Origin of the sequence: Pseudoscardovia radai (assembly GCF_002259605.1) — a bacterium.
Lineage (GTDB): Bacteria > Actinomycetota > Actinomycetes > Actinomycetales > Bifidobacteriaceae > Pseudoscardovia > Pseudoscardovia radai.
In genome coordinates, this window is sequence record NZ_MWWR01000015.1 from 1 (window position 1) to 42,715 (window position 42,715).

The following is a 42,715-nucleotide window of genomic DNA, read 5'->3' on the forward strand; positions in this document are numbered from 1 at the left end:
ATCGAGACGGCCGGCTTCCCGGCCGCGACGGTCACGGTCGAGGGCCTGCCCGACGGCCTGTCCTACAAGGACGGCAAGATCGCGGGCACCCCGAAGACGGCCGGCACGTACAAGGTGACGGTCAAGGCTTCCAACGGCATCGGCGACGCGGCGCCGAAGACGCTGACGCTGACGGTGGACGAGACGCCGGCCATCCCGACGGAGTCCCTGGCCGCGGCGCAGACGGGCGTCGAGTACTCGGCGAACGTGACGGTGACGGGCACCCCGGCCGCGGACGTGACGGTCTCCGGCCTGCCCGCCGGCCTTGAGTACAAGGACGGCAAGATCGCGGGCACCCCGGCCGAGTCCGGCGCGTTCACGGTGACGGTGAAGGCCTCCAACAAGGCCGGTTCCGTGTCCAAGGACCTGAAGCTGACGGTGAACGCCCCGGCGTCCATCGAGACCGGGTCCCTGGCCGACGCGACGGTGGGCCAGGCGTACACGCAGTCCATCCTGACCAGCGGCTTCCCGGCCGCGACGGTCGAGGTGTCCGGCCTGCCCGAGGGCCTCGCGTTCGACGCTGTGTCGAACGCGATCACGGGCACCCCGAAGGCCGCCGGCACCGCGACGGTGACGGTGACCGCGTCCAACGGCATCGGCGAGAAGGTCGAGAAGGACTTCGAGCTGACGGTGAACGCCCCGGCGTCCATCGTGACTGAGTCCCTGGCCGACGGCATCGTGGGCCAGGCGTACAGCCAGAAGATCGAGACGGCCGGCTTCCCGGCCGCGACGGTTGTCGTGTCCGACCTGCCCGAGGGCCTGTCCTACGCTGACGGCCAGATCACCGGCACCCCGAAGGCGGCCGGCACCGCGACGGTGACGGTGACCGCGTCGAACGGCATCGGCGACGCGGCGTCGAAGACGCTGACGCTCACGGTGAACGAGGCCGCGGCCGTGACGACGACCGAGCTGCCCGCCGCGACCCAGTACACCGCGTACTCGGCCGACATCACGGCGACCGGCTCCCCGGCCCCGTCGGTCACGGTGGAGGGCGACCTGCCCGCCGGCCTGACCTACGCGGACGGCAAGATCCAGGGCACCCCGACCCAGACCGGTGAGTTCAAGCTCACGGTCAAGGCCGGCAACGGCGTGGCCGCGGACGCGACGGCCGAGCTGACGCTCACCGTCGCCGCGATCCCGGCGCAGACCGTGTACCGCGTGTACAACCCGGTGACCGGCGAGCACCTGTTCACCACCGACCAGAACGAGTACGACCAGCTGGCCGCGCTCGGCTGGCAGCAGGAGGGCTCGAGCTGGCGCTACCTGGAGAAGTCGGACAAGCCGATCTGGCGCCTGTACAACCCGAACGGCGGCGTGCACCATTACACGACCGACCAGAACGAGTACGACAAGCTCGCCAAGGTCGGCTGGCTCCAGGAGGGCGTGGCCGGCTATGCGGCCGACGAGTCCTTCGGCGTGGCCGTGCATCGTCTGTACAACCCGAACGACACGACGGGCGCGCACCACTTCACCCTCGACGAGAACGAGGTCAACTCCCTCGTGTCCAGCGGCTGGGTTGACGAGGGCACCGCGTTCTACGCCCTGCCCGCCGAGTCCGCGACGGATACCACCGACACGGACGCCACCGACACCGATACCGAGAACACCGATACGGACACCACCGATACCGATGCGACCGATACCGATGACACCAAGGTGACCGAGTAAGGACCGTGATCCACGGTTCCTGACCTCAACGGGTTAGCGAAAGCCCCACCGCTACGAGCGGTGGGGCTTTTTGCATGCCCTATGGAGTGAGTGTGACTGCACGCATAACGGAACAGTATGCATCGCATTGTTCTAGGGAGGAGACAGTGCGTCAGGAGAGAAGACATCGCCTCAGTGTCAGGCACTGAGGCGATGTTCCAAAGGGAAACGGATGAATCAGTACACGGTGATGCTGTTGATGTAGAGCTGGCCGTTGGTGGGGAAGTTGCCCTGGTCAATCCAGATGACGAACTTCTGCGTGGTCGTTGTTTTCGTCAGCGTCAGCGTGGTGGTTCCGCTCGCGTCGAAGGCGCCGCTCGCCACGGCCGCGCCGTTCTGCGGCGTGGTGAAGTCGGAATCCGCATAGATCGACATCATGCCACCCTGCGCGTTCGAGGAGATGACGATCTTCGACACCGGCTCCGCCTGCGACAGCGTCACGGCGAAGGCATAGCCCTTGAGTCCGGCCGGATTCTGCTGGTAGTTGATGCCGGTCACCTTGTAGGCGGTGGTGTTCGTGGGCGTGGAGCTTGTGGTTGTGGTTTGGGTGGTGGACGACGATTCGGATGTCATCTCGTCGGTCGACGATCCGGCAGCCGCGAGATCGCTCGGCCACACGGAGTGGTCGTCCGTGAACGAGTTCTTGACCAGACCCGTCGCCACCGACACGATCAGCGCCAGCAGCACGAGGAACACGATGACCAGCGTGATGATGGCCGCGCGGTGGCCGCCCTTATTCTCGTTCTCGTCATCGATGCCGATCGCGGTCATGGTGGTGGACGATTCGGCGTCGTCCTGCGGCGCGAAGCTCGGCGGCGCAGGACGGTGGTGGTAGTGCTGCTCCTGGTACTGCGTCGTGCGGTTCTCGAGGTTCGCGAGGGAACGATTGGGAACGGTGGGCAGGATGGCGATGGGCTGCGTGGCGGGGATGATCGACGGACGCGCCGAGCCGTCGGCGGACCCCGATTGTGCGCTGGCGTCGCCGTTCGCATCGGTGGAGTGTGACCCCGCTGCAAGGTTGGCCAGCGGCTGCGCGCCGTTTGACGATGGTGAGTTCGACGATGCCGCGTTCGACGATGCCGCGGTCGCCGCGCCTGCGGCGGAATTGCCGGCGGCCGGAGTGCCGTCGGAGCGGGTGAGAATCGCGGGCTCCGTAGCGGTGGGGGCATCGTTAACCGTCATCTGCGCATCGGCGGGAAGGGCCATCGTGCTCGCCTGCGTGGATGCGGAACCGTTGCGGAAAGCCGACACATCAAGCGGAACCGTGGGGCGTGCATTCACCGAACCGGACGCGGCATTCCGCGCGCCGCTCGCGCCCGCACCAGCGCCTGCCATACCCGCGGCACCTGCAGCAGCGCCGCCGCCGAATCCGCCCATGCCGAATCCCGCGTTCGTGTCGGAATCGGCGATCGGCTGATTGACGGCCGGCATGCGCACGCTGGAATCGTTCATCGTGTCGCTGATGGAGAACTCGTCGTACATCGCGGTGTCGCTGGCGGGGAGGTCCTCCACCTGGTCGCGCTGGAACAGGGGGTTCTCGCTCCAGTTGGCGCGGCGGTGTGCGTTCTGGTGGCCGGATTTCGTGGCGTCGAAGTTCATGATCGACGCCGGGATCGGCACAAGGTCCTCGCGGCTGATCGTGGCGATGGTCGCGTCCTGGATGGACTCCGACACCGCGCTTGCCGGCAGCAGCATATCCCTGTCGGTCAGCGACGACGCCGGCTTCCATGGGCCGAGCAGCGCCAGGAACTCGTCGATCGTCACAATCGGCACCGGCGGCATCACGTCGCCGTCGTCGCGCAGGCCCAGCGTGCGCGTGCACAGGATGCGGAACTCGTCGGGGATGTCGATGCCCGACGCGTCCAGCGTGGAGCTCGACGTGGTCTGCCCGGGGATATACGGCATGCGCGTGATCATCTGGTACAGCAGCATGCCGAGCTGGCGCAGCACCGTGGCCTGCGTGCTCTGCATGATGTCGCTCGCCGACAGGCCCAGATACGGGTAGGAGAACAGCGGCGAGACGGGAAGGTCGGCGATGGTGATGCGCTGGCGGCCGAGGCGCACGAATTCCGAGGAGAGCGCACGATGCTGGAAGCCTGCGTCCTGCAGCTCGGTGACGGCCGTCGTCACCGAGCCGATGATGGTGCGCATGGCGGCGGTGCTCATCGGCGCGTCGGTGGCGAGGTAGTCGGACAGCGACATGCCGTCATCGAGGTCGGTGACCACCACGCACACACTGTTCTCGGCGTGCAGATGCTGCACCTGCGTGAAATGCGGGTTGCGCGTGCCGCCGAGCCACGAGGCGAGGTTCTGCACCTGCTCGGCCGTCGACTTCTGGTTGGTGATGAAGAGCTGGCAATCCTGGGCGAGCACGCTGTCATGCGCGTGCCAGGCCGTGAGGCCGGGCTTGTCGAGCAGAAGCGAGACAAGCGTGTAGCGGCTGAGCAGGGTGTTGCCGATGTTGAAGATCATGTTCCATCACTCTCGACTGGACTTTTCCGGGTTTCCGGACGGAATGCCCTTGGCGGGCATGGTGCGGACGCGTGCGAATGACTGTGGCCATTGTAACCGTCCGCCGTTCCAAGCATCAGAGGTCCGCCGGGTTGTTGCCGTTTCTTGACTTTTCGGTGTTGGTGTCGGCGGGCGTCACGGTGTTGGCAGGCGCCGCGGAGCCGGCATCGATATGGCCTGTTGTGTTCTCGGTGACGGCCTTCGGCACGGTGGCGTCAGGCGTCGCGTCATCGCCGTTTTCGGTGGCCGGCGCCGCGGCGTGGTCGATGTTCCCGAGCAGATTCGCGGGAATCGTGGGGAATTTCGGCTCGGGAAGATGCGCGGGGCGCATGGTTGCGGCGAGCGGCGGCACGGTGAGGTCGTAGTTGCGCGGCTGCGGCGACGGCGTGCGCAGGATGCGCGCGAACTGCGTGGAGCGCGTGTCGGACCGCGTGCCCGCGAAATGCTCCGACGGCTTATGCGCCGGGGAATACGATGGCGCCGCGGTGTCCTGCGCCTGGGCCGCCTGTGCCTGGGCGGACGGCGGTGCGGCTGCGGATATCGACGATTGCGACGGCGCATCAGCAGGAGCGGTGGCGTGGCGCGCATGGGTGGCGTCGGCCAGTGGAGCGGATCCGGCGCCAGGGCCGAAATGCATATCCAGCGACACCGCCTGCACCGGATGCGCAGACGAGCCGTTCGGTTCGGGCGAGGTTGCGGCTGCGGGCGCGGGCACCGGCATGGGCGCTGACGTGGCCGCGGGAGCCGGAGGCGCGGGCGGCGCCGGCGGGCGCGGAACGGCTGGACGCGGCGTGGCGGATGACCACGGCGCAAAAGACGGCGCAACTGACGATGCCGTGGAGTCACGCTCCATATTGCGTTCGGCGTTGCCAGTGGCGTTGTCGGATGTGCCGCCAGACGGGCGGCCGGGGGCCTCGCTCAGGGGGTACAGCACCACGGTGCTCTGGGAGCCCAACGATGCGCGGGCTGCGTATCCGTTATGCGCGGTGTCTCCCGGATGCTTGGGGGAGCGCGGCGTGAAACTCGGCATGCCGTTGTCGGTGGCGCTCGCGGAATCCATGCCGGCGGCGGCAGTCGTGCCGGCATCGGCGCGCAGCCCGGCCTTGCGGTGCTCGGCCTCGTAGCGCTGGATATCGATGTCGCGGATGATATCCATGCCCACGGCGGTGTCGTCGGGGTAGAACGGCGACGGGTCCATCGTCGACACAATGCGGCGCGGCCGCGCGGAACCCTGCGGCGCGCTCGTCGCAATGCGGCGCGGCTTCGTGTGCGGTGCGCCGTTCGCACCGGCATCGTCGGATGCAGCGGAGCCATCGTCGATACTCCCGGCGCTTTCGCCGGCCTCGCCAACGTTCTCCTCGCCAACGCCTTTCTCGTCCTCGCCGGCACCTTCCGGCGTCGGAGCGCCGAGGCGCCCGCGCGACAGGCGGTAGAGCGCGGCGAGAAGCTTGCGCCGGGCGGTGACGATTTCCGGCGTCTTCAGTGCCGCAAGAACGCCCGCATACACGGCGCCGATTGCCAGCGTGATAATCAGCGCCTGCACGATGGCCGTAAGCCAGCGCGACCACATTCCCGCGATCGACAGCACCGACCAGCCCAGGCGGCGGAACAGGCCGTTGAGCAGCAGGCCCGCGCCGATCGCCAGCAGGGCGGCCGTGAACGTGCGGCTCGCGCTCATGATCACATGGCGATCGTCGAAGCCCTCGGTGAAGCGGCGGCGCGTGACGATGAACAGCACCGGAAGCGTGAGCAGGTAGCAGGCCGCGGTGCTGGTGCACACGACGGCCACCCAGTCGGCGGGCGGGAACATATGCACGCCCGCGAGGATGATAATGGCCTGGATCGCCGCCTGCACCACGGAATAGACGAAAGGCGTGCGGCCGTCCTTGAAGGCGTAGAACGTGCGCTCGAGCACAAGGGAGATGGCGCTCGGCAGGCTGGCGAGGGTGAGGATCATCAGCGGAACGCGGATGAGGCCGACCTCGGCGGGGGCGACGGACGGCAGCAGCGCGCTGGTGATCTGCTCGGGCTCCACCAGGTACGCCACCGTGAAGAACGTGATGATCAGCGTGAGGTTGCTCAGCGTCTCGGAGAGCTCGCGGCCGGCCTTGCGCAGGTTGTTGTCGGCGATGTCGGCCGAGAGGTGGGGGAACATGGCCGTGGCAATCGATACGGCGAACAGCGAGTACGGCAGGATGTACAGCGTGAACGCGTTCTGGTAGGTGCTGTTGCCGGCGATGGCGTAGGGGTCGCCGCCTTGCATCGGGGCGCCGTTCGTGATGCGGGAGGTGAGGATGCCGATGAGCTGGTTGACGAGCACGATTCCCAGGCTCCATGCGGCCACCGAGCTCATGGAGCGCAGGCCGATGCCGCGCACACCGAGGCGGAAATGCCAGCGGTAGCCGGCGCGCAGCAGCGGGATGAACAGCACCAGCGCCTGGAACGCGACGCCGAGCGTCCACGCGCCTGCGAGCAGCGCGATTTTGTCGGAGGTCCAGAAATCCATGGGCTGGCGCGAGGCGTTGCCATACAGGGCTATGAACGCCACGAAGCCCGCGCAGCTGATGAGGTTCGCGCCGGTGGAGCTCCATGCGTACGCGCCGAAGCGGTTCTGCGCGGCGAGGATCTGCCCGAGCACCGTGTACAGGCCGTAGAAGAAGATCTGCGGCATGCACCACAGCGTGAATGAGTTCGCGAGGGCGCGCTGGGCGCCGGTCCAGCTTGAGTCGAGGTAGATGGCCGTGAAGAACGACGAGCAGCCCATCATGACCACGGTGACGCCGAACAGCAGCACGACGGCGAAGGTGATGAGTTTGTCGAGTTGCTCCTTGGCGTTTTTGTCTTTGAGCGTGCGCACGATCTGCGGCACGAGCACGGCGTTGAACACGCCTCCCGACAGCACGGTGAACAGCACCTGCGGAATCGTGGAACCCGTCTGGTAGGCGTTCGCGGCGATGCCCGTCGTGCCGACGGCGGCGGCGAGCAGAATCGTGCGGATCTGACCGGTGATGCGGGAAGCCAGCGTTCCCATGGCCATGACCGCGGAGTTGCGTCCGACCGAAGAACTCATGAATCCGTGTCTTTCTTTCGATGGAATTGGCGCCACAGTCCACCGATGGTGAGGAGGACGGCGAAGGCGATGATGCCGTAGCCCAGCTGGTCGTTCAGGCGCAGCGAATTCGAGACGGTGACCGTCAGCTCGCTGTTGAACGGCGCGCCCTGGGCGTCGAGCAGGCGCAGCCCCACGTAGGTGGAGCCGCTGGAGTATGCGGTGAGCGGCAGCGTGACCTGCTGTTCGCTGCGGCCGGCGACCGTGATGCTGTCGGAATCTTCGACCGACAGAATCGTGGCGCCGGACCGCGCGTCCACCGATACCGTGACAGGGTAGGGCGTGTTATTGACGATGGTGACCGGCAGGCTCGCCGTGGTGCTCATCATGACCACGGAGTTGGGCTGCTGGATGCTCACGTTGGCGAACAGGCCGCTCGCGAGGTTCTCGGCGTCCTTCGTGGCGGCGGCACCGTCGGTGATGGAGATGTCGAGCGCATGCAGGCCGTAGAGGGTGTGCAGCGTGGTGAGGTCGGTTTCCCAGACCTGGGCGTTGTCGCTGATATGCGCGGTCTGCTGCGCGTCCTGGCGCGACAGGGCCTGCGGATTGTCTTGCGAGGGGTCGGTGTTCTGCCCCTTCTCGGGGTCGATGACGGAGGTGAAGAAGCGCGACATCGACGTGCGGGAGGAGGCGAGGGCGGTCGCGGTGGAGGAGAGGTAGGCGGATTCGCTCTGGTCGAGGCCCGTGTCGGTGGGAATGGAGGCGGTTGCCGCCGGTGCGGAGGCGATGAAATCGTCAAGCGATTGGAAGGACACCCAGTGGGCCGACTCCAGGGCCGACAGCATGGCGTCGAGGTCATCGTTGGTGGCGCTCGCGGCGTCGGACAGCGCCACGAACAGGCGCGTGTAGCCGTTCGCCGAATCGTCGGATGCGGGGCGGAGCGGCGAGAGCGCGGAGCCGTCGGACGCCAGACCGAGAGCGCTCTGGGCGATGAGACGGTTGATGCGGCCGCTTGCCGTCGTTTCGCCGTCCGCCTGGTCGGAGCTCGCCTGCCCCGACAGCAGCGACGACATCGTGGATTCCGCGTTCAGAACCGTCACCGAGCCCGATGCGGTGCCGGCCGATGCCACGGCTGCGTAGGAATCCCTGTCGGTGCCCGTGTTGCCGGATGTCGACACCACTGTGGAATAGCCGGCGTCATGCGCGTAGCCGAGCGATGCGGCCGTCCACGAGCCGCGGCCTTGCCACGCGATGGATTCGAGCGGGGCGGATTGCGCGGGCTGGGCGGAGTCGGTGCCGGAGGCGGACGGGGCGGCGGAGCCGGACTGTGCGCCGTTCTGCGAGCCGGAGCCGGACTGAGCGAGGTTCGCGGCGCTCGCGGCCGACACGGAGTCCGAATCGATGCCCGCGGCCGACCAATCGGAGGAGGTCTGCGCCATGGCCGTGATATCCGCGGCGGCCGGCTGCATCGCGGCGCTTGCGGCGGCGCCCTGGGAGCTGACGGAGCCCAGGCACAGCGGGTCGGAGACAAGCGAAATCTCGGTATGCTTCGCCTTGGCGTCGATGGCGGCGGAGGCCAGCGGCGTGAGCTGCGGTGAGGTGACGGAGAAGAGGTCGGAGCCCTCGCGGGCGGCGGTGACGGAGGCGAGGGTGTCGCTGTCCGTCGTCCACGATTGCGCGGTGACGGGGGCCGCGATGGCAAGCGTCACGCGGGAGGCGGCGGAATCGTCGGAAGTGCCGTCGCCGGTGCTGCCGTCGCTGCTGCCGCTGCCGGACAGCGCGGATTCGTCATCGTAGGTCACGAAGGTGTGCGACTCCAGATGCGTGGCGCCATCGTCGCTGTCGAAGCTTACGAGAACCGGGCGCGCGCCGAAACCCGAACATTCGTTGAAGGGGTATTCCGACGTGCCGTTCGTCAGCGTCACCGTCTGCGAGGCGCCGGGCTCGAGGCGGCCCACGTCGGCCGTGGCGATAACGCCCGCGGCCCAGATGCCAAGCGCGCCCTCGGCCCACGACTGCATGTCTTCGGTGGTGGAGAACGCCACATCCGGGTTCATGCTTGCCTCCACGGTGCCCGCGTCGATGGCGGTATCCGTGGGGTTCGAGACGGTGACGGTCAGCGAATACGCGGTCGGCGCCGTGGTGGAGTCTGCCGGGCCGACGATCGGCGTGGATGCCGTGATGGTCAGCGATGCCGTGGCGTCGGAGGCCGATGTGCTCGAAGCGCCGTCGGCGACGGTGAAGGCGGTGGAATCGTCGGTTATGCCGCCGTTGGTGCCGTCGCTGTTATCGCCGTCGGTGCCACTGCCCTCGGAGCCCTCGGCGTATGCCGGGGCGGCCTGCAGGGCGGCGAGGCCGGGCAGGCTCCAGGGGGCACCGGTGGCGATGACGGCGCAGACGAGGGCCACACAGCTGACAAACGCCATGATGGTCCGGAAGGCTGTCGTCCTCATTCGCGGTTCTTGCGCTTTCTCGCATACATGGAGGCGATGCGTCGTTCATTCGGGTAGCTCAGGACGTTGTCGAGATCGTCGAAGGCGATCCAGCGCACGTCCTCGGCCTCGTGGTCGGGGTCGCCGTCCACCGTCAGCTCACCACCCGTCATGCGCAGCGCAAAATGGTGCACGAGCTTGTGGATGCGCTGCGTGGTGCCGGTGAACCAGTAGTCGATGGTGGCGATGGATTCGACGATTTCGCCCTCGATGCCGGTTTCCTCATGCACTTCGCGCACGGCCGTCTGCTCGGGTGTCTCGCCTTTCTCGATATGCCCCTTGGGCAGGCACCACTCGAGGTGGCCGGAACGCGAATGACGCGCGATGACGGCCACGCGGCCGAGTTCGTCGAAGATCAGGCCGCCGGCGGAGTATTCGCGCACGACGGGGAGCTCCTCATGCCCTTCGAGCGCCGCGAAGGACGACACGCGGGTCTGCGAGCCGCGGCGGCGCGCCATGACGGCGGGCGTAACCGGGTGCGGGGAGCGCGACGATGAAGACGATTGCGCTCGCGTCGACAGGGCGTGGGCATGCGGCGACGGCGAGGGTTTTGCGGCGTGTTGCGCGCCGTGCGGTGCCGGGGTCGTGTGCCCGGGGTTTGCGTGCCCGGCACGCGCGGAATGCGCGGCGGGGGAATCGTGATCCATCGCGGCGGGCTGCGCGGGCGACGCGCCGGGAGAGGCGTTGGCGTCGCCGTGCGTGGGCTGCTGGGGATTCTGCTGGTTCCTCGGGGTTTGCGAACTGTACAGCGGGCGCAGCCGGGAGGGCACGCCGTCCTGCATCGTCGGAACCGTCCCGAGGGCATACTTCGGCCGAGAATTGGCATGGCGAAGCATTCGCGCGACATCTCCCGGCGTAGTCATACCCCCTACTTTATCCAGAAGTTGTGCGTATGGGGTAACGGTAAGCTATGAGAAGCTATTCAAGGAAGGAAGGTCAGCCGTGGGATTCGATGTCTCCCCTGTGGCGATTGAGCTGGGAAAGCTGTTCAAGGAGAAGGGCTACGAGCTGGCGCTGGTCGGCGGTCCGGTGCGCGATCTGCTCCTGCACAGGAAGTCCCACGACCTCGATTTCTGCACTTCGGCGCGTCCTGAGGAATTCGAGCCGATTCTCCGGCGTTTCGGGAACGGCGGGTTCTGGGATATGGGTCGCAAATTCGGCACTCTCGGCGCGGTGCGTCGCCTTCCCGACGGAACCGAGGTCAGCGTCGAGGTCACGACGTACCGCTCCGACACCTACAACCCGGACTCGCGCAAGCCCGAGGTCAACTACGGTGACTCCCTCGAAGGCGATCTGTCGCGTCGTGATTTCACCGTCAACGCCATGGCGCTGCGCGTGCCCGACCTCGAATTCGTCGATCCCTTCGGCGGTGCCGACGACCTGCACAAAGGCGTTCTGCGCACGCCCGTTTCGCCGGAGCAATCGTTTGACGACGACCCCCTGCGCATGATGCGCGCCGTGCGCTTCGTGGCGCAGCTCGGATTCACCATCGAGCCCGACACCGCCGAGGCCATCGAGCGCATGGCCGACCGCATCCGCATCGTGTCGGCGGAACGCGTGCGCGACGAACTCACCAAGCTTCTTCTCGCCGACGACCCGCGCTCCGGCCTCGAGGCCCTTGTGGACTCCGGCCTGGCGGATATCGTGCTTCCCGAACTGCCGGCGTTGCACCTCGAGATCGACGAACACCACCGCCACAAGGATGTGTTCGGCCACACCATGATGGTGCTTGAGCGCGCCATGGCGCTTGAAACCGACGCCGACGGCCCCGTGCCCGCACCCGACCTCGAGCTGCGCCTCGCCGCCATCATGCACGACGTGGGCAAGCCGAAGACGCGACGTTTCGAAGCCGGCGGCAAGGTGAGCTTCTACCAGCACGATCTCGTCGGCGCCCGCATGACGCGCAAGCGTCTCAAGGCGCTGCGCTTCGACCACCACATCGTCGAGGACGTCAGCGACCTCGTGGCCATGCACCTGCGCTTCCACGGTTATGTGGACGAGCGCTGGACCGACGCAGCGGTGCGCCGCTACGTCAAGGACGCGGGGCATCTGTACGACAGGCTCAACCGCCTGACGCGCGCCGACGCGACCACCGCGAACAAAAACAAGGAGCGCATGTTCTCCGCCGCCATGGACGACCTCGAGGCGCGCGTTATCGAGCTCAAGAAGCAGGAGGATTTCGACGCGATCCGCCCCGATCTCAACGGCGGGCAGATCATGCAGATTCTCGGAATCGAACCCGGCCCGCTTGTGGGCAAGGCGTACAAGCATATGCTCGACTACCGCCTTGATAACGGCCCCGTCGACGAGGCCACGGCCCGCGAGGAGCTCCTGCGCTGGTGGAACGAGGAAGGCGGCGCGGCGGGCGCTGGAACCAGCGCGGAGGCCGAAGCCAGCGCGGACTGAGTGCCGGAGCCGGCGCTTCCTGGACAGTGGTGCGGCTTGCGGACATTTTCGGGCGGTTTGAGCCCTAAAATCGTGGATTTTTGTCCGGAAGCCGTACCGGTGTTATGGGTTTTACTGGCTCGAGGAGGCGTCGGAGGAGGAGCCGTCCTCGCCGGACTCGGCGGCGGCGGACTGGGCGTCGCTCGGAAGCGCGTCACCCGCGGTGCCGCTGCCGGCGGTGCTGCCCACCGCAACCTCGGTGTGGGCGACGGCGGTCGGAAGGTCGGTTATCGAATCGGCGGACACGCAGCCTTTGATGCTTTCCAGCGTGGAACCGGGAAGGGTGGTGACCTGGTCGGTGTCGAGCAAATCGTAGAAACTCTCGCCGATAACCACGTCGATCAGCGCGTCCTGACGGTCATCCATGCGCAGGATGGCGTCGTTGAAATGGCCCAGGAGCGTGTAGGCCTCGGCCACGGCGTTCTTGCCGAAGCGAATCTCGGTGCGGTCGATAACGCCGTCGGGGAAGTTGTCGACACCCTGGTTGATGAATCCACGGCTTTGCAGCTCGGAGGCGACGGCCGTCGCGAGGCCCGATTTATCGGTGCCGTTGAGCACACGCACCGTGATTTTGCTGGGGTCGACGGCGGCGGTTCCCGTGGCCACGCAGGGTGCGGTGACGCCGTAGTTCGGCACCGCCTCGGCCTCCGAGGTTTTGTCGAACAGGCCCGCGGCCGTGGGAATGCTGATAACAAGCGCCAGCACGAGGATGGCGATGGCGATGGTGATTGCCATGCGGTGCCTGTCGTGCACGAAAAGCTTGCGCGCCTCGCGCTCGTTGCTGGAAATACGTCCGGCCATGTCCCAACCTTCTATCGATTGCGTTCGCGTTCAGTCTAACGAGAAAACCTGACGATGGCGCCGCGATGATGCGGCGCCGAGGTTCGCGGCAGGCGATGTCAGTAGTTCCTCTCGAAATTCGGATTCTCCAGCGGCAGCGGCCACATGGTGTCCGGCGCCGTCACGCTCGCGGTGCGGTCCGCCATATGGTATCGCGACCAATACTCGGCCAGCTGCCAGGCCTCGCCGATAGACGAGCACAGTGCCGCCACCGTGGGGCCGGAGCCGGAGATGAAGGCGCTCATGATGCCGAAATCCGATTGGGCGCTGCGGATGGCATCGGCGGAGCGGGGGTGCAGGTCGAGCGCGGCGCGCTGCAAATCGTTGCGGTTGCCGGGGGTTGACCCGATTTCGTCGAAGCGCCGGTACACATCGGCCGTGCTCAGGCCATCGTCATACATCGCCAGGGCCACGGCCTTCGGAGCCCACTTCTCCCATTCCGGGTCGGCCGGGCGCGGCCAGGTGGGCCTGGCCGGGTGGTAGTACTCCACTTTCTCGCCGTAGCCGGTGCCGTGCGCGAGGCCGGATTCGTCGATGCTGCCGAGGAAGAACGGGATATCGGCGCCCAGGTTCGCGGCAATCGACATAAGCATGTCGCCGCCGGGCACGATGGCGCCGGGGGCGTCGAACTTCCCGGCCTCGCCCCATGCGTGGAACAGGGCGACCAGCGTTCCGGCGGCATCCGAGGAGCCGCCGCCGAGCCCTGCGGCGACGGGGATGTTCTTCTCGAGCCGGATCATGGCATCGGGGGAGACGTGGCAGGCCTCGGCCAGCGCCCGGGCGGCGCGGATCACGAGATTCGATTCGAATTCCGGGCTTCCCGGTGCGGGGCGCGGGTTCTCCTTGTTGTTTGGCAGTACGAGTACGAGTCCGGCGCCTTCGTCTCGCGCCTCGGCGCTGACGTAATCGTACAGACCCACGCCGCAGTAGATCGTGTCGAGCTCGTGGCGGTTGCCCCATTCGGGATGCCGCCGTTTCCTGACGCGCAGCTCCAGGTTGATCTTCGCCGGGCATCGGTACATGAATGTGAAGCGGCTCATCGTGCCTCCTGTGGTGCGGACGCGGGTGCGTTCGTGTTCGCGGACGGCGCGGGTGCGGCGGGGCCATCGTCGATCGCCTCGCAGGCGCGCGCGAGGGCGATGAAATCGTCGATCGTCAGCGTTTCCCCGCGGCGCTGCCCGTCGATTCCCGCGGCCGCGAACGCCTCGCCGGGAACCGCCTTGCGTAGCGCGGCATGCAGCGTTTTGCGGCGCTGCCCGAAAGCCATGTCGATCAGCGAGAAAACGCGCGTGCGCAGCGCCTCGTCGCGGCGTTCGGGCGTGCTGACGCGCGTGAAGCCCACAAGCGCGGAATCGACATGCGGCGCGGGCCAGAACACGTTGCGCCCCACGATGCCGGCCTTGCGCGTGGTGCCGTACCACGCGAGCTTCACCGACGGCGCGCCATAGATCTTGCTGCCCGGCGTGGCGCTCAGGCGGTCGGCGACCTCCTTCTGCACCATGACGAGGAACGAGTCGAGCCCTTGGAAACGCTGCAGCAGCGTCAGCACGATAGGCGTGGCCACGTTGTACGGCAGGTTCGCCACGAGCTGGAAGCGCGACGATGCGTCGAGCCCAGTGGCGGCGCGGAAGGCGGGGTCGGCCGGGTCGATGGTGAGCGCGTCATGCGTGACGACGGTCAGATGCGGCGCGTTGTCGGGCTGGAAGCGGGCGACGGTGCGCGGCAGGCGCTCGGCGAGCGGCGGGTCGATTTCGACGGCCACGACGCGTGCGCCGGTTTCGAGCAGACCCAGGGTCAGCGAGCCGAGGCCGGGGCCGACCTCCATCACCGTGCCGTCGGGCGACACGCCGGCCTCGTGCACGATGCGGCGCACGGTGCCGGGGTCGATGACGAAGTTCTGGCCGAACTTCTTCGTCGGCGTGATGCCAGCCTCCTGCGCGATCTCGCGGATGTCGGCCGCGCCGAGAAGGCGGTGGGCGGGTTGGGTGGCAGGTTGCGCGGCCGCGGCGGGTTGCGACGATTGCGCCGTCGCGCTCGCGGACGCGGTGCCCGCGTCGGTATCGGCCGCCGCGTCCATGTGGACGGGCGGAGTCATCGTATTGTCAGCGCTATTGCTCATCAGTACCATTTTCTGATCTGCCAGATTCTCCATGCGTTGCTTGGGCTTCCATAGACCTGGCGAATGTAGCTCAGGCCCCACGAGATCTGCACCGCGGCGTTGTCATGCCAGCCGGTGCCCATTTTGCTGCCGGGCAGGGCCTGCGGGATGCCGTAGGCGCTTGACGAGGGGTTGTCGGCGTCCCAGCGCCAGCCGGATTCGCGCGTCCACAGGTTCTCGAGCGCGTTCCATTCGTCGTCGCTCGTCCAGCCGTAGGCGGCCATGGCGGCGCGGGCGTAGGCCTTGGCTTCCGCCACTGTCGCGTGCCACACGGTGCCCGACGGGTCGGAGGTGCCGGAGTTGGTGTTGTCGGAGTTGGAGTTGTTGTTGTCGGAGGTGCCGGAGTTGCTGGAGCTGCCGTTGCCGGGGTCGGTGGTTTGCGCCGGGCTCGGCTCGGGCGTGGGATCCTGCGTCGGCGCGTCGGATGGGGACGGTGACGGGTCCTCGGTCGGCGTGTCGCTCGGGCTGGGGTCCTCGGTCGGCGTGTCGGAGGGTTCCTCGGTGGGGGTGGCCGTCGGCGTGTCGGGCGAGCTGGGGGCCACGCTGGCGTTTGAATCGTCGGAACTCGCGGAATCGGAGGAGCTGCCGGAGCTGGAATCGTCGGAACTCGACGGCTCCGGATCGGGCTGCGCCGGCCCCACGCCGATGATCTCGTCGACCTCGATCTGCGTCTGCGTCTGCGAGACCACCGTGCTGCTCGACGCCACGCCGTCGATATACGTCACGCGCAGCGTCTGCGTGACGATGCCGTCCTGGCCCGCCTGCTCGACCTTCTGCTCGCCCGGCTGCAGCGAGGCATCGGTGACGTACTGCGTGGAATACGGCGTCGTCACGTCCTGCGTGGTGGTGCCATAGGTGACGCGCTGGATGCGCAGCACGGTGGTGCCATCGTCGTCTTCCACCGTCACGAGGTCGTCGGGGCCCACGGTTACGCCGCTCGCGTCGAGCAGCGAGGCGGCCGTGTGGTTGCCCTCGGGGATCACCGTGGTCTTGCCGTCGGCGATCACCGTCACCGGGCCGCTGTCGCTGACCAGGAAGCCGCCCGTGATCTGGTTGTAGATATTCGAGACGTTCACCTTGATCGACATGGCGTCGCGCTCGTTCTGGCTGAAGTAGTCGAGCAGCTGCTGCGCGCTGGACGCGCAGGTCCAGAACGGCACCTGCGCGCCGTTGATGACGAGGGTGGATTCGAAGGCCTGGCAGTACGTCACCGTGTCTCCGTTCGCCAAGGCGCCGTCATGCGTCGAAGTGACGATGTCATGCGTGGCGACGGTGATGTTCTCGTCGGCGAGAAGGCGGTTGACGTTCGTGGCGTACGTGACCACGTTCCGCGTCTCGCCGTTGACCGTCAGCGCGACGGCCTTGCGGGTCTGGACGAAGAACGTGGCCGCGAGCATGGCGCAGACGACGACCACGGAGAGCGCGATTCGCGCAACGCGTGCGCGGCGCGTGCGTCGTGACGGCTGCATGCGACCTCCTTTGCGTGGGGTTTCGAGGGGTGGCTACCGAGGTCTCCGGGGCGGCGGGGGTGTCGGGGCCCCCGGGGCCGCGACGTTCGGGGTGCTGCGGCTGCCGGGGTGTTGCGGCCGCCGGGTGTTGCGGCGACACGATGGATCCTTTCTCGCCTGTGGTTCCAACCGGTATCGAACTGCTCATATTCTAGGTTGCCGCGCTCCGGAAGCGCCACCCGGCCGCGTTCTTCCCCGATTCCCACAAAATCATAGGGACGGGGCAGTGTGCGGGGCGGGCGAAGATGTCCGTAACCCATCACATTGTTGCGGAATTGATAACAGTGTGATGGCTTGCGGACAGGAAATACGATTTTTAGGGCCGGGAGTGGTGGTTTGTGTCCGTAACCCATCACATTGTTATGGAATTGATACCTGCCCCTCTCCATTCCTCCTTCTTCTCTTTTCTCACTTCTTTCTTCTGCCCCCTCTCCTGTCTTCTTGTCTCCTGCGGGGGAGTAGGGGAGTTCCGATGCGGATTCGGTGGGGTTTGGGGTGGCTGGACAGGCGGCGCGCGAAGCGGTGCTTTGATTCCATATTGTGAGACGATGCGCTTCTGTGCGCGGACAGGCGCCGGCGAGGGAGCGGGATAGGCGGTCGGGGGAGTGATGTTATGTCAGAAACGATTCGGGGCTGAGTTTCGGGCGAAGTGTCGGTAAGGGAAAATCGTTGAAAATTCAAGGGAAACAGCGTTTGAAGATGTTTTTCGAATCGCGCAGTGATTGCCGCTCGAGAGGCTTCGGGAAGCCTCCGGCGGAGGGCTCAAGAAGAAATAAAAGGGCGCCAGGCGAAGAAGGGGATGTGCCTGGCGCCCTGAGGCAAACGGAAAATTGGGGGTGGATCCGTTCGCCTTTAACTCCGCCCGGGCATATTGGGGTGTTGCCCGACCGGACTTACTCGGGGGTAAATCTTGGATTATCGATGTCAGCGCATCCCAATAGCGCCGTGGTCACCGGCTGGGAAGTGTCTGTTTTCGTCCCCAGCACTTTGAATATTACCCTATGCGGCGCGTGAAATCGAGGATTTCATGAAACTTTCAGCAAAATGCACAGACAAACATAAGTCTGCGGCGTCGTAGGTTCCATGTCCAGAAAGTGTCCGATTTTTTAATGAGCACCTGTTCTGACATAACGTAAACTGGTGTTATGTGTTCGATATCGTTGGAATTCCAAGGCTTTACGCTCACTCAAGCGTTCTGCTGACTGAGGTTTGCGTGGGTGAGAAACGTTTTTGGAATCACGATTGCTGAGAAGTGTTCGATATCCGCGGCTGCGCGACACGCCGATAAAGGAATTTTGGCGATTGTCTGAAATCCGGACTCATTTTCGCTGTGGGTAAAAATTCGGAGAAATTCGGGTTCCGATGTCGCTTCCAATTTGACAAACGAATCCAAAGTGCTATAGCCGCTAATTTACGTGGAATTCAGTACTCTTGAGGGGCTGAGGTACGAAAATCGCATAAAAGGCAATGAGAAGATACGATTTCGATAATGTTATTGGGCGCATATCGTCGATGAGCGCACGTGGGATGTGGAGGCGCCTGGCAGCGGCTGGTTCGCCCAAGGAGCGGAGACCCAGGCCGTCGCCGGGGAACGGTGGGCTTGATCCGAATGGCGATTCATAACAGTGTGATGGTTTGCGGACAAAAATCGGGTTCTTGGGCATGAAAATCGTGGAATTCTGTCCGAAAGCCATCACATTGTTTCCGGAGAGAGTGCCGGGCGGCGGGAACAAGGAGCGGGGAATGGGGAGCGGGGAACGCTGCAAAAAGAAAAGCCCGGCAATCGCCGGGCGATGGAGCCTCCTGTCAGGTTCGAACTGACGACCTGCCGCTTACAAGGCGGCCGCTCTGGCCAACTGAGCTAAGGAGGCATCAACCCATCAAGCATAACTCACGCCACGGCCATCTCGCGCCACACTGCGCCATTGGCCCTATTCGCTCCATTCGCTCCATTCGCGCCGTGCCGCATCGTGCTGTGCCTCGGTTCGCATGGCCGATACGCAAAGGGCTCCGGATGCCGAAGCATTCCGGAGCCCGTCGAATCGCGGTGCGGTACATGGGTCAGTCGCCCCGTGCCGCCCCGCATCGCCTCGCGTCGCCCTACTTGCTCGAACTGCTCGAGCTGCTCGCCGAATCGCTCGAGCTCAGGTAATTCGCGCCCACCAGCGGCGCACCGTCCGAGCCGATTGACGGCATCACGTTGGTGCCCACGTTGGACTCGTCCAGACCGATCGCCTGGAGGATGAGCTGCGCGTAGTCGGAGCTCGTGAGCTCGACCAGGTTCCAGAAATAGCCGTTGATGATAATCGTCGGCGTAGTCATGGAGCCCTTGTTGTTGCCCTCCACGTTCTTCGTGATCGCGCGATGCGGCGTGTACGTGTGCATCGCGTCAACCCACTCGATATACGTGCCGTCGGTGCAGTGCGACGCCACATCCGCGGTCACGCCCGCGTCCGTGGCCACCTGCTGGATATCCGCGTCGGACACGGCCTTGTAGTTGGTTTCGGACGGCTGGAAGTCCTCGGCGTACAGGCCCTTGATGAAGTCCAGCACATGCTCCGGATCGTTCTCGGCCACATACGCGATGGCGGCCGCGGCGCGCGTCGGGTACTGGTCGGTGGTCAGCTGGTCGAGGAATCCGTTCGGGTGGATCTCGAGGTTGATCTGCCCGGCCTTGACCATGGTCTCGAGCTCGGTGTCGATCTTGCGGTTCAGCGAGCCGCAGCCCGGGCACAGCGGGTCGAAGTATTCCTCGATGGTCGGCGCGCCGTCGATCTTCTGGTAATCGTAGTTCTTCGTAATCACGAAGCCGCCCTGGTCGGTGGCGTGGCTCGGGATGTTCTGGACGGTTTTCAGCGTCTCCTGCAGCGTGGCGTACGCGGACTGCTCCTCGCTGGCCTGTGCGGCGGTGTCGGTGGTTTTCGACGAGTTCTTGTTCCAGATGATGATCCCGGCGATAAGCGCGACGACGACGATAAGCGCCGCCACGGCGAGGATGAGCGAGCGGGTGCGGCGCTCGCGGGCCTCCTGCTCCTGGCGCTGGCGCGCGGCCTCGGCGGCCTTGGCGCGCTGCGCTGCGCGGCGTCGGGTACGGCTGTTGCCCGGCTTGGATGCGGGCTTGGGCGCGGAGTCGCCGCCGTTCTGCTGGGAATTATTGGAATCTTGCGTCGTCATAACATCCCTTAATCTAGGCTCCGATCGGCGCGGATCCGTTGTGTTGCGCCGTGGGTGGTTTCGAATCCTCACTATAATAGAGGGCCTCTAAGAGGGCATCCTGTGAGTTCGGTGGGTGCTGGGGGAAGAAATACGATGGCGCGGCTGGCTTCGCTTCACGCGACGGTCAGGGGCGCCCAGCTGATGGGGATGCCCGCGGCGACCGCGATGGCGAGGATGGCGGTGACGACGCCCCAGACGATGAGCGCGATATGCGAATGGTCGGCGATCTGCGGATCCACGGCGCCGGAGGCCCCTTCGCCGCGCCGCACGCACAGCGTTCCGAGCCCGATCCGCGTCATCGTGGTGAAACGTCTGAGCGGCTTGACGATGTGCGTTCCCATAAGCCCCATGCCCCAGGCGGCGGCGCCCGCGACGGCCAGCCACACCGCGTCGGTGGTATTCGATTCGCCGATGGCGACGGGCATCGTAGCAGTGTCCGACAGATGGATGCCGATGGCATTGCCGGTCGCGTCGAGCGCCGGCCCGGAGGCGATGCATGACATGACGGCGACGGTGAGGAAAATTGCTTCGAACAATACGATTCCCGCGGCGCTGACGGCCAGCCCCTGGAGCAAATGCCACGGGGCCGCCACGACGTCGAGCGCCTTGTCGGCCGGCTGGGTGTGGCCGCCGCGCTTGGCCTCGCGCGTGAACCGCGCGTGCAGCGCGAAGCCGGCGGTGGTGAACGCCACGAGCAGCGCCGGGCCGATGATGGCGGCGAGGCCGGGGAATGGCATGGACAGCACGCCGAGCGTGGCGCCGATGAACAGCGCGGGCGCCGTGCCGTGCAGCGAGAAGGCGTTCGACCACGCGTCGATGTAATGCGCCATGTCGAAGGGGGCGCCGTCCGACGATGCCTCCGCCGACGATGCGTCGCCGGACTGGCTGGCCCCGTCGTCTCCGGCTCCGTCGGTCGATTCGCCCGCTCCGTCCGAGGCGTGTCCGGCGGATTGGTCGGCGTCGGAGCCGTCTGCGGAAGGCGGCGGGGGAGGTATGAGTCCGGAGATGCGGCGCGTATGTGCGAGGCCGGGCTCGCCATCCCCGGTGCCGTCGGCCGTATCGCCCTCGTTGGCCCCGTCTGCGCGCAGGTTTTCGAGGGCGAGGGGAGTGGGGGCGTCCGCGCGCAGCGGCGCGGCCCCGAACGATGGCATGGTTGGCGCGGGCGGATCAAGAACCTCCGTTGCGGCCTGCGACGGGTCGAACGGGGCCATGACGCGTGTCTCGGCGTCGGGGTCGGCGCGGCGCGCCGAATTGGAGAATCCTGCGCCGCCGAAACTGCCGTTGGGGGAACCGGGGCGGGCAAAGCTCGACCACAAAGTGACTGCTTCACGCGACACGCCTGAGCTATCAGGCGTGTCGCCGTCAGTCTCGGCATTGGTGCCGTAATCGTAATCGTCAAAATCGCCGTTCAGCAGCTTCTGGATCTGCTCCGCCTTGTCGGCCGCGCGGCGCCGCGCGGCCTCCGCCTCCTCGCCCGTGGGCATGGCCATGGTGCGCGCGGCGTCGCGCCATTGCCCACGCGCCCCGTCATGAGTGGAAAAGCTTGCGGAAAAAGGGGGCACCACCCCCGCGTTCTCCTGCACGGTGGAATTGCCCGCCGCCGGAGGAAGGGAAGAATTGGAGCCGCGCGACACGCCTGAACCTTCAGGCGTGTCGGTGTTCTTGTAACCAGCGGTGCCGGAGGCGCCGCCATCCGCGTCGGAAAGATGCTTGTGCGGCAGAACCGGATACGACGGCGGCTCCGCGGCCGATGCCGTGCGCGCCGCGCCCATCGTGGCGTCCGCGACGATGGCATCCAGCAGCTCGCGCGCGCTGCAGCGACGCATGCGGTCGGGGCTCAGCGCCGAGCGCATGGCATTCGTCGTATGCGGCCCCAGGCCCACCAGATTCGCGTGTCCCGAAGCCTCGCGTTCCAGAACCGTCATCAGCGGCTTCGTGCCGAAGATAGGGCGCCCCGTGCCGGCGAAGGCCAGCACCGACGCGACGCTCCACCAATCCGTGGCCTCGTCTGCTTCCGATCCGTTGATGATCTCCGGCGCGATGAACCCCGGCGTGCCCATGACCATACCGGTGCGCGTCACATGGCTTTCGCCCTCGCCCATGGCGATGCCGAAATCCACGAGCACGGGGCCGGAATCGGCGATCATGACGTTGCTGGGCTTGATGTCGCGGTGGATGATGCCCGCCGCGTGCACGGCGTCCACCGCGTCGATGAGACGCTGCGCCAGATGCATGAGGTCGACCGGCTCGTAACGGCCGTTCGTGGCGACGTCCTCGGCCAGGTTCATGCCTTCGATGAGTTCGGTCACGATGAAGGCGAGGGAATCGTCCAGCTCCATGTCCACGATGCGGCACACGCCCGGATGGTTGACACGGCGCAGCGCGGCGCCCTCGCGGCGCAGACGCTCGCGCGCCACCTCCTGCTCGTGGTCCGACACGCCGCCGCGCGTGGCGGCGAGGGAATCGCGCAGGATCTTCATGGCGAACACGTTGCCGCCGCCGTCCTGCACGCGCCACACCGAGCCCATGCCGCCGCCGCCCAAGGGCGACATGAGCATATAGCCGCCTACGATCTGCCCCGGCTGCAGGTTCAGCATGGAGATGTCGGACATACTCGATTCTTCCCTAGGCGTTCGCGGCACGCGGTGGCGGCGCGGACGTGACGATACGAACGGTATCCATTATGGACTGCCGCGGCGCCCGGCGGGGCGCGACGCGTCCATTGTGCGGAGGTTTTCACAAGGAATCCTCCGGAAACCACGATTTGTACGCGGCTTGTGTGTATACTACCTTCAGGCTCAACGGAGAGTACATCTCACGGAACCTTCGGGACCAAGCTCCGAAGCTGGAACAGCGGAACCGAATAAGACAACAACCAACCTTCCACTCGGATCGTTCGGCACGTACCTGCCGATGAAAGGAACAGATATGTCATCTAGGGTCGTTTTCGATCACGTCACCCGTATCTACCCGGGCAACGACAAGCCGTCCGTCGACGACTTGAACCTCACCATCGAACCCGCTGAGTTCCTCGTCCTCGTTGGTCCTTCCGGCTGCGGCAAGTCCACGACTCTGCGCATGCTCGCCGGCCTCGAGGAGGTCAACAAGGGCCACATCTACATCGACGACAAGGACGTCACGAATGTGCAGGCCAAGGACCGCGACATCGCCATGGTGTTCCAGAACTACGCCCTGTACCCGCATATGACCGTTCGCGAGAACATGGGCTTCGCCCTGAAGATCGCGGGCGTCGACAAGGCTGAGATCAACAAGCGCGTCGAAGAGGCCGCCAAGATCCTCGACCTGACCGAGTTCCTCGAGCGCAAGCCGAAGGCTCTGTCTGGTGGTCAGCGTCAGCGCGTCGCCATGGGCCGCGCCATCGTGCGTAAGCCGAAGGTGTTCCTCATGGATGAGCCGCTGTCGAACCTCGACGCCAAGCTCCGTGTGCAGACCCGTACGCAGATCGCCGCCCTGCAGCGCAAGCTCCAGGTCACGACCCTGTACGTGACGCACGACCAGACCGAGGCCCTGACGATGGGCGACCGCATCGCCGTCATCAAGCTCGGCGTCCTGCAGCAGGTCGGCGCCCCGACCGAGCTGTACGATCGCCCGGCGAACGTGTTCGTCGCGGGCTTCATCGGCTCCCCGTCCATGAACATCAGCACGCACCCGGTGGTCAACGGCATGGCCATGGTCGGCGACGACGCCATCACGCTTCCGTCGCAGGCCGTCTCCAAGCTGACGCCGGAGGACGGCAACAAGATCGTCCTCGGCTTCCGCCCGGAGGATGCGCGCCTCGTCGGCCCGGATGAGGCCGAGGCCTTCCAGCTCAAGGTCGTGAACGTCGAGGATCTCGGTTCCGACGGCTACATCTACGGCAACATCATGACCGACGGCTCCGCCGCCGAGAGCGCGACGCTGATGTCTGACCAGAACAAGATGACCACGATTCGCGTCAACCCGCGTCAGCTCCCGATGCCGGGCGCCGTCGTGCGTGTCCAGATCGACCCGGCGAAGATGCATCTCTTCGCTCCGTCGACCGAAGAGCGTCTCAACTAATCCAGACTGGTTTATGGGTTAAGGTGGGCCGGCCGCTTCTGCGGCCGGCCCATTTTGCGCCTTTCGCCGTGGTGTCGGAGCTTCCCCGGCTCTTCCCACGGTCGCACGGCACGGCCGTGCAGCCTTGCAATCCCGAGAAATCCCATCGTATTCGTGTTCCGCCTGCGCCTGCGCCCGTGCTGTGCCGCGCCCGCGCCTGCGCCTGCGCCTGCATGCCGCGCACACCGAGCCCGCGCACACTGCACGCGCCGCGCCATCCGCGCAGCTTCTGCACAACGCGGCCCTGCGTGTTGCGGGCGGACGGAACGCGGATGAATTATCGTTAAGGCATGGATATGACACCGATTGATCCTCGAATCGTCAATGCAACATCCGTCAAGGCCTCCGATGCCGAAGACCAGACCAACAATCCCGAGGCCGAGCCGAAATCCCTCACCATCACCTCCGCGAGCTCGGATCCCAAGATGTTCACGCTGCCGTGGGACCAGCCGCTGGCCACCTGGCCCGACGACCTCCTCGTCAACCTGCCGCGAGGCATCTCCCGCCACGTCGTGCGCTTCGTGCGCGTCGGCGGGCATATCTACGCCATGAAGGAGATCACGCGCCCCGTGGCCGAGCGCGAGTACGAGACGCTGCGCCAGCTCGAGAAGCTCGACGTGCCCGCGGTCAAGCCGATCGCCGTCGTCACCGGGCGCCACAAGCCCGACGGCGAGGAGCTCGAGGCCATGCTCGTGACCGAGCACCTCAAGTTCTCGCTGCCGTACCGCGCCCTGTTCGCCCGCAACCTGCGCGACGACACCGCCCAGCGCCTTATCGACGCGCTCGCCGTGCTTCTGGTGCGCCTGCACCTCATCGGCTTCTACTGGGGCGATGTGTCGCTCTCGAACGTGCTGTTCCTGCGTGACGCCGACGAATTCTCCGCGTTCCTCGTGGATGCCGAGACCGGCGAGATGTACCCCAAGCTCACCGACGGCCAGCGCGAATACGATATCGACCTGGCGCGCATGAACATCATCGGCGAGCTGATGGACCTCAACTCCGGCAACCTGCTGCCGGGCGGCGTGGACGAGATCGAGGTCGGTAACCGCCTCGTGGACCGCTATCACTCGCTGTGGAGCGCGCTGACCGACGTCTCCACCTTCAAGCCCGACGAGATGTGGCGCATCGAGAAGCGCGTCAACAAGCTCAACGAGCTCGGCTTCGACGTGGACGAGCTCGAGGTCAAGACCACGCCGGACGGCAGCAAGGTCAACGTGCGCCCGCGCGTGGTGGACGCCGGCTACGCATCGCGCAAGCTGCTGCGCCTGACCGGCCTCGACGTGCAGGAGAACCAGGCGCGCCGCCTGCTCAACGACCTCGAGGCGTACCGCATGAGCACGTGGCGTCAGAACGAGGACCTCGAAATCGTGGCGACGGACTGGATGCGCGAGGTGTTCGAACCCACCGTGCGTATGATCCCGCCCGAGTATCGCTCGCAGATCGAGCCCGCGCAGTTCTTCCACGAGGTGCTGACGCACCGCTGGTACCTGGGCGAGAAGATGGGCCACGATGTTCCCATGCAGGTGGCCACGCAGAGCTATATCGACCAGTACCTCAAGGATTACCGCATCGACACGCAGGTGATGCGCGCCATCAACATGGATGCCGACGCCGGCGTGATCGACGACGAGAAGACGTACGGCGACAATTCCGATATCACCGGGGAGAACGGGAAGGATGGTGCCGGTGCCGGTGCTGGTGCCGGTGCCGGTGCGGGCGGCGCGGGTGCCGGCAACGGCGCGGTTATCGACGCCGACTACGACGATGACGACCAGGACGCCAGTGTCTGGTCACAGGATGTCAGCGGCCGCGATTCCGAATCGCACTGATTGATTCCGGACTCGGTGCCCGCTCCGGCACCGAGTCCGTGCCTGCTCCATCTACTCCGTGGCGTGGAGGCGGGCGGAATAGACGCTGCTCAGGGCGATGCCGGCGGCAACGGAGGCGTTCAGCGACTCGACCATCGAGCTCATGGGGATGCCGGCGATGACGTCGCAGGTCTCGCGCACGAGGCGGCTGATGCCCTTGCCTTCCGATCCGAGCACCACAATAAGCGGATCGGTTTCGAAGCCGGTATGCCCGACCTCGGCCGTGCCGCCGCCGTCGAGGCCCACGGCGTAATAGCCGCGCTCGCGCATGCTTTGGATGGCCTTCGTGAGGTTCACGACCTTCGCCACGGGAATATGCGCGGCCGCGCCGGCCGACACCTTCCACGCGGCGGCGTTCACGGAGGCGCTGCGGCGCTCCGGCAGAATCACGCCGTTCGCGCCGAATGCCGCGGCGGAGCGGATCACCGCGCCGAGGTTCTGCGGATCGGTGACGCCGTCGAGCGCAATGAACAGCGGCTTGGCCAGGTTGCGGGCCTCGGGGGAGGCGCCGGACAGGGCCTTGGCCTTGGCGTCGGCGCGGTCGACAAGCGTCTGCAGCGACGCGTATTCGTACGGAAGCGTGCGCAGCACGATGCCCTGGTGGTTCGACGAATGCGCGATATGGTCCATCTCGATGCGGTCCGCCTCGAGCAGATGGATGCCCTCGGCGCCCGCAAGCTTCACGATTTCGCGCGTGCGGTCATCATGCTCGATGCGCGCGGCGATATAGAGCTCCTTCGACGGAACGTTGGAACGGAGCGCCTCGAGGACGGCGTTGCGTCCGATGACGAGATCCGATGTGTCGCCGCTGGAGAAGCGGGCGGCGCGGCGCTTGGCCGCCAGACGCGGGTCTGCGGCGCGGCGCTTGTCGGCCGCGACCTTGGCCTTGTGGGCCTTGTGATACACGCGGTCCTCGGCCTTCGGCGTGGGGCCGTGGCCGCGCAGGGCGTTGCGATGCTTGCCGCCCGATCCCTTGGTGGGTCCTTTTTTCTGTGCCATGCGAACCATCTTAGCGAAAACCCCGCATCTGGCGGTTTCTGCGTGGGCGAGAAAGGCGGAGGGCATACGATGGCGCCATCGTGTTTTCTTCCGGAGCGAAACACCGCGCAGGCGCGTGTCGCATGCGGTGGCGCGGCGGCGCCGGATTCCCGCGCGTCTTTCCACGATTTCCCCGTATCGCTTTGATACCATGAAAAACGGTAATACACGTTGATATCCGCGCAGCGTTGGGCATTCATATGCATCGACGTTGACTACTCCGCGGCAGACCCAAGGAGTTGTCATGACTGATGCCAGCCCCTCCACAAGCATCCCCTCCGGGGGTCCGAACCCGGACGTCGACCCCTCCGTCGCCGGCGTCGACGACGTTGCGAAGGCCCTGAACGTCGATCCCGACACCGGCCTGTCGAGCGACGAGGCGGCGCGCCGTCTGGAGAAATTCGGCCCCAACCGTCTCAAGTCCAAGCCGCCGGTGCCCAAATGGAAGAAATTCCTCCTCCAATTCAAGGACCCGCTCGTCTATCTTCTTCTCGCGGCGACGGCCATCTCGCTCGTCGCTTGGTTCGTCGAACGCGCCACGAACCCCGCCGAGGCGGAGGCCGCGCCGTTCGACTGCATCGTCATCGTCGTGATCCTGCTGCTCAACGCCATCCTCGGCTATGTGCAGGAAAACAGGGCTGAGGCGGCCGTCTCGGCCTTGTCCAAGCTTACGGCGCCGCATTCCATGGTGCTGCGCGACGGCAAGGTGGTCGAGGTGGCCACCGATGACGTGGTGCCCGGTGACGTGCTCGTCATCGGCGAAGGCGACACAATCGCCGCCGACGCCCGCCTTATCGCCGCCGCGAGCCTGCGCCTGGGCGAGGCCTCGCTGACCGGCGAATCCGTGCCCGTCGCCAAGCAGACGGCCCCGCTCGACAGCGTCAAGGCGCTCGGCGACCGCACGAATATGGTGTTCAACGGCACTTCCGTGACGCAGGGGACCGGCCGCGCCATCGTCACCAGCACCGGCATGGCCACGCAGATGGGCAAGATCGCCGACATGCTCGACGATACGAAGCAGGAGAAGACGCCGCTCGAGAAGGAAATGGACGGCGTGTCCAAGATGCTCGGCATCGCGGTGTGCGTTATCGCCGTCGTTGTGATCCTCACGCTTGCCATCACCGAGGGCTTCGGCACCCCGCAGGACGCCATCGACTCCCTGCTGCTCGCCGTCTCCCTCGCCGTCGCCGCCGTGCCCGAGGGCCTCGCGGCCATCCTCACCGTGGTGCTTGCGCTCGGCGTGCAGCGCATGGCCAAGCACAACGCCATCGTCAAGCGCCTGAGCTCCGTCGAGACGCTCGGCTCCGCATCCGTCATCTGCTCCGACAAAACCGGTACCCTGACGCGCAACCAGATGACGGTCGAAACCGTCGTCACCGCCACCGGCCACGTGAATCTCACCGGAACCGGCTACGCGCCGGTCGGCCAGGCCTGGGGCCCCGACGGCTCCGAGGTGCGTCACGGCACGCCGGTGGAAAGCGAAGCCATCCTCACCCTCGGCGTCGGCGCCATGGCCAACAACGGCGAGCTGCGCGAACAGCGCGGCGCCGACGGCACGTCGCAGTGGGAATGCATCGGCGACCCCACCGAGGTCTCGGTGATCGTGGCCGCCCGCAAAACCAACGCGCTGCGCCCGTGGCAGGGCTTCGAGCGCGTGGCCGAGATCCCCTTCACCTCCGAACGCAAGAAGCAGACCGTCGTACTCGTCGACAAATCCGCCTCCGGCATGCTCACCGCCGTGGCGAAGGGCGCGCCCGACGTACTGCTCGAACAGTGCACGCGCATCTACGACGGCGGGCAGATCCGCCCCATCACCGACGCCGACCGCGACCGCGTGCAGTCCAAGATCACGCAGCTGTCGTCGAACGCCTACCGCACGCTCGGTATGGCGTACAGGCCGCTCGAGGTGACCTCGCTCGCGCAGGTGCCGGGCATCGAGCTCGACGCCGCCGGGCAGGTGCAGGACGTGGCCGACCAGAGCGACGCCATCGAACGCGACTTCATCTGGGTCGGCATGGTCGGCATCATCGACCCGCCGCGCACCGAGGTGCGCGACTCCGTTGCCCAGGCCCACCGCGCCGGCGTGCGCACGGTGATGATCACCGGCGACCACCCGCTGACCGCGGCCCGCATCGCCAGCGACCTCGGCATCGTTGACGACGAGCACCGCCGCGCCGTGACCGGCGACGAGCTCGACGCCATGGACGACGCGGAATTCGACAAGACCACGCGCGATGTGTCGGTCTACGCCCGCGTGGCGCCGGAGCACAAGCTGCGCATCGTCGACTCGCTGCAGCGCCAAGGCAATATCGTGGCCATGACCGGCGACGGCGTGAACGACGCGCCCGCCGTCAAGGCCGCCGACATCGGCGTGGCCATGGGTATCACCGGCACCGAGGTGACCAAGGAGTCCGCGGCCATGATCCTGGCCGACGACAACTTCTCCACCATCGTGGCCGCCGTGCGCGAGGGTCGCGTGATCTTCGACAACATCCGCAAGTTCCTGCGCTACCTGCTCAGCTCCAACGTGGGCGAGGTGTTCACCGTGTTCTTCGGCGTGCTCCTCACCGGTGTGCTCGGCATCTCCGCGGCCGGTGACTCCGGCGTGACGGTTCCGCTGCTCGCCGTGCAGCTTTTGTGGATCAACCTGCTCACCGATGCCGCGCCGGCGCTCGCGATGGGCGTGGACGGCGAGGTGGACGATGTCATGGCCCGCAAGCCACGCCGCACCACCGACCGCGTGATCAACGGCGCCATGTGGGCCGACATCGTGTTCATCGGCATCATCATGGCCGCCGTGACGCTGATCGGCATGGACATGGCGCTGCCCGGCGGTCTGTTCTCCGACAGGCACGACCTCGGAGGTTCGCACGAGGAGCAGATCGTGCTGGCGCGCACCATGGGCTTCACGATTCTCGTGTTCGCGCAACTGTTCAACGCGCTGGCCTCGCGTTCGGCCACGGCCTCGGCCTTCAAGGGCCTGTTCAGCAACGTCTGGCTGTGGGCCGCCATCGCTCTCTCGACGGCGTTGCAGGTGGTTGTGGTGAATGTTCCGGCGTTGAACGTGGCGTTCGGCACCATGCCGCTCACCGGTCGCCAGTGGCTGGAATGCGTGGGTCTCGCGGCCTGCGTGCTCGTGGCGAGCGAGCTGTACAAGCTCGTGCTGCGCGCCGTGGCCGCTGCCAAGCGCACGTGAGGCGGGACCAGATGAGGCGATGCCCGTGCCTCGCCTACGCCATGCGCGTGGGCGCCGGCACGGGCTCGTCGGTCTGGTCGACGTCGGCGCGGTAGAAGTTGATGTAGCTGCGCGACGGCGTGGGGCCGCGCTGGCCCTGGTAATGCGAGCCGGCCGCGGAGGAGCCGTAGGGGTGCTCCGCCGGGCTCGAGAGCTGGAAGAAGCACATCTGCCCGATTTTCATGCCGGGCCACAGCTTGACGGGCAGCGGGGAGATATTCGACAGCTCCAGCGTGATATGCCCTTGGAAGCCAGGGTCGATGAAGCCGGCCGTGGAATGCGTAAGGATGCCGAGGCGCCCCAGCGAGCTCTTGCCCTCGAGGCGCGCGGCGAGCGTGGGGCCGAGCTTGACGTACTCCCATGTGCTGCCGAGCACGAACTCGCCCGGATGCAGAATCCACGGCTCGCCGGCCGGCACCTCGAACATCTCGGTGAGGTCCTCCTGGTCCTCGGAGGGATCCACGTAGGTGTACTTGCGGTTGTTGAAGATGCGGAAGTATTTGTCGAGGCGCACGTCGATCGACGCCGGCTGGACCATCTTCGGGGTCCAGGGATCGAGCGAGAACTCGCCGTTCTTCTGTGCGGCGAAGATGTCGCGATCGTTGAGCAGCATAACATCCCTTTCGCGCGGGCCGAGCCGGCACAATGCGCTGTGTCGGCTGACAGGCGGCGGACTTGCGGTTTTATGCCTCAAGTCTAGCCCCGGCGCGGGATTGCCGCGATATGGGGCCGCGCAGTGCTTCGGGCGGTCGGTTGCGCCCTACGATTGCGACGGCGGGAGCAGGAACTGGTCGCCGCGCGCGTTCTTCGTCACGGCATCCGGGTCGGCGCCCATCTCACGCAGGCGCTTGTTGCGCTCCTCGATGACACGGCGTGCCAGCTCGATGCGACGTTTGGCGAGCGCGATATGCGCGGGGGACATCGGCGGCAGCGCGGCGCGGCGCGGGTCGCTCGCCAGACGGTGCAGATCGTGTGCGATCAGGCGGGCGCGGGCTTCGCGCTCGGAGTCGCGGCGGGCGTCGTGAGTGGCCTCGGTGCCGTCGGAATCGTGGGCGCGGTCATGCGTGAGATTGATCGTGGTGCCGCGACGCACGTCTTCCGCCTCGGCTTCGCCGGGGCCGGAGGAGAGGTTCTCCGTGACGGTGATGGAATCGTCGGTTTCTGCCGCGGCCGCGGCCTGCGCCGTATCGCCCGTTGTCATGGCGCTCGCCTGCTGCAGCGCCTCGTCCCATTCGCGCCACTTGGCGGAATCATCGTCGGAACTGAAAATCTGCGGGCCGAAGGCCGTCGCGCTCTGCGCCGCCGTCATGCCCTTGCGTGCGCGGCGCTCGAGGTGGTCCTCGTGCGCGAGCAGCCTGGAGTACTCGCGGTGCTCCTGCAGGATCTGCCACGATTTGCGCGGGTTCTGTGCCATTTTGCGCAGCGCCGTCATCGGGTGCGCGTCCGCGATCTTGTACGTCAGTGAGCCCAGCAGCGGCATGAGGAACACGGTCACGGCGCCGGCCGCCACAAGCACGGACGCGGTGCCCTGCGTCATCTGCTCGGAGCTTACGGCGATATTCGTCACGGCCACGATCAGAGGCAGGGCCGTGGTGCAGTACAGCGCCACCGTGATGCGGTGATGCGCGGAAATCGTTTTCGTGGCCGGATCGATGCTCAGGCCCATGAACACCGGGATGGCGCGCACGAGCAGCAGAAGCACGATGAAGGTGACGAGCAGCGCGGGGGCCGCGGCCACGGCGCTGAGGTCGATTTTCACGCCCGACACCACGAAGAACACGGGGATGAAGAAGCCGTAGCCGATGGCGTTGAGCTTGTATTCCAGCGCCTCGTTGCCGTCGGGGATGATGTAGCGCAGGATGAATCCCGCGGCGAACGCACCGAGCACGGCGTCGAGGTCGAAGGCCACCGTGGCGGCGACAAGCGCCACAAGCAGCAGCGCCGTGATGCGCACGCCCGTCTGCGAGCTGCCGCCGGCTTTCTCCTTGAGGAACCGGAACAGGGCGGAGCCAGCCTTTTGGGCGCGTTTCGGAATCACCGCCAGCACGATGCACAGCGCCAGGAAAATGCCGAGGATGAGAATCGTCTGCCATTTGGCGCGTGTCGACAGCAGCAGCGCCATCGCGAGAATCGGCAGCAGCTCGCCCCATGTGCCATAGGCGAGGATTGCGTCGCCGACCTCGGTGCCGGTCAGTCCGCGCTCCGACAGGATCGGGATCAGCGTGCCGAGCGCCGTGGTGCACAGCGCGATGGCGACGGCCATGGAGTTCAGGCCGTCCGTCGCGAACAGGGGCACCGTGAACACGAGCGCGATGGAGATGGCGAAGGTGGCGATCCATGTGATCATGCCGGAGCGGCCGACGTGGCCGCCGAGGATCTGCGGGTTGATTTCGTAGCCGGCGAGTAGGAACAGGAAGGCGAGGCCGAGCTGCGAGAGCATTTCGATGGAGTCCGACACCACGATGACGCCGACGCCGTATTGGCCGAGCAGCGCGCCGCCGAGCAGGAGCAGCACGACCTCGGGAACGATATTGCCCGGTATGAGGCGTGCGATGATCGGCGCCGCCGTTGCCAGCAGCAGGATGATCGTCAGGGATATGAGGTCGGTGGCCATGAGTGTGCTTTCGGTGTGCGCTATGCGACGACTTGTGAGCGATCATGAACGGTTATTTTGGGTTATCTGAGCGAATTGTGTTCTATGTCGTTCGGTTGTTGTGCATAGCTGTTCGATTGTGCGGGGAGGCGGATGAATCGTGGACCGGAGCAGAGCGCGCAAGCCATTCCCCTTCCCGCCTCCATTGTGCCACGGCCGATGTGACGGGGCATGTGCTCGGCTATGCGCGAACGCGCGGCGGCAGGCGGAGCGCGGCGCTCTGGTGGTGCGTTCGGCGGCGCTTCCTAGAATGGAGGCATGAACGATGCTGCGAGCAACGAATACGATGATTCCGCCGAGGGCGCCGGCAACACGGGCACGGGCGCGGGCAACGCCGGCGCCTCGGGTCTGATCGGGCGCGAATCGTCGGTGATTCCGGGGCGCTTCGGCGACCCCATGACCGTGACGCATGCCGAATGGTCGCAGGACCGCGGACAGCGCAACCCCGGCCGGCCGCTGTTCCTGCTTATCCACGGCTGGGGCTCCACGGCCGCCGACATGATGGAGTTCTTCTCCGCCTATGTGTCTCCGTTCTCCGATTGCGTGGCGCTGCAGTCGCCGCTGACCATGCCCGATTACCCGGCGGCCGCCACGTGGTTCCACGATTGCGTTCCCGCCGGCGAGGACCTCGACCGCGATGCCTTTGCGGCCGCCACAGGCATCGACGCCTGGGTGCATGAGCATGTGCCCGACGACCGCGCCGTCATCCCGCTCGGATTCTCGCAGGGCGGCCTGCTCGCCGTGCATCTGCTGCGCGTCGATCCGACGCGCTACGCGGCCGCCGTCACGCTGTCGGGATTCCTCGCGCCCGGAATCGTGCCCGGCACCGCGCCGCACGACGATGAGCTCGCCGAGCTCGACACCAGCGTGTTCTACGGCGTGGGCGGGCGCGACACATGCATTCCGCGCTACGAGGCCAAGGCCTTCGAGGCGTGGCTCGAGGAGCACACGTATCTCAAGCTGTGCGAGTATCCGAATATGGACCACTCGATCTGCCTCGACGAGGTCGACGACCTACGCACCTGGCTTGTCTCGATCGGCGCCTCCAGCGGGCTTATGTGACGGCTACTCGAGATCGTCGAGCGCCTGCTCGACATCCGGATCGATGGTGACGTCGTCGCCGTCGGAGCCGCCATCGTCGCCATTGCCGTCAGCGTCGGCGTCATCGGCGCCATCGTCGCCTCGCTTGGCGCGCGCCTTCGCCTCCTTCTGCTCGCGGCGCTGCTCGCGCTTGAGCTGCTTCTCCTCTTCGCGCGCCTCGCGCTCCTGCCGCGCCTTCGCCTCCTTGCCCTCGAAGTACAGCTGCGGCTTCGCGTCGATGCCGCGCATGCCGTACCAGGCCATGTTCACGATATACGACGCCAGCTCCTCCTTGCTGATGCGCGGATTATCCGCCCACAGCTCGGCGCTGAACACCGTCAGGCCCACGATCATATTCGCGTAATACGGCGCGCCTTTCGTCGGCAGCTTGGCGCGTTTGAAGCTTTCGTCGAGCATCTTCTCCACATGTACGCTCACCGTGGTCAGCAGCGTGTTCAGCGACCCGTTGGGGTTCGTGGTCGGCGAATCGCGCAGGAGCACGTGGAATCCCTCGTTGTGCTCCTCCACGTAGGTGAGGAAGGTGAGCACGCCGAGCTCCATGGTGTGGCGCTCGCTGAGCGGCGGATGCGCGAAGAAATCCTCCAGCGCGTCCGACATGGTTTTCAGCTCGCGGTCCACCACCACGGCGTACAGGCCTTCCTTGCCGCCGAAATGCTCATAGATAATCGGTTTGCTCACCTTGGCCGCGGCCGCGATCTCCTCGACGCTCAGTGTTTCCATGTCGCGTTCGGCGAACAGTTTGCGACCGACGCGGATCAGCTGCTCGCGGCGCTCGAACGCCGTCATCCTCGATGTTCCCATATCGCCCAGTCTAGCGGCGGTCCGGTGCGGCGGCGGGGAGCGGCGGGGCGTTGGCGGGGTGCTGGCGGGGTGGCGGAGGGCGTCGGAAACGTGGAGTTCGTGGAGGGGATGCGGTCGCGGGGCTGCGTTTTTCCAGTACTTCGGGCAAACTGGGACGTATGGTATTGGTCCTTGTTATCTGGGGAATGGTTGTTCTCCTCGTCGCCGTCATCGTCCTCCTCGTTGCGCACGCGCAATCGGTGAAGGAGGACAATCCGCGCCGCAAGAAGCGCGACGATTCCTCGAACCCGTCGCGGGCGCCGCGTGTGGCGGGCGCCAACATCTCGTTTGCGCCGACCGGCGTGGGCGAGGACGAAGAGGTGAAAAGCCCCGACAACCGCGTATACGTGGGCAATTCCTCGTCCGTGGTGGAGGTGCATAACTTCCGCAACGGCACCAAGGAGAAGGCGCGGTCGTCGCGCAGCCACAGGGGCTGAATCCCGCCGGGCGCGGTAACGCCAGGTAGACAAACATCAGGTAGAAAGAGAGAAGCATGGATACATCGACAATCGTCGGTATCGTGATCGCGGCCGTCGTCGTGATCGCGGCCATTGTGATCGCCGTCGTGGCCGGCAGGCGTCGCGCCGCGAAGAAGGCGCAGGAGGCCGCCGCGGCAGCCGCGCAGAAGCGCGCATCCGTCGAGGGCGCGTCGGGGACGTCGAAGGCCGACCGGTCGGCGAAGGCCACGAAGGGCGCGGCCGCGCAGGCGTCGGCGCAGAAGGTGAAGAAGCCCGCCGCCGCGAAGGAAAGCGCTGAGAAGGAAAGCGCTGAGAAGGCAAGCGCTGACAACACGATTTCCGAATCGTCTGGTACCTCCGAAACCGAGGTCGAGACCGCCGAGGTAGCCGAGGCCGCCACCTCCGAAACCCCCGAGACCGAAGCCGCCGAGACCGAGGCCTCCGGCCCCGCCTCTGAGGCCGCCGCCGCTCCCGCCCCCGCCGAAAAGCCGGAGGGCAAGCAGTCACGACTCACCCGCCTGCGCGCGCGGCTGTCGAAAAGCGCGAACCCGTTCGGCAAGGCGCTTTTCGCAATCCTGACCAAAGACAACCTCTCCGAAACCGACTGGGAAGACATCGAGGACACGCTGATCCTCGCCGACGTGGGCACCGACGCGTCCGAGCAGATCGTGGACGAGCTGCGCGCCGACGCCCGCGTGAACAGCAGCAAGACGCCCGCCGAGGTGCGCGCGACGCTGCGCCGCATGCTGCTCGAGCAGGTCGGCGAGGACACCGACCGCAGCCTCGCCGCCGAGCGCGACGACGCGCGCCATCCGTCCGTCATCATCATGGTGGGCGTGAACGGCACGGGCAAAACCACCACCGCCGGCAAGCTCGCGCGCCTGTTCGTGGCCGAGGGCAAGTCCGTGGTGCTCGGCGCCGCCGACACCTTCCGCGCGGCCGCCGCCGACCAGCTCGAGACGTGGGGCAGCCACGTGGGCGTGCCGGTCGTGCGCGCCGACCACGATGGCGCCGATCCCGCGTCGGTTGCGTTCGACGCGGCGCAGAAGGCCATCGACGCCGATGCCGACGTGCTCATCATCGACACCGCGGGCCGTCTGCAGAACAAGGCGAATCTCATGGACGAGCTGGGCAAGATCCGCCGCGTGGTCGAGAAGAAGCTGCCGGTGGACGAGGTGCTGCTCGTGCTCGACGCCACCACCGGCCAGAACGGCATGGTGCAGGCGAAGGTGTTCTCCGAGGCGATCGGCGTCACGGGCGTGGCGCTGACGAAGCTCGACGGCTCCGCGAAGGGCGGCATCGTCATCTCCGTGCAGAAGGAGCTCGGCGTGCCGGTGAAGCTCGTGGGCCTGGGCGAGGGGCCGGACGACCTCGCGCCGTTCGATCCCGCCGGCTTCGTCGACGGCATCCTCGGCGACTGAGCCGCCGGGGTGTTTCCGTAACAGTGTGATGGCTTGCGGACATTTTCGGACGATTTTGGGGCTCTGGAGCCCGATTTTGGTCCGTAAGCCATCACATTGTTATGAATGGTTATGAATGGTTATGAATGGGGCACGGCCCGTGGGGTGGGGGCGTGATGCGGGGGAGCGGCGCCTGTATTACGGTGCCCGAAACGGGGAATCGTTTATGGTAACGGGTCCTTAACGTGGGCGTAACACGGTGCACTCGAAGCGGAAACGGAAGGTGCTGATTATTGGACTGTTTCTGCAATCGGTTCGGTTAGAGGGAAGGAGCTCTAATGGATTCTGGAAATGCCGCGTGGATGCTTATATCCGCCAGCCTGGTTTTCCTGATGACGCCGGGCGTCGCATTTTTCTACGGAGGCATGGTCCGCGCCAAGGCGGTGCTGAACATGCTTATGCTGTCCACGGCTGCGCTGGTGGTAACCGGCGTCGTGTGGACTTTCTGGGGCTGGTCCATTGCCTACGCGGGCAATGACATCGGCGGAATCTTCGGCGATCCGGGCACGGGTTTCCTGCTTCACGATGTGATCCAGGTCAACGATGACGGCGTCTACACGTCCATCGACACGAACGCCACCACATACCCGCATATCATCGACGTCGCCTTCCAGGTGACCTTCGCCATGATCACCGTCGCCCTCATCACGGGCGCCATCGCCGAGCGCGTCAAGTTCAGCACGTGGATGCTTTTCGTGGCCCTCTGGATCACCTTCGACTACGCCCCGATGGCGCATATGGTCTGGAACGGCGGCCTGCTTTCCCCCGACGGCGCCATCTCCCAGTGGATCGGCGCGGCCGCGCATGACTTCGCAGGCGGCACCGTCGTTCATATCAACGCCGCAACGGCGGCCCTCGTGACCGTTCTCATCATCGGCAAGCGCAAGGGCTTCGGCAAGGAGCCGATCAAGCCCCACAACGTCCCGTTCGTCATGCTCGGCGCCTTCCTCCTCTGGTTCGGCTGGTTCGGCTTCAACGCCGGCTCCGCTTTCGCCGCGAACGGCACCGCCGGCTACGCGTGGGTCTCCACCACCGCCGCCACCTCCGCCGCAACCCTGGGCTGGCTCTTCACGGAGCGCATCCGCACCGGCCACTTCACGGCCATCGGCGCCGCCTCGGGCATGGTCGCCGGCCTCGTGTGCATCACGCCGGCCGCCGATGTGGTCTCCCCGCTCGCCGCCATGATCATGGGCGTCATCGCGGGTATCGCCACCTGCTGCGCCTGCTCCCTCAAGTTCAAGCTCGGCTACGATGATTCGCTCGACGTGGTGGGCGTCCACGGCGTCGGCGGCTTCCTCGGCACCGTGATGCTCGGCTTCTTCATGGCCAACACCGGCCTGTTCGAGGGCGGCGACTGGCGTCAGCTCGCGGTCCAGCTCGTCGTGGCGCTCCTCGCCATCGTGTACTCCGCCGTCATCACCGGCATCATCGCCTTCGCCCTCGAGAAGACCATGGGCTGGCGTGTCTCCGAGCGCGACGAGGTCATGGGCATCGATATGGCGGATCAGGGCGAACGTGCTTACGATTTCGCTGGAATGTCCACTGCAATCCTCAAGGAGGTGAAGTGAGATGAAGCTGATCACCGCAATCATTCAGCCCATCAAGCTCGATGACGTGAAGGCCGCCCTCGCTGCGGTCGGCGTGCACGGCATCACGGTGTCGGAGGCGAACGGCTACGGCCGCCAGCACGGCCACACCGAGGTGTACCGCGGCGCCGAGTACACGGTTGACCTCATCCCGAAGATCCGCATCGAGGTTCTTGCCGACGATGCCGATGCCTCGACCCTGGTCGATGTCATCGTCAAGGCGGCGCAGACCGGGACCATCGGCGATGGCAAGGTGTGGGTCGCCCCGCTTGACTCCGTCACGCGAGTCCGTACCGGCGAAACCGGTTCGGCCGCCATCTGACGGTTCTGAGACGTGGCGGGCAAGGCGTTGATTTCCTCCTTCGCTCATGCTTTGCCCGTCGCCGGCGCCGTTCCTTTCGTCCGGCACCGTTACACAGGAGCTCCCGTGAGCGCAACACGGGGGCTCCTTCGTTTATTCGCGTATATTTTCTGTAACCGTTTCGGAAATACGATTTCTTGACGATTTTCGGTACGATTTTCGTGGCGGCATCGCCGGTTTCGGCGCGACGCTGGTTTCGGCGCCGGCGCAACCGTCGGGAAAATCGTTGGGAAAATCGTCGACTACCGAAAGCCTCACCGAAGCGGGGATTGCGAGGAAAGATGGCAAGCGTTGCGGACACTGTGAAGACTTCGATGATGGCGATCGGCCGCCCCGACGCCGACGGCGTGTACCGGAACGGCAAGGACAAGCGCGAACAGCGCACGCAGCTCGTGGTGGGCGTGCTACGCAAGCTCTGGGACGACGCGGTGCACGGCATGGATGTGCCGCGCGGCATCGGGCTCGCGGCGGTCGGATCGCTGGCCCGGCACCAGCTCGGCCCGTGCTCCGACCTCGACCTCGTGATCATCTACGACCCGCATGAGGTGGACGAAAGCGACGTGAGCACCATCGCCGACCGCATCTGGTACCCGCTGTGGGACGCGGGAATCGACCTCGACCACTCCGTGCGCACGCGCCAGCAGTGCGAGTCCGTCACCGACTCTGACCTGCCCGCCGCCATGGGCTGGCTCGACGTCATGCCGATCGCCGGCGATGCGCAGGTGGTGGGGGAGACCGCCGAATCCATTCTGCAACGGTGGCGCAAGGCCGCGCGCAAGCGCCTGTCGGAGCTCGAGGCGTCGGCGGAGGAGCGATCCGAGAGATTCGGCAACCTCGCCTACCTCAACCAGCCCGACGTCAAGGAGGCGCGCGGCGGGCTGCGAGACGCCATCCTCGTATCGGCGCTGGTGGCATCGTGGCTCGCCGACAGGCCGCACGGCGAGGGCTACGAGGACTGCGTGGAGAAGCTGCTCGACGTGCGCGACTGCATCCAGATGTCCTCGAAGCATGACACGAACCTGCTGCTTCCCGATTTCCAGCCGCAGGTCGCCGCCATGATCGGCCTGGCCGACCCCACGCTCGAGCCCGCGGAGCGCGAGGCGCAGAGCATCGAGGTGCTGCAGACCAAGCTCGCGCATCTGGGCCGCCACATCGCCTTCGCGCTGGACTCCACGATGTCCCACGCGCGGCACACCGTCACGCATACGCATAAGCGCTTCGCCTTTTTCCAGGGCAAGCGCGAGAAGCCAAAGTTCAACATCCTGCTGCCCGGAACCGCTGAGCTCGAGGGCGAGGTGGTTCTTGCGCCCGGCGTGGAGCCGGCATCGTCGAGGAACCTCGAGCTGCGCGTGGCCGTGGCGGCCGCCGACAACGGGCTGCAGATCGGGCCGTCCACGCTGCTTCAGCTCGAGCAGTGCCCCATTTCGGCGCGCGACTGGGACGACGAGGCGCGCGGCCTGTTCCTGCGCCTGCTCGGCAGCGGCGCCAAGCTCCCCGATCTCTGGGAAAGCCTCGACTACGTGGGCGTGCCGGGCAAGTGGATGCCCGAATGGCTCGGCGTGCGCAACCGTCCGAGCGTGTCGGCCGTGCATCGCTACACCATCGACAGGCATATGGTGGAGACCGCCTCCAGGCTTTCCGGCGAGTCGCCCCAGGGTGCGGAGTACGACGAGGCGCAGCATGCCGCGCTGCTGCTCGCCGGCATCCTCCACGACATCGGCAAGCGACCGGGCGTGACCGACCATGCGGCCGAGGGCGAGCGGCAGGCGGCCATGGTGCTCGAGCGCATGGGATACCCCGAGGATGTGCGGCGCATGGCGCTTGTGCTGATTCGCGAGCATCTGACGCTGTCGACGGCCGCGATGAAGCAGAGCCCCGACGATGCCGAGGCGTGCGAGCGGATCGCCGCCGCGGTGGGGCATGACGCCGTGCTGCTCGATATGCTGTTCGACCTCACGCGCGCGGATTCCTCTTCGCTCGGCGCGACCAGCGGCGAGCTTCTGGGCAAGCAGAACGGTTGGAGCGCCTGGCGCGCCGCCCTCGTCGGCGGGATGTACCGCGCCGTGCGCGCGCTGTGCCGGTGAGTGTGTGCGGTGGTGGGTGGTGTTGGCGTTGGGCGAGGCGGGGGTCGGGGCCGTTCAGTGTGAGTGTTCGTGTGCGGTGAACGGCCTTGACCCTTGGTTTGGCGGGTGTTGGTGGGGGTCGGAGGCGTTGAGTGCGAGTGTTCGTTCGCACTGAAGGTGGTTGGCCCCTGGTTTGGTGCGTTTTTCGGGGGTCGGGGCCGTTGAGTGTGAGTGATCGCTCACCATGAAGGCAGTTTTTCGTGTGGGCCGAGCGGTAGTTGGTTGTTTTGGCTGTTCGTGGTGAGGATTGTTCGCCGTGAGGGTGGTTTTGGGTTGGAGGAGGCGGGTTGGTGATCGGTTTGGCTGTTCGTGGTGAGGATTCTTCGCCATGAAGGGAAACGATGACGATGATGAGCGGGGGAATCGTGGATCGGAAGCGGTGGAAGGGGCAAGGGGCGGGGGATTGTGCGACGGCGGGGCAAATCGTGTTCCAAAAGGAACATGGCGTGTGCGCAACTGTATGAGAATTGCGCGGGGTTGTTCTTTATGAACGGCGGGTTAACGGGGTGAATGTGCGGTTGATTGTGCACTTCGGCGGTATGGATCGCGTAGCACGATTTTGGGGCGGTGGATACGCGGGCGGCGGTTGTGCTCCAGTACTCCACAGGTTATCCACCGAATTGTTCACATGCTGTGGATAGTTTCGCGGGATTATCCACACAATGTGGGTAAAAATGTGGATAACTCAGATGTTTGTCCACCGAGTTATCCCTCGGTCGTCCGCGCGTGTCGCCCGTTTTTCCTCGAAAATCCGTTCGAGAACAGCGATGTTCGTGGCGGCGCGCACAAACGAACAGCACCGCACTGAAATGTGGATAATGCACACATCGATGTGGAAAACACGATTCGGGCCGGGCGGATCCGCTCGCGGGGGGGCGGAGTGGAGAGCGGGGCCTGTTTTTGTGGGGGTCGTCGGCAACCGACACGACGAATGCGGTGCCGCCTCATGGTGAATCGCGTGGTGTGAATTAGACGGGCCGGTGTGTTGATCTGGCAGATGGGTGTGGGCGTTTTGATGGTGCAACGTTCGGCTGCTTCTATGCGACACGCCGATGGGTTGTGTTCTTTCGGGGAGGGAGGGTCTCTAGGAGGGAGGGTCTCTAGATGTTGTGTTTGGTTGGTTTTCGGCCGTTGGTCGCGTGGGGCCTGTTTTCCGACTTGCTTTGGGGTCTGTCGTGTTTTTGAAACACTAGATGTGTTGTTTGTCGTCTTGCGCGTGTCGGTTGACGTGCCGTGTATGTGTCGCCTTGGGGCTAGAATGGCGGCTGTCGAACGAGTGTTCGCGATAGGTGAATTTTCCGGCCGGAGCCGGGGTTAGGAGTGATCGGTGGAGATGCCGGATGACGTGGATGGGGTGCTGCGCGGGGAGCCGACGATGACCGACGTGGCGTGCGCGGCGGACATGCTAGGCGTTCCCGCGAGCGTGCTTTTCGGCTTCGTCTATCACCTTCGCGGGGGCGACGCCTAGGTAGTCGCACATGTCGGCGAAGACCGTCAGCGGGATGGGGCGCGCCCCGCTGAGATAGCGGCTGACCGAGACCCGGTGCACGCCGATGGCGTCGGCGATGTCGTCATCGCTGGCCTTCCTGCGCCCCTTCTGCGCCCTGAGCTCCGCGGCCAGGGCCGCGGCGAATCGTTCTCCGTATGTGGACATGCCTGCCAGCGTAGGCCGAACGGTGGATAAAATAACCAAGAGTTGACAAACTGAAACCGAATGGTTACAATATGGGGGTGTCGGGATGGACTGGCCATCCCATCGTCACGCCGGCGCGGCCGGCGGAAAGGAGTATCGCGATGACGGACCAGATGGTCCTCGCGACCCAGAAATGGCTGAACAAGACATACGTGGGCAGGAACGGCTACAACGTCGTGCAGGAGAACGGCAGGACCGGGTGGGAGGTCGTCCACGGCCTTCTGAGGGCGCTGCAG

Annotated in this window: 26 protein-coding genes and 1 tRNA gene; 11 read left to right on the forward strand and 16 right to left on the reverse strand. The window is 65.9% G+C overall.

Translation table 11 applies throughout. The features are described 5' to 3' along the window. Positions 1 to 1,707 (forward strand): putative Ig domain-containing protein (locus tag PSRA_RS07195; RefSeq protein WP_211280504.1); only part of this gene is annotated, 1,707 nt, incomplete at its 5' end. Positions 1,708 to 1,923: 216 nt separating this feature from the next. On the opposite strand, the gene PSRA_RS09405 is transcribed toward PSRA_RS07195, so the two are convergent. From PSRA_RS09405 to PSRA_RS07215, 4 genes are all read right to left on the reverse strand, one after another. Then, the gene (locus tag PSRA_RS09405) at positions 1,924 to 4,218 is read right to left on the reverse strand and encodes a protein kinase family protein (protein ID WP_094661226.1); all 2,295 of its coding nucleotides are present in this window, start codon (positions 4,216 to 4,218) and stop codon (positions 1,924 to 1,926) included. 115 nt (positions 4,219 to 4,333) lie between these two features. After that, the gene (murJ, locus tag PSRA_RS07205; protein ID WP_094661227.1) at positions 4,334 to 7,327 is read right to left on the reverse strand and encodes a murein biosynthesis integral membrane protein MurJ; all 2,994 of its coding nucleotides are present in this window, start codon (positions 7,325 to 7,327) and stop codon (positions 4,334 to 4,336) included. Then, positions 7,324 to 9,759: a DUF6049 family protein gene (locus tag PSRA_RS07210; protein ID WP_094661228.1), complete on the reverse strand. Its 2,436-nt coding sequence runs from the start codon at positions 9,757 to 9,759 to the stop codon at positions 7,324 to 7,326. Before PSRA_RS07210 ends, murJ begins: the two co-directional genes overlap by 4 nt. Further along, entirely contained in the window at positions 9,756 to 10,661 is a 906-nt protein-coding gene (locus PSRA_RS07215; protein ID WP_094661229.1) for an NUDIX hydrolase, read from the reverse strand. Before PSRA_RS07215 ends, PSRA_RS07210 begins: the two co-directional genes overlap by 4 nt. 79 nt (positions 10,662 to 10,740) lie before the next feature. Between PSRA_RS07215 and PSRA_RS07220 the strand changes: the two genes are divergently transcribed. Then, complete coding sequence (locus tag PSRA_RS07220; RefSeq protein WP_094661230.1) at positions 10,741 to 12,204, forward strand: CCA tRNA nucleotidyltransferase; 1,464 nt, start codon at positions 10,741 to 10,743, stop codon at positions 12,202 to 12,204. A gap of 111 nt (positions 12,205 to 12,315) precedes the next feature. Here the strand turns inward: PSRA_RS07220 and PSRA_RS07225 are convergent, their stop codons facing one another. The 7 genes from PSRA_RS07225 to PSRA_RS07255 form a co-directional block, all read right to left on the reverse strand. Next, a complete protein-coding gene (locus PSRA_RS07225; RefSeq protein ID WP_094661231.1) occupies positions 12,316 to 13,044 on the reverse strand; it encodes a LytR C-terminal domain-containing protein in 729 nt (242 codons plus the stop codon). Positions 13,045 to 13,142: 98 nt separating this feature from the next. After that, entirely contained in the window at positions 13,143 to 14,123 is a 981-nt protein-coding gene (locus tag PSRA_RS07230; RefSeq protein WP_094661232.1) for a 4-(cytidine 5'-diphospho)-2-C-methyl-D-erythritol kinase, read from the reverse strand. Next, positions 14,120 to 15,160: a 16S rRNA (adenine(1518)-N(6)/adenine(1519)-N(6))-dimethyltransferase RsmA gene (rsmA, locus tag PSRA_RS07235; RefSeq protein ID WP_094661249.1), complete on the reverse strand. Its 1,041-nt coding sequence runs from the start codon at positions 15,158 to 15,160 to the stop codon at positions 14,120 to 14,122. The genes PSRA_RS07230 and rsmA overlap by 4 nt, the downstream gene beginning before the upstream one ends. 41 nt (positions 15,161 to 15,201) lie before the next feature. Continuing rightward, on the reverse strand, positions 15,202 to 16,710 hold the full coding sequence (locus PSRA_RS09685; protein ID WP_094661233.1) for an aggregation-promoting factor C-terminal-like domain-containing protein: 1,509 nt from the start codon (positions 16,708 to 16,710) through the stop codon (positions 15,202 to 15,204). Between the two features lie 1,833 nt (positions 16,711 to 18,543). After that, positions 18,544 to 18,620: transfer RNA gene (locus PSRA_RS07245), tRNA-Thr, on the reverse strand. A 229-nt stretch (positions 18,621 to 18,849) separates the two neighbouring features. Beyond that, positions 18,850 to 19,923 carry a DsbA family protein gene (locus PSRA_RS07250; RefSeq protein WP_094661234.1) on the reverse strand — a complete coding sequence of 358 codons (1,074 nt, stop codon included), beginning with the start codon at positions 19,921 to 19,923 and terminating at the stop codon, positions 18,850 to 18,852. 155 nt (positions 19,924 to 20,078) lie between these two features. Beyond that, positions 20,079 to 22,577, reverse strand: a complete 2,499-nt coding sequence (locus PSRA_RS07255) for a serine/threonine-protein kinase (protein WP_094661235.1) — start codon at positions 22,575 to 22,577, stop codon at positions 20,079 to 20,081. 316 nt (positions 22,578 to 22,893) lie between these two features. Here PSRA_RS07255 and PSRA_RS07260 point away from each other — a divergent pair, with 316 nt between their 5' ends. Beyond that, a complete protein-coding gene (locus tag PSRA_RS07260) occupies positions 22,894 to 24,024 on the forward strand; it encodes an ABC transporter ATP-binding protein (protein ID WP_094661236.1) in 1,131 nt (376 codons plus the stop codon). A 329-nt stretch (positions 24,025 to 24,353) separates the two neighbouring features. After that, on the forward strand, positions 24,354 to 25,892 hold the full coding sequence (locus PSRA_RS07265) for a DUF4032 domain-containing protein (RefSeq protein WP_094661237.1): 1,539 nt from the start codon (positions 24,354 to 24,356) through the stop codon (positions 25,890 to 25,892). 51 nt (positions 25,893 to 25,943) lie between these two features. On the opposite strand, the gene rlmB is transcribed toward PSRA_RS07265, so the two are convergent. Next, the gene (rlmB, locus tag PSRA_RS07270) at positions 25,944 to 26,930 is read right to left on the reverse strand and encodes a 23S rRNA (guanosine(2251)-2'-O)-methyltransferase RlmB (protein WP_094661250.1); all 987 of its coding nucleotides are present in this window, start codon (positions 26,928 to 26,930) and stop codon (positions 25,944 to 25,946) included. A gap of 283 nt (positions 26,931 to 27,213) precedes the next feature. On the opposite strand from rlmB, the gene PSRA_RS07275 reads away from it, so the two are divergent. Then, a complete protein-coding gene (locus tag PSRA_RS07275) occupies positions 27,214 to 30,165 on the forward strand; it encodes a cation-translocating P-type ATPase (protein ID WP_094661238.1) in 2,952 nt (983 codons plus the stop codon). A 34-nt stretch (positions 30,166 to 30,199) separates the two neighbouring features. Here PSRA_RS07275 and dcd read toward each other — a convergent pair whose 3' ends face one another. Both dcd and PSRA_RS07285 read right to left on the reverse strand, forming a co-directional pair. Beyond that, complete coding sequence (gene dcd / locus PSRA_RS07280) at positions 30,200 to 30,817, reverse strand: dCTP deaminase (protein ID WP_094661239.1); 618 nt, start codon at positions 30,815 to 30,817, stop codon at positions 30,200 to 30,202. Positions 30,818 to 30,964: 147 nt separating this feature from the next. After that, on the reverse strand, positions 30,965 to 32,818 hold the full coding sequence (locus PSRA_RS07285; protein ID WP_094661240.1) for a cation:proton antiporter: 1,854 nt from the start codon (positions 32,816 to 32,818) through the stop codon (positions 30,965 to 30,967). A 297-nt stretch (positions 32,819 to 33,115) separates the two neighbouring features. On the opposite strand from PSRA_RS07285, the gene PSRA_RS07290 reads away from it, so the two are divergent. Next, positions 33,116 to 33,919, forward strand: coding sequence for an alpha/beta hydrolase (locus tag PSRA_RS07290; protein ID WP_094661241.1), 804 nt, complete (start codon positions 33,116 to 33,118; stop codon positions 33,917 to 33,919). A 3-nt stretch (positions 33,920 to 33,922) separates the two neighbouring features. Here the strand turns inward: PSRA_RS07290 and PSRA_RS07295 are convergent, their stop codons facing one another. Further along, positions 33,923 to 34,759: a TetR/AcrR family transcriptional regulator gene (locus PSRA_RS07295; RefSeq protein WP_245834944.1), complete on the reverse strand. Its 837-nt coding sequence runs from the start codon at positions 34,757 to 34,759 to the stop codon at positions 33,923 to 33,925. Positions 34,760 to 34,917: 158 nt separating this feature from the next. On the opposite strand from PSRA_RS07295, the gene PSRA_RS07300 reads away from it, so the two are divergent. The 5 genes from PSRA_RS07300 (at position 34,918) to PSRA_RS07320 (ending at position 40,747) form a co-directional block, all read left to right on the forward strand. Further along, a complete protein-coding gene (locus PSRA_RS07300) occupies positions 34,918 to 35,235 on the forward strand; it encodes a hypothetical protein (RefSeq protein ID WP_143516408.1) in 318 nt (105 codons plus the stop codon). 56 nt (positions 35,236 to 35,291) lie between these two features. After that, complete coding sequence (ftsY, locus tag PSRA_RS07305; protein WP_094661244.1) at positions 35,292 to 36,677, forward strand: signal recognition particle-docking protein FtsY; 1,386 nt, start codon at positions 35,292 to 35,294, stop codon at positions 36,675 to 36,677. Positions 36,678 to 36,994: 317 nt separating this feature from the next. After that, entirely contained in the window at positions 36,995 to 38,284 is a 1,290-nt protein-coding gene (locus PSRA_RS07310; RefSeq protein ID WP_094661245.1) for an ammonium transporter, read from the forward strand. Between the two features lies 1 nt (position 38,285). After that, positions 38,286 to 38,624, forward strand: coding sequence for a P-II family nitrogen regulator (locus PSRA_RS07315; RefSeq protein WP_094661246.1), 339 nt, complete (start codon positions 38,286 to 38,288; stop codon positions 38,622 to 38,624). Between the two features lie 320 nt (positions 38,625 to 38,944). After that, the gene (locus tag PSRA_RS07320; protein ID WP_094661247.1) at positions 38,945 to 40,747 is read left to right on the forward strand and encodes a [protein-PII] uridylyltransferase family protein; all 1,803 of its coding nucleotides are present in this window, start codon (positions 38,945 to 38,947) and stop codon (positions 40,745 to 40,747) included. A gap of 1,444 nt (positions 40,748 to 42,191) precedes the next feature. Here PSRA_RS07320 and PSRA_RS07325 read toward each other — a convergent pair. Beyond that, entirely contained in the window at positions 42,192 to 42,440 is a 249-nt protein-coding gene (locus PSRA_RS07325; protein WP_094661248.1) for a helix-turn-helix domain-containing protein, read from the reverse strand. Positions 42,441 to 42,715: the final 275 nt, after the last annotated feature.

Bases quoted from the DNA above. Each gene is read 5' to 3' on its own strand.
- PSRA_RS09405 (WP_094661226.1), bottom strand. From the start codon at position 4,218: ATGATCTTCAACATCGGCAACACCCTGCTCAGCCGCTACACGCTTGTC.
- murJ (WP_094661227.1), bottom strand. From the start codon at position 7,327: ATGAGTTCTTCGGTCGGACGCAACTCCGCGGTCATGGCCATGGGAACG.
- PSRA_RS07210 (WP_094661228.1), bottom strand. From the start codon at position 9,759: ATGAGGACGACAGCCTTCCGGACCATCATGGCGTTTGTCAGCTGTGTG.
- PSRA_RS07215 (WP_094661229.1), bottom strand. From the start codon at position 10,661: ATGACTACGCCGGGAGATGTCGCGCGAATGCTTCGCCATGCCAATTCT.
- PSRA_RS07225 (WP_094661231.1), bottom strand. From the start codon at position 13,044: ATGGCCGGACGTATTTCCAGCAACGAGCGCGAGGCGCGCAAGCTTTTC.
- PSRA_RS07230 (WP_094661232.1), bottom strand. From the start codon at position 14,123: ATGAGCCGCTTCACATTCATGTACCGATGCCCGGCGAAGATCAACCTG.
- rsmA (WP_094661249.1), bottom strand. From the start codon at position 15,160: ATGGACGCGGCGGCCGATACCGACGCGGGCACCGCGTCCGCGAGCGCG.
- PSRA_RS09685 (WP_094661233.1), bottom strand. From the start codon at position 16,710: ATGCAGCCGTCACGACGCACGCGCCGCGCACGCGTTGCGCGAATCGCG.
- PSRA_RS07250 (WP_094661234.1), bottom strand. From the start codon at position 19,923: ATGACGACGCAAGATTCCAATAATTCCCAGCAGAACGGCGGCGACTCC.
- PSRA_RS07255 (WP_094661235.1), bottom strand. From the start codon at position 22,577: ATGTCCGACATCTCCATGCTGAACCTGCAGCCGGGGCAGATCGTAGGC.
- PSRA_RS07260 (WP_094661236.1), top strand. From the start codon at position 22,894: ATGTCATCTAGGGTCGTTTTCGATCACGTCACCCGTATCTACCCGGGC.
- PSRA_RS07265 (WP_094661237.1), top strand. From the start codon at position 24,354: ATGGATATGACACCGATTGATCCTCGAATCGTCAATGCAACATCCGTC.
- rlmB (WP_094661250.1), bottom strand. From the start codon at position 26,930: ATGGCACAGAAAAAAGGACCCACCAAGGGATCGGGCGGCAAGCATCGC.
- PSRA_RS07275 (WP_094661238.1), top strand. From the start codon at position 27,214: ATGACTGATGCCAGCCCCTCCACAAGCATCCCCTCCGGGGGTCCGAAC.
- dcd (WP_094661239.1), bottom strand. From the start codon at position 30,817: ATGCTGCTCAACGATCGCGACATCTTCGCCGCACAGAAGAACGGCGAG.
- PSRA_RS07285 (WP_094661240.1), bottom strand. From the start codon at position 32,818: ATGGCCACCGACCTCATATCCCTGACGATCATCCTGCTGCTGGCAACG.
- PSRA_RS07290 (WP_094661241.1), top strand. From the start codon at position 33,116: ATGAACGATGCTGCGAGCAACGAATACGATGATTCCGCCGAGGGCGCC.
- PSRA_RS07295 (WP_245834944.1), bottom strand. From the start codon at position 34,759: ATGGGAACATCGAGGATGACGGCGTTCGAGCGCCGCGAGCAGCTGATC.
- PSRA_RS07300 (WP_143516408.1), top strand. From the start codon at position 34,918: ATGGTATTGGTCCTTGTTATCTGGGGAATGGTTGTTCTCCTCGTCGCC.
- ftsY (WP_094661244.1), top strand. From the start codon at position 35,292: ATGGATACATCGACAATCGTCGGTATCGTGATCGCGGCCGTCGTCGTG.
- PSRA_RS07310 (WP_094661245.1), top strand. From the start codon at position 36,995: ATGGATTCTGGAAATGCCGCGTGGATGCTTATATCCGCCAGCCTGGTT.
- PSRA_RS07315 (WP_094661246.1), top strand. From the start codon at position 38,286: ATGAAGCTGATCACCGCAATCATTCAGCCCATCAAGCTCGATGACGTG.
- PSRA_RS07320 (WP_094661247.1), top strand. From the start codon at position 38,945: ATGGCAAGCGTTGCGGACACTGTGAAGACTTCGATGATGGCGATCGGC.
- PSRA_RS07325 (WP_094661248.1), bottom strand. From the start codon at position 42,440: ATGTCCACATACGGAGAACGATTCGCCGCGGCCCTGGCCGCGGAGCTC.